The following is a 57,065-nucleotide window of genomic DNA, read 5'->3' on the forward strand; positions in this document are numbered from 1 at the left end:
GGTCGAGTTCGCGGGCCCGGGCGTACTGGCCGAGCATGCGCATGTTCAGGGCGAGGTTGTTGGCGGCGGCGAGCGTACGCGGGTGCGACTCGTCGAAGATCTGCCGGAACCCCTCGTGCGCCTCGGTCGCCAGCTCCATCGCCCTGCCGTACTGGCCGAGCGCGCCGAGGTCCATCGCCAGGGCGCTGGTGGTCATGTACGTGTGCGGGTGCGAGGCGCCCAGCACCTCCGTCTGGCGCGAGAGGGTCTCCTCGTCCAGCTCCATCGCCTCCACGTAACGGCCACGGGAGCGGAGGATGTTGGAGAGGTGGAAGCGCAGGTACAGATACTGGAGGTCGTGGGGCCCCAGCTTCTCGCGCCACTCCTCGCGCAGGTCCTCGGCGAGGTTGGCGGCCGCGTTGAAGTCGCCGCGCTTCCACAGGTAGCGCACACGGTCGATGAGGAGCCGACGGGTCTCCGGCTCGTCGCACAGCCGCGCCCCCGAGGGCGTCAGATGCGGCCAGATGGTGTTGAACTGCGCCCAGGTCTCCGGGTTGTCGATCGGCTCGTCGGCGTCCGGCCGGGCGCCCGCGAGGATGCGGTGGACCGCGTGCCGGGCATCCATCTGCTCCTCGTCGCTGAGCTGCGCCCGGATCACGGCCTGGACGAGCCGGTGCACCTGGATGGAGCTGCCGACCTGGTCGACCTTGGCGAGGGCGAACCGGCCGATCTCGCGGATGACCCGGCCGAGCACCAGCTTCTCCTGGAGCGTGGCGTCGTACGGCTTGAGGGCGTCGATCATCTCCTTGCTGTAGAGCAGGTTGGCGGAGATCGGCTCGGGCGCGAAGAAGGCGCAGAGCTGGAGCAGACGGACCGCCGCCGGTGAACGCTGCTTGAGCCGCTCGATGGAGACGTTCCAGGTGGCGGCGACCGGCTCGGGGTAGCCGGCGGGCTGGTTGAGCGCGAGGACGCTCGGGGCCTGCTGCGCCAGCTGCTCCAGATAGGCGGCGACCGGTGTCGCGGTCTCCGCGATCCACGCCGCCGCCTGCTCGACGGCGAGCGGCAGGTCTCCCACCGCGGTGGCGACCTGGTCGGCGTCGTCCACGGTGAGTCCGGGGGCGCGCCGCTGGAGGTGCTCGATGGACTCCTCGCGCAGGAACACGTCGACCGGGAGCGCGTCGCCGTACTGCGACCAGGTCTGGTTCCTGGAGGTCACCAGGACGTGGCCCGGGCCGCCCGGCGGGAAGAACCGCTTGAGCTGCTCGGGGTCGTCGGCGTTGTCGAAGACCAGCAGCCAGCGCGAGGTGGGCACCCCGCGCCGCAGGAGGTCTATGGCCTCGCGGGAGGCGGCGTTCATGTCGTCGCCGCCCTGCACCCCGAGCCGTACGCCGAGCTCGGCGAGGCCGGCCACCACCTCGTCGGGCTGCTCCGCGGAGATCCACCAGACCAGGTCGTAGTCGGCCATGAACCGGTGGACGTACTCCAGGGCCACCTGGGTCTTGCCGACGCCGCCGAGTCCGTACAGCGTCTGCGGCTGCGGCAGGACGACGGCGAGGCCGCCGCCGAGCTGGTCGCGCATCCGCTCCAGGACCAGCGAGCGGCCGGTGAAGCCGGGGTTGCGCGGCGGCGCGTTCCAGATCTTGGGGACGGTGCCGGGGAAGCGCGGCCCCGGCGCCACCCCGTCGCTGATCTGCACCGGCCGCTCCAGGGCCCGCAGCAGCGCGGTGGTGGCGTGCACCTCGTCGAGGCGGAACAGGTCGACGGGGTTGCGGTCGATGTAGGGCGCGGTGAGCCGGACGTCGCCCACGCGCAGCGGCAGCAGCTGGCGGCGGGCGCCCGAGGGGTCCTCGGCGGCGGCCCGGGACCAGATCTCCACGGCCCGGGCGGACTTGAGGTAGGCGCTGGAGAGCAGGACCACGGTACGGGCGGCGTTCTCGGCGGCGACCGCCTCCCCGTCGGCGCTGCTGGGCTCGGCCGACACGTCGCGGGGCACCACCCGGAACCCGGCCCGGGTCAGCACGGACTCGATCCAGTCGGCCCACATCCGGTTCTCGGCCACGTAGCTGAGGAACAGATCGGCCGGGAGGGCGGGCCTGCGGCGGGTGAAGGCGTCGCGGATGCGCAGCCGGATCTCCTCGTTGACGGTGGGCATCGAGGTGATCCGGCCCTCGGTGACCACGGAGGCCAGGCGCTCGAAGGCGGAGAGCAGTGAGTTGGAGAGCCCGGCCTCGTCGCCGAAGGTGGCCAGCGTCTCCTCGTAGGCGTAGTAGGGGCGGTAGGGGATCTCCACCGCGCCCCAGTACGCGGTGAGTTCGTCGCCGGAGAGCCCGGCGGGGAAGCGGTCGAACTTCAGGCGGGCCAGGGCCCGTCCGGCGTCCGCCTTCTCCTTCTCGCCCTCGTCGATGCGCATCGGGACCGGCAGGATGCGGATGTTCTGCCCGCTGTAGCGCTCGTCTATCTGGCGCGCCACCGAGGCCGCGCCGTCGATGGACTGGTCGCTGAGGGTGAAGCAGTCCACCAGGACGTCGGGGAGGTGGACGGTGCAGATGTCGGCGATGTCGCTGAGGCCCGTGCGGCTGTCGATCAGGACGTAGTCGTAGTTCTCCTTCATGTCCTCGCGCAGGGCGTCGAAGAAGTGGCCGCCGCCGAGCCGGTCGTAGAAGTTGTCCCAGTCGAAGGTGGAGACGGTCGCCGAGTACTCGCGGTTCTGCCGGCCGGCGGAGACGAAGTCCAGGGTGCCGCCGTCGGGGAACTGCCAGCCCAGCGCCTCGGGTGTGAGCGAGACCGCGTGCGGCTGGATGCGCGCGTAGTCGCGGTGCCAGTCGTCCGAGCGCGGCACGGGACTGGTGGCGGCCCAGGCGTATTCGGTGATGAGATCGATGACCCCGGTGGTGGCGCCGAGCGTCGAGGGGTCGAGGAAGGGGTGGAAGAAGCGGTGCAGCCCCGGGGCCTCCAGGTCCCAGTCCACCGCGAGGACCCGCTTGCCGTTGGCGGCGAGGATCCAGGCTGTGTTGGCGAGGGCCATGGTGCGGCCCGTACCACCCTTGTACGAGTAGAACGTGACGATGCGTCCGTCACGACTGGGTGTCATCCGTCTCCTCCGCATCGGGCGCGTGATCGAGCCTGTCGGGGATGTACTGCGTGGTGCCGAAATCGGTGCCCATCGGCCCGACCAGGCGCGGCCGTTCGGTGTGCCCGCCCCCCGCGGGCGGGTAGACCGTCGCGTGTCTCAGGTACTGCTGTGCCGCCGCCTCCACGACCTGGGGCAGTATCTGCCCGAAGGCCTCCATGCTCGGTACGCCCTTGGCCGCGGCCCGGCAGGCGGCCCGCCCCTGGCGCATCTTGGAGGGCATGGTCTCCTCCAGCCGGAGCGACAGCTCCGCCTCCGACGCCCGGCTCTGGTGGTCGTCGCGGTTCCAGGGGACGACCACGCTCACCCAGGGCCGGTGTTCGGCGTCGAAGGCCGCGAGCCGGGCCCGCCGGTCCTCGTCCTCCAGCGCCCACCGGTCCACCAGCAGGATCTCCGGCCGCGAGGGGGGCTGCTTGCCGTCGAGGTGCAGCACCTCCTCGTCGAAGGAGGAGACGGTGGTCTGGTAGTTGAGCGAGCGCACCATGTCCTCGGCCACCAGGGCCAACGGCCGGGCGGAGAGGGGGTGGTAGGGGTTCCACTCCAGCGGGCTGTCGCCGTAGTACGCCTCGTCGCGGCCCTCGGGCAGGTCGTGGCGGGTCGGCGCGGCCACGGTGACGTGCATCGGACGGGGGCCCTCGCCGGCGGACGCGCCGAAGGCGCTGGGCGCCAGCCGGTAGTCGACGTGGCGCCCGGGCCGGATCGCGGTGGCGTCGGCGACGCTGACGATCCGCTTGGCGAGCTCGTAGACCGCGCGCTCGTACTCCTCGGCGAATATGCGCAGCTTGATCAGCCCGTAGAGGCCGTCGGTGACATAGCGGTCACCGAAGGCCCGGTGGTTGAACTGCAACCGCTCGGCGGGCCCGGGCAGCTGCTCGGGCGGGACCGGCACCCACAGGGCCGGCACGATCGCCTCGGCCGGGCGGTTGGTATGGGCCTGGTGCTGGATGGTGCGCTGCTCGAACGCGTACCACTCGCGGCCGCACATCTCGCTGGCGAAGTAGCGCGGCGAGAACAGCGGAACGAACACCCGGCAGGAGGCGAGGACTTCGCCGAGACGCTCCGACCAGCCCTCGCCGGAGCGTATCTCCCGGTCCATGAAGCCGGCGGGCGCGCCGGCGGGCAGGTCGGTCATGGCCATCACATGGCCGCAGAGATCACGGAAAAGCCGCTCCACCCACATGTCGGGGTCCGGGCCGCCCGCCCCGTACCTCGGCGTGTGCGCGTAACTCAGAAAGAAGTAGGGCCGATGTTGGTCGGCCGGACGCGGCTGCGCTGATGCGTGCACACGACCCCCGTCCTGCAGTATTGAAGAACATCATTCCGGAGCGCACGGCGCTCCATCCCCTCACCGTTCGGTCAAACAAGGCCGCTTTTCGGTCATCCAGTCCACCGCGTGGTCCACCGCCCCCTTGAGCGAGAACAATCGGGCGGTTCTCCGTCCCAGCTGCCACTCTTTGCGCATTTCCTCCGGAAGATCGGCACCGACGGCTTCGAAGTCGCTGTCGTCGAGATCGACATCGGGATAGTGGAACCACCCCCGACGCCCACTCTCGTCCCGCACCACACAGCTGTACAGCTTCTTGGGCGGGTTGTTCGGATATCGGTATTCCGCGAGGTGAAAGGCGGTGCAGGCAGCGAATCCCACATTGATCATGAGTACTCGGGCGTCCGCGCGATAGAGCGCCCCGAGCGGTGATCCCTCCCCCAGATGGCAATCGGGTTCGTGCCCCTCCATCAGCTCCGGAGCACGGCATCCCCAGGCCGCGAAGGACGTCTGGGGATGGGAGCTGCGCACCGCCCCGTCCGAGGTCCGTACCCACTCCGCCAGCCGGCCCATGCCCTGACTGCGCGTCCGTTCCGGGTCGAAGGGTTCCATCCGGCGCTTGAAGTCCCTGTACGCGGCCGTGTTCCGCACGCTCCGGGCCCGGCGCAGATGCGCGGCGGAGGTGAGCGAGTTCTCCGGGGTGAAGGCCGGGACCACGAGGGTGCCCTTGAGCGGGCCGCCGACCGCCGCGCACAGGGCCCGCCCCAGCGCCCCCGGGCCGTGCCCCAGACCGCTCAGCGAGGCGTGCACCAGGAGGGTGTCCCCCTCTCTGACCCCCATGGCGGCCAGGTCGTCGCGTAACGCGCTCTCCAGCACTGTCCGGGCTCGCTCATCCACGGGCTGCCTCTTCCCACTCCAGCAGGACGTCGGCGACCAGGCTCTTCCCGCTCACGGTGAGTTCGGCCGCCCCCTGAAGAGCTTCCAGCGCGCGCCGGGTCTCCGCCAGAGTGCGTGCGCTTCTGTCGTACGCGGCGACCGCCACCCGCTCATGCGTTTCGGCCAGCAGGACCGAAACCGGTACCGGCTCCCGCCGCCAGCCGGCCCGGTGGCTGCGGCCGCCGTCCAGCGCGTACAGGTCCGCCACATCGCGCAGGGCCCGGAACCGCCCCCTGCGGAAGCCGCGCAGCAGCCCCAGCGCCAACGCGTCCCCCGTGAGCCCCACAGGCACCCCCAGCGCCCCGTAGCCGTGCCGTCCGGCCACCGTGTCGCCGGCGCCCGCGAGCGGGGTGAGCGTGGTCAGCCCGGCGGCGGCCGCCGCCGCGTGGCCCGGCACAGTGTCCGAAAGCAGCCCCCAGGCCGCGGCGAGGCGCCCGCTCCACTCGTCGGCCTCGGCGAGCCCGAGGCGCGGCAGCACCGCGGCGCCGAAGCAGTCGCGGTAGGGATCGAGGTCGTCGAGGGCCATGTCGGGCGCCCCGTCCCGGCCCAGCCCCCGCACCGGCAGCCAGTCGCCGCACGGCTCGCGCGGGCACTCCACCTCCTGCTCGAAGCGCCCGCCCACCACACCCCGGACGCGAAAGCCCTTCTCGGCCGGGAGCACCTCCACGCGGCCGGACGCGCCCGGCTCCGCGACCCTGAGCTCGCCGAGGGTGGGCAGCACCAGCCGGCCGTTCTCGTACCCCACGGTGACGGGGAGGTCGAGCCTGGCGCGCACGGCGGCGGCGGCGGTGTAGGCGTCGAGGCGGTGGGCGTGGGCGAGGGCGCCCGGGCGGTCCTCGCGCAGCGCGTCCAGGGCGGTGAGCAGCCAGCCGCGCGCGTAGGGGTGGGCCAGCACCTCGTCGAGGCCCGGCCCGTCCACGAGGGCGGCCAGCCGCCAGGCCTCGGCCCACTCCGCGCCGCCGCGCCCGGCCAGATCGGCGTGGAGGCGGGCGAGCAGGGTGCGGGTGAGCTCGTACTCGGCGGCGACGAGCTCCGCGGGGTCGGTGAGGGCGGCGGGGACGAGCCGGGCCGCCGTACGGGCCTCGATGCCCCGTACCAGCGCCTCCAGGTCCGCGCAGTAGACCGAGGGCCCGTCGAAGGGGTCGCGGCCCGCCGCCTCGTTGGCCGGGCGGTAGCGGTGGGTGTAGAGCCCGCCGCCGCAGGAGCGGACGACCGGGCACTCACGGCACTCGGGCCCCACCCCGGCGAGGCCGAGCTGGCGCACCCGGACGCCCGGGTGGGCGGCGACCTCGTCCAGGGAGTGGCGAAAGACGTCGAAGCCGGTGGCGGCGGCGCCGTCGTAGGCGCTCTTGAGCGAGTCGACCTGCTCCAGGGTGCCGTCGGTCTCCACCACCACCAGGTCGGTGGGGGCCAGGCCCAGGGACTCGGTGAGGCTGGGGCCGCCGTTCAACGTCGACAGTACGGACTCGAACAACCGGACCGGAACCGGCCTGCCCTGTTCCTCCCACCGGTCGAAGACCTTGAGGAGCCACTCGGCGTACTCGGTGGGGGAGCCGCCGGGCCGGGCCGGAGGTGTCTCCCAGGTGGCGTGCGGCAGCAGGTAGTCGATGCGCGGCGGGTCAAGGGCGATCAGCGCGTCATGGACGGCGACCGGGTCGTTGGCCACGTCCACGGTGCACAGCAGCCCGAGGAAGAGGTGGCGGTAGCGGTCGCTCCGGAGCAGTTCTACGGCCCTGAGGACCAGGGGGTGGCTGGTGCGGCCGTCGGCGAAGCGGCGGTGGCGGTCGTTGGCCGACCTGTCCCCGTCCAGCGAGATGCCGACGCGGACACCGAACTCGGCGAAGAGGTCGAGGTAGCGGGGGCTGAGCTGGAGACCGTTGGTGTGGATGCGCAGATCGAGCTCCGCGACGCCGTCGAGGGCGGCGGTCAGCTCCGCGCAGACCGTGCGCAGCCGGGCCGGACCCGCCAGCAGCGGCTCCCCTCCGTGCAGGATCACTGACACGGAGGGCAGTACGTGTTTCGCGGCGTGCTCGGCCAGTCGCCGGGCCGTCCGGGAAATCGCCTCGTCAGAGATTGCCTTGGGGCGGGTACGCCAACTCTGATCAGGGGCTTCGTAGATATAGCAGTGATCACAAGCGAGATCGCATCTGCTGTGAACCTTGAGCACGATCTCGCGGAATGGGACCACGGGTCCAGTCATTCCGCCAGTCTAGAGCTCTCCGACTGTCTAGAGCGCCGAGTTGAAGGTCGACGCCTGAACCGGGCGGCCGAGGGAGGAGGGGAGCACGCGGCCGAGCTTCCGGGCGGCTTCGGCGCCACGGACATCGATGTCGGCCAGGGGCACACGGCTCTTCTTCGCAGGGGCGAAGGAGAGAGAATTCACGGAGGTCTTCACGGCCGTCCTTGGTGGGTAATTCCTGCATGTGGACAGGGGTGCCGACGACATGCACCGTTGCAGTGTCGGCGGCACGACTTTACTCTCTTGGCCACTGTTGGCAACTGAGCACGACCGCTTGCCGCGAACACTCGGCCCAGCATGCCGGAAGGTGTACGGAATGGGTCGTTCCACCGAAAGAGTGATGACTAAAACCGCAGACAGGGGTGGATGTGACGGCGATTCCCGGTCCTCTGCAGAGCATGGTATTCCGCAACGCCGACCTGCCGGGTCTCTTCCATCACGCGGACTCACTCGCGGTAGGACGCCAGCGGGCCGCGGTGAACGACACCCGCTGGCGGCTCTGCCTGCTGGTGGCGGGAGCCGTGCTGGCGGTGCTGCCGTGGGAGATGACGCTCGGTGGTGACTTCCACCTGGCGAGCGCGCTCAGCGCACTGGCGTACGCGGGGGTGCTCGCGGTGAGCTTCCGCGCCGCCCGCGGGCACGCGAAATCGCATTGGCAACTGAATCGTTCGGCGGCGGAGTTCATCAAATCCATGTGCTGGCGCTATGCCGTGCACGGCGCCCCTTTCGATTCGCACGCCGCCGATCCCGAAGGTCTGTTCACCCTCCGTCTGGAGGAGGGACTGGGGGAACTGCGCAGGGTCGGCTGGCGGGATCCGCGCGAGGAGGGGGCATCGGACCTGGCCGCCGCCCCGCTCATCACCGCGCCCATGCGGGAGTTACGGGCGAAGGCGTTCGCCGTGCGCAAGGAGACGTACGTACGGGACCGACTCATCGAGCAGCGCAACTGGTACCGGCGCCGGCAGGAGGCGTCCCGGCGGGCCACCACGCTGTGGACCACGGCCATCACCCTGCTCACCGTTCTCGCGTTGCTCTTCGCGACGCTGCACATGTTCGGCGCGGCCGAGGGCGTGGAGGTCGCCGGGTTGCTCTCGGCCACGGCCGCCGCGTGCCTGGCGTGGAGCGAGATCCGCCGTCATCAGCCGCTGATCTCGGCGCACTCGCTGGTGGAGCAGGACCTCAAGGCCATGCACGTGGCCATGGAGAACACCGTCAGCGAGCGCGACTGGCCGGCGGCGGTCTACGAGACCGAGCGGGTGGTCTCGCCCCAGCACACCGACTGGCTGGCCCGCCTCCGCAGTTGATCACCCTGGGGGGCGGTCAGGGGCGCCGCACCCCGTCGCACCACACCACCGTGACCGACTTTCCCAGGCTGCGGGCGTACTGGACGATGTCGCCCGTGCCTCCGAGCCCGCGCGCGGGCTGGCCGTCCCAGACGGCGATCAGACGGTCGCAGTTGTCCGCGATATACGCGCCGGCCGCGTAGTAGGCCTCGTCGGTGGCGTGCGGGAAGTCCATCCGGACCTCCTGTGCGGCCCGTCTCCTCAGCCCCTGGTAGCGGGCGAGTTCGCCGGGCTCCGCGAAGCCCCTCTCGTAGTCGCCACTGGGAATGACGACGGTCAGGGCGGCCCCGCACTCCAGGGCGATGGCCGCGAACAGCTGGTCCGCTCCGGCCGCGAGGCTGGAGAACACCTCAAGGGAGCCGTCCTGGCCGCACAGCAGGCTCCGCAGGCAGGCGCGGATCTCCCCCAGCGCCTCGGAGGGAATGTCGCGGTGACCGGTCACTCCGATGCGTTTCACTGACTCACCCCGTGTGTCCGGTCGCCTCTCCGCCGTGAACATCCTCCCAAAAAGGCGCATCGCGTCCAGCCGCCACCGCAGGCACGGGCGCACGGAACGAGCCCCCGCCCGGTGGCCGGACGGGGGCTCGCCGCTGCCGGGGCAGCTGGATGATCAGCCGTCAGAACAGGGTGACGCCATAGGCGTTCATGGCCTCGACCACGGGCTGGAAGAAGGTCGTGCCGCCGGAGGAGCAGTTGCCGCTGCCGCCGGAGGTGAGGCCGAGCGCCGTCGAGCCGGCGTAGAGCGGGCCGCCGGAGTCACCGGGTTCGGCGCACACCGTAGTCTTGATGAGGCCGTACACGATGTCGCCGTTGCCGTAGTTCACGGTGGAGTTGAGCGCGGTGACCCGGCCGCTGTGGATGCCGGTGGTCGAGCCGCGCCGGGTGACCGTCTGGCCGACCGAGGGGTTGGCCGCGCTGGTGATGGACTGGCCGCCCACGGCGCTCGGGTGGGACAGCGAGGTGTTGTCGTACCGCACGAGGCCGTAGTCGTTGCCCGGGAAGCTGGTGCCGACCGTCGGGCCGATGCTCGTCGAGTGCGAGGAGCTGGTGTAGTAGTTCGGGTAGCCCTCGGTGCAGTGACCGGCCGTCAGGAAGTAGTAGGTGCTGCCCTTCTTGACGTTGAAGCCGAGGGAGCAGCGCCAGCTCGGCGCGTAGACGGCGTCGCCGCCGGAGAGCAGCTTGCTGAACCTGCCCGCGGTCCGCTCGACGCGTATGGCGGACGCGTTGGCGCCGGCCTGCCGTTTGATCTTGGCTATGTCGGCCTTGCTCACGGTGGAGTCGGCGGTCACGACGACCGTGTGGGTGGCGGGGTCGATGTTCCAGGCGGTGCCCGCGACGTCGGCGCCGAGGACGGCGGAGCTCGCGGCGGAGAGCTGGGTGGCGCTGAACGCCTGGGACGGGGTGGCGCTGGCGGTGGGGACCGCGAGGGCACCGGCGGCGAGGAGCCCGGCGGAGAGGGCGACTGCCTTGGTACGTCTCGCGAGACCGCGGGTGGGGGTGGTGCGCTTGATCCTCACTTCTGTTCCTCCCGAAGGGAATCGAGGGGCCCGAGTTGGGTGGGGGGACCCCGTGAGGCGCAGCCGGAGCTGGGGCAGCACTGGTGAGCGCAAGCCGTGCTCCTGACAAGCGCTGGGAGGGAGTATTCGGCCGCCCGGCCGTCGGGCGCAAGGGCGCCTTTCGGCCGGGCGGCCGGGGTTCTGTGAGCCCTGGGTCAGTGGGTGAGGACGGTCCGCTCGCCCGCTGTGACGGCCGTGTCGAGGGTGTTGCCGGGAGGCGGGAAGGGGCAGATGAAGTGCTCCGCGAAGGCGCACGGCGGAAGCAGCGCGCGGTTGAAGTCCGCCATGAGCCTGCCGCGCGCGTCGGGCGCGCCGGGGCGCAGGAAACGGAACCGGAACGTCGAGTCCCCGCTGGTCGCGTCGGCGAACACCGCCCAGAGCGCGCCGTCTTCCTCGACCGCCACCTGGAGGGTGTGCTCCCGGCCGCCGAGCGTGAAGGCGAGTTCACCGCCGAGACCGAGCCCGCGCTCCACCCCGTCGGCGTTGGCCACCCGTACCGTCCGCGCCTCGCCGTACGGGCGGAAGAGGGCGGGCACCGCCCAGCGCGGGTCGTACGGGGTCGCCTCGATGCCCGCGAAGGCGCGGCGGCGCTCGGCCCCGGGGTCCCAGACCCGTACCGCCCACAGCCCTTCGCGGCGCAGCACCACCAGCCGCCGCGCGCCCTGGGCCAGCCGGGACTCGGCGACCGGGGCGTGGTCGGCGGTCAGCCGCGCCTCGCCGGTGAAGGGGCGGCCGTCGAGGACGATCCCGTCCTCTTCGCTCGCCGTGAGCACCACCGCGCCGTCTTCTTCACGCCAGGTGCCCGGCACGGCCGGAATTCGCCCCTCCACGGCGTCGGCGAGCCAGTGGGTACCGGTCAGCGCCAGCGGACCGTAGGGCGCCGCGACGGACTCGACGCGCCGTTCGTGCCAGTTCTTCCACTCCTGTGCCGCGTCCGTGCTCATGTGTTCGATCCTTTCGTACGAGGCGGGCGGCCCCCGGTGCGAGCGCGGTGCCGGGCCGGAGTATTCCGTACGGAGGCTTCCGCTCCGCCCTGCGCCCCGCCGCCGTCGTCCGCGTACCGGAGCTCACCCTCCGAACACAAGTGACCGTACGCGCACGCTTGGTGACGGCCGGTCAGCAGTCGCAACCACAGTCGCAGCAGTCGCACCCCTCACAGCACTCGCAGCAGTTGCAGCAGCCGCAGTCACCGCAGTCGCAGTCGCAGTCCCGGCAGAAGCCCTCGTGCTTCCTGCGCGACCACGGGCCCTCGTACTCCTTGGCGCAGCACATCTGACAGGTGCAGCAGAGCCCGGTGAAGACCGCGCACCCCGTCAGGAACCCGCGCGGCGCGGGTGGCCGGGGACCCTCGCCCTGCGGCGGCGCGCCGTAGGGGTTGCCGGGCACCGGCGCGTACGGCCCGCCGGGCGGCGGCGCTCCGTAGGGGCCGGGCTGGTGGGAGCCGTGGGCGTCCGCGCCGCCGTGGGCGCAGCCGGCCGTGCCGAAGGACCGGTTGACCGACTGCGTCAGCTCGTGGGCGAGCAGGACGTGCGCCAGCCTGCCGTCGACGAAGTCCACCTCGCGCAGGGCGAGCCGGATGCCGTGCACCGCGTCGTCGGCCAGCCGCCGGGCCTCGGCCAGGTCGGTGCCGGTCGCCGTGAGCGGGTTCCACGCGCCCGCCGCGGCGTCGGCCGCCTGGTCCTCCACCGCGTCCAGGAGGTGCGCGAGCCGTCCGAAGAGGCGGCCGGCCTCGGCCAGCGGCTCGGCGTTGTGCGGCCGGCCGGCGAGTACGGCGGTGTGCGCGAAGGCGGCGGCGGTCGCCGTCTCGGTCGGCTCGGTGACGGTGAGCAGGGAGGTGCCCGGCCCCGCCAGCGCCTCGATCGCCCCCTGCCGGTCGACCGCGTCGACCAGGACCGCCGTGTCGAAGCCGAGGGAGGCGCCGGTGCGGGCGCCCGCCCGGTCCCAGCTCGCGGCGATCCGGCGGGCCGCCAGCGCCACCGGCTTCCGCTTCAACAGGCCGTCCCGGTCGGCGACGTGGTCGCGGACCTTCGCCGAGGCGAGGACCAGCGAGACGGCAGCGGCGAGCCGGGCGCCCTCGCCCCGGGCCACCGGAGCCGTCCGCATCGCGCGCAGCGGACAGGGCCCGGCGGTGCGTCTGCGCCCGGTGCGGCTCTCGGCCTGAGCCTCCGTCAGGACCGAGACGATCAGCCCGTCGTAGTTGGTCACGACCCGGGCGAGCTGGCCGTGGTCGGAGCGAAGTGCCAGGCAGAGGCCGCAGAGATGGGCCATCCACTCGGTGCGCAACCCCTCGGTGAGCCGATGCGAGCAGGGCCTGACGATTCCGAACACGACGCTCCCCCGGGTGCCGTGGGACACCTCGCCCCACGGTTCGTTCAACAGTGCGGCAGGCATCGTATCGGCCGATCCGTTCACCCGTACGTCTGCCGACTCACCCGTCTGGACGGACGGTCATATTTTGTACCCGTTACCCGTCATGCACCGGAAGAAAGCTGACGATTCGCCACATCTTCTGCACCAGTCCCGTCACGAATCCCCTGCGCGGCGACTATCCACTTGGCGCGGTATCCGCATCATGGACGACCATAGGGATGCGGAACGTGAGCATAAGCAAGAAGTAGAAGTCCGCTGTGAGAGGAGGCGTCCATGGGATCGGTGCGCAAGGCGAGTGCATGGCTGGGGCTTGTCGAGGACAACGACGACCGCTACTACGACGACGAGTACACCGAGGAAGCCGGGGCCGGCGAAGCCTGGGTGACGGACCCGCGGGTGCGGGTGGCCTCCGAGGCGGCCCAGGAGCAGGGCCGCCGGATCGCCACGGTCACGCCGGACGGCTTCCGTGACGCGCGCGGCATCGGCGAGCTCTTCCGCGAGGGCGTCCCCGTCATCGTCAACCTCACCGCCATGGAGCCCGGCGACGCCAAGCGCGTCGTGGACTTCGCCGCCGGCCTCACCTTCGGGCTGCGCGGCTCCATCGAGCGCGTGGCGACGCGGGTCTTCCTGCTGACCCCCGCCGACACCCAGATCGTCAGCGGCGAGGCCTCGGGCCGCGCCACCGGCGGCTTCTTCAACCAGAGCTGAGCAGGGCGCTCACCGGACCGCCAGGGCGCCTAACGGAACGCGTCGAGCCCGGTGAGCGCCTTGCCCAGCACCAGCTGGTGCATCTCCACGGTGCCCTCGTAGGTGAGCACCGACTCCAGATTGGTGGCGTGCCGCATCACGGGGTACTCCAGCGAGATCCCGTTGGCGCCGAGGATCGTGCGCGAGGTGCGGCAGATCTCGATCGCCTCCCGGACGTTGTTGAGCTTGCCGAAACTGACCTGCTCCGGACGGAGCCTGCCCGCGTCCATGCGCCGCCCCAGATGATGCGCGAGCAGCACACCCTTGTGGAGCTCGACCGCCATGTCGGCGAGCTTGGCCTGGGTGAGCTGGAAGCCGCCGATGGGCCTGCCGAACTGCTCGCGGGTCCGCGCGTACGCGACCGCCGCCTCGAAGGAGGCGCGGGCCGCGCCCATCGCGCCCCAGACGATTCCGTACCGCGCGTGCGAGAGGCAGCCGAGCGGGCCCTTGAGTCCGGCGACGCCGGGCAGCACGGCGTCGGCGGGCAGCCGCACCTCGTCCATGACCAGCTCGCTGGTGACCGACGCCCGCAGCGACCACTTGTGCTTGATCTCCGGCGCGGAGAAGCCGGGGGTGTCGGTGGGCACGGCGAATCCCCTGATGCCGTCGTCGGTCTGCGCCCAGACGACCGCGACCGACGCGACCGAGCCGTTGGTGATCCACATCTTGCGGCCGCTGAGCACCCAGTCGGTGCCGTCCCGCTTGGCGTACGTCCGCATCCCGGCCGGGTCGGAGCCGTGGTCGGGTTCGGTGAGGCCGAAGCAGCCGATCGCCTCGCCCGCCGCCATCGAGGGCAGCCACCGCTGCTTCTGCTCCTCGGAGCCGTACTTCCAGATCGCGTACATCGCGAGCGAGCCCTGGACGGAGACGAGCGAGCGGATGCCGGAGTCGGCGGCCTCCAGCTCCAGACAGGCCAGGCCGTACTGGACGGCGGTGGCGCCCGCGCAGCCGTAGCCGGTCAGGGACATGCCCAGCGCGCCGATCGAGCCCAGCTCCCGGGCGAGTTCGCGGATGCCGGGGAGTTCGCCGCTCTCGTACCACTCGGCGATGTGCGGCAGGACCCGGTCGGCGGCCCAGGAGCGGACGGTGTCGCGGATCGCGAGGTCCTCGTCGCTCAGCAGGTCGTCGATCCCGAGGGGGTCGGCCGGGTCGAAGGGGGGCAGCTTGGCGGATGCGGACATGAGGATGCCTCCGGCGTCCCTGGGAACCTGTGCGGCCCAGCTAAAACTAGCGGTGGTAGTTATTGCTGACCGCTGACGTTACGGCTCAGTGTGCCGCGCGTCCAGACCCGCCCGCCGGTGCGGGGCGCCCGGCTCAGGGGCGGCCGGGCCCCGGGTGCGCCCCATCGGCGCCCGCCGCCGCGGGGATCCGCAGCTGGAGCTCGGCGCGCTGCTCGGGCAGGCCGGGCGCGGTTCCGGTGTGCTGCGTCCCGCACTCCATCACCCGCGGCAGCCGCAGCGCGGCCAGCGCGCCCAGGACCAGCAGTCCGGCGCTGACCAGCAGTGTCACATGCAGACCGTGGACGAAGGAGTGCTGTGCGGCGCCGCGCAGGGCGGCGCCCGCGGGGCCGCCGATGCGGTCCGCTATGGCGTAGGCCTCGCCGAGCGAGTTCGCGGCTCCGGCCGACGCCTCGCGCGGGACGCCGGGGACGGAGGCGAGCCCGGGGGCGTAGGCCGCGTTCATCACGCTGCCGAGCAGGGCGATGCCCATGCCGGCGCCGAGCTGGTAGGAGGTCTCGCCGATGGCGGCGGCCCCGCCCGCGCAGTCGGCGGGCGCCTCGCTGAGCATCGACTCGTACGCCCCGAAGAGCGTCGTCTGCAGGCCGAGGCCCAGGACGACGAAGGCGCCGGTGAGCAGCAGCGGCCGGTCGTGCTCGCCCATCAGGACCAGGAGCAGCACGGCGGCGGCGGTCAGCGCGAAGCCGGACGCGACCATCCGGCGCGGACCGAGCCGGCGCAGGGTGTACGAGCCGGTGGCCCCGGCGGTCATCGCGGCGAAGGTGAGCGGCAGCAGCCGCAGCCCCGTCTCCAGCGGGGTCAGCCCGAGGACCAGCTGGAGGTACTGGACGGCTATGAGTTCGAGCCCGACCAGGGCCAGCATGGCGAGGACGATGCACCCCACCGAGGTGGAGAAGGTGCGCCGGGCGAACATGCGCATGTCGACCAGCGGGTGGGTGCGCCGCCGCTGGCGCCGGACGAACACGATGATCAGGGCGGTGCCGGCGCACAGCGGCGCCAGGGTGAGCGGGTCGAGCACTCCGTGGCCCGCGCCCATCCGCTTGACGCCGAGGACCAGGGTGATCACACCGGCGGCGGCCGTCAGCGCGCCGAGCACGTCCCAGGGCCCGTCGGCGCCGCCCTTGGACTCGGGCAGCAGCCTGCGGCCCAGCGGCAGGATCAGCGCCATCAGCGGGATGTTGATCAGGAAGACCGAGCCCCACCAGAAGTGCTGGACGAGGAAGCCGCCGAGCACCGGTCCGGCGGCGGCACCTATCGCGGCGGTGGCGGTCCACACGCCGATGGCGGTGGCGCGTTCGCGGCGGTCGGGGAAGACCGCGCGGAGGATGGAGAGCGTGGCGGGCATGATCATCGCGCCGCCGACGCCGAGCAGCGCGCGGGCCGCGATCAGGAGCTCGGCCGTTCCGGCCAGGGCCGCCACGGCGGACGCCAGGCCGAAGATGCCGTAGCCGAGCAGCAGCACCCGGCGCCGGCCGACGCGGTCGCCGAGGGTGCCGAACAGGATGAGGAGGGCGGCGCAGACCAGCGGGTAGGCGTCGACGATCCAGAGCAGCGCGGTGGCGCTGGGACGCAGGTCCTCGGTGACCGAGGGGACGGCGACGTGCAGCACGGTCGCGTCCAGCGCGACGAGCAGCAGACTCACACACAGGACGACGAGGACGGTCCAGCGGTTGGCGGCGCCGGCGTTCGCACGCGCGCGTGCGGCGTCCGTCGTCGTTCCTGCCATGTGTGTACCTCCTGTACGGCGGCCCCGTGGGGGTCCCGGGACGCGCCGTCCTCGCGGTGGCCCGTCGTCCCCGCTCTCGGCGGACCCTGGACCGGTGCGGTCTCGGACGGGTCCGGCATCGACGAGCGAGTGATTCGTCAGCGTACGCGAGTTCCAGCCATCGGCACGTGGTACACCTCTCACCCCTTTGGGCACGCCCTGTGGTGTGCGCCACAAAGGAGGGAGGGGCCGGCCGGAGCCCGCCGCCATTAATGATCTTGGCACGCCGTGCCGGTGGATCCTGGCACCCGGTGTCAGACGTGATGGACGAACGATGAATTCCGTTCTGCTTCCCGGAAAATCACCCGCGGAAATCCCGCCGCGTTTCCGGAACGGTCTGCGGCGGAATTGTTTCCGCGCCCGTCCGCCCCTTTCGCAGCACCGGGAATAAACGGTGACGTGAGACATACTCCACATCACATCGTCATCACAAACCCGCCGGATCGGCCTGGGCCCTCACTCACTCGCTGTAACGTCGATTGAGTGCGTACCGACCGAATCTTCGCCCGTCTGGACCGGGAGCCCGAGCCGCCGAAGATAGCGATCCCGCGGATGAGCCGTCACCGCGTGATCCTCTTCAGCGCGACGATGGCGTTCTACCTCGCCATCGTCGTCGCCGTGCTCGCCTCGTCCTGGCTCGTCGAGCTGGACTGGAAGGTCATGCTGTTCCGGCCGTACGAGCAGTGGCCGCAGATGCACGCCTTCCTGGACTACTTCGTGGTCCTGGGCCAGCGCGGGCCCACGGCGGTGATGGTCGCGGCGTGGCTGGGCTGGAGGTCCTGGCGGCAGCACACCCTGCGTCCGCTCCTCGCGCTCGGCGCCTCGCTGCTCCTGCTCAACATCACGGTCGGCGCGGTCAAGCTCGGCCTGGGCCGCCTGGGCCCGCACTACGCGACGGAGATCGGCTCGGCCGAACTGTTCGCGGGCGGCGATATATTCCCCTCGGGCCACACCGCCAACGCGGTCGTGACCTGGGGCATCCTCGCCTATCTGGCCACCACCCCCACGGCCCGGCGCTGGCTGTCGGTCATCTCCGCCGTGGTCGCCCTGGGCGTCGGCGCCACCACCGTCTACCTCGGTACGCACTGGGTCAGCGACGTGCTCCTCGGCTGGGCCGCCGGGCTGCTCATCCTGCTGGCCCTGCCCTGGTGCGAGCCGGTGATCGCCCGCGCCGAGGCGCTGGTCTTCGCCCTGCGGGCCAAGTGGCGCGCCAGGGGAACGGCCGCGCCCGTCCTGCCCGTTCCCACCGCCACGCTGCCCGGTGTCTTCGCCCAGCGCACCGCGAGCGAGGACGACGCCCCCGTGCGCGAGCCGGTGGGCGCGGCCAGCGGCTCACGCCCCGCCGGCGTCCGCGGTCCCGCCCGGCCGCCGCACCACGGCCCCCGCCCCGAGCGCCCGGCGGCACCCCCGGTGGCCGGCCGGCGCCCCCAGCACAGCGAGCGCGCCCCGCGCCCGGCCCCGGCCCGGCCGCTGGGCGGCTGACGGCCCCGAAGCGTGCGGCGGGGCACGGTACGCACCACCACCCCGCGGGCGAAGGCCCCGGCACTCCCCTCGGAGCGCCGGGGCCTTCGCCTTCGTACGGGCGGCTCAGCCGCGCCAGCAGCGGATCACCCTGCCGTCGGCCACCTCGAAGTTCAGCCGCCCTTCCAGGTACTCCATGGTGATGATCGAGCCGGGCGCGAGCGATCTGACGGTGGTCCAGCCACGCGCGCGTGCCCGCCGCTCGGCGGCCTCGCCGGCCAGGCCCACATAGGCCTCGGGAGTGTCGTCGGGTTGTCCGCGGGGAGTCGGTACTGGTGCCATGCCAGCCACCGTAGGCGCCCCGGGGCGGAGGCGGAAGCGGGGCCCCCTGCCCTGCCGCTGTCCGCACCACGTCCCCCGCCGGTCACACTTGTGTCACAGGATCTTGGCCGGGTCCCTCTCGAACTGGGTCACTCGTACGGGGAGTTCCGGTCAGCCCGCCGGGGAATCCCACAGCCCTCGGCAGACCGTTCGAGCGCCTTGCGGAATTTCCCCGCCGAGGGCCCCGGAACATCGCACCGAATTTCCCCCGCGGCCCGGCCCACGGGAAATGGACGGGCCATAGGGAATTCACGGCATCCTTACACGATCCGCACCGGCGGGAGGATGTTGTTCACCCGTCGCCCTGGCCCGGCACGTTGGCTCGTATGCGCCTATCCCGGCCGCGCACGCGCCCTGTCGGACGGGCAGCCGCGCCGGGCGCGGTGGAGGGTCCGGGCGCGGTGGAGGGTCCGGGCCGAACGCGTGCGGCCCCGCCCGGTCGTGGGGCCGGGCGGGGCCGGTGAGCTGGTCGTGCGGTGGCCGTACGGCCTAGAGGGCAAGCCGCTCGCCGGGCAGGATCAGGTCCGGGTCGCCGCCGATGACAGCCTTGTTGGCCGCGTAGACCCTTTCCCACGTCGTGCCGTGCGCCCGGGCGATCGCGGACAGGGTGTCCCCCACGCGGACGGTGTAGTCGCCGCCGCGCGAGCCTCGGTCCGCCTGGACGGGCGGGCGCTCGGGCGCCTTCGCCGGCGCGGCCCCGGCCTCGACCCGGCCGGTTCCGGCCGCCGCGGCCTTCCGCTCGGGCCGCGCCGCCTGCGCCACCCTGGGCTCGGCCTCGGGCTTGGCCTTCGGCTTGGCCTTGGCCTTGTGGCCCGACGGCTTCGGCGCGGCGGGCGCGCTCCCGTAGGCCCCCGCCCTCGCGGAGCACACGGGCCAGGCGCCCCAGCCCTGGGCCCGCTGGAGCCGGGTGGCGACGGCGATCTGCTGCGCCCGGGACGCCCGGTCGGCGGTGGACGCGTACGCCCCGCCGCCGTAGGCCCGCCAGGAGCCGGCGGAGAACTGGAGTCCGCCGTAGTAGCCGTTGCCGGTGTTGATGTGCCAGTTTCCTCCGCTCTCGCACCGCGCGATGCGGTCCCACACCGCACCGTCCGCCGCGCCGGCCGGGCCGGCGGAGACGGCGAGCAGCGCCAGCGGCGCCGCCATCACGGTGGCGCCGATCGCCGCCACCGTGCCGCGGCCGCGCCTGGAGCTGGAACGACTGGTACCAACAGACATGAAGTCCCTCTTCCGAAGGACCCGGGACTCCCGGGCGGCAGGGTCCGTGACGCGTCCGGCGTCCCGTTCCGTGCCGCCCCGCCCGCCGGGGTCGTGCTCGTGCCTGTGGTGCGGTCGTACGCGTGGTGACGTCGTGCGGCCGTACGGGGCGGGCTGCCCGGGCGGTGCTCGGTGCACACGGCGTGGAATGTAGGGAGCGGATCGGTCCGGTATCAACCAATGCCCTGTCGCTCCAGGCCAGTTGCCGATTACCATGGGTAACGGCAATTTCCGGACACCCACTTGATAGGGGGATTTCAGGATTTGTCGACCTGCCCTCCCGCCGGCCTGTGACTCAGCTCACCGCGACAACTCCCTTGCGCATCCCAGAGGTTGACATGGAGTGAGGGGTTCCGGGGGCAGATTCACCCTCCGCGTGCGGTGGTTCGATTCCGTTCGCCCTGGGGCGTGACCCCTGCCACAGATCCGCCGTTGTCCTTTCAGGAGCCGGGAACCACCCGGCGCACGCATCCAGTAGGAGCCACCCGTGCCGCGCATGCTCGACGTCAGCGAGGACGTCCGCGCCGAGATCGGCGACGAAGAAGCCGACCGGCTGCTCGCCGGCGAGAACGCCCCGGGCAGCTACGACTGCACCTCCTGCCGCACTCCGGGCGACTCCGAGAACGAGGCCACCAGCACCGTGCTCTTCGTCGGTGAGGAGACCGCGGTCCTCGCCTTCGCCCACGCCTCCTGCATCCCCTCCCAGGTCGTCCAGGTCTCGGAGGAGCAGCTCCAGGGCGCCGTCCGGTCCATCACCGGCGACGAGTTCGGGGGCAAGGCCCCCCAGCAGGCCGTCCTCGGCATCACCAGTGGCCTGATCCTGATCGAGGGCGCGCTGCATCCGGCACTCGTCGTGGAGCCCACCGCCCCGATCGCCCGGCCCGGCTCGGGCGGCACCACGGACGAGTTCCTTCCGCTCCTGATCGAGCAGGGCTTCGTGCCGGTCACCGATGTCGGCCGAATGCCCTCGGTGCTCTCCGGCTGGTCGGTGCTGCTCGCCATGGGCCAGCTGCACGCGATCCTCCAGCCCGGCACGGGAGGCGGCGGCAGCCCGGTGTCGTGGTGGCAGGCCCACCAGCCGCTCCAGGTCACCGACGGCTGGCGCGCCGCCGCCAACCGCACCCAGCGCGTCCTGGTCTTCGCGGCCCCGGTCGGCTCCATCGGCCAGCAGCCCCGCGAGGACCTGCTGCGCGACGCCCTGGAGAAGGCGGCCTCGGACGGCACCCTGGTGTCGGCGGCGATGCCGCTGGCGGGCACCTGAGCCGTCCCGCACCCCAGCCCCAGCCCCCGGGCCCGGGACCGCTCAACCGGCCCCGGGCCCGCCCCTTTTACGAGCCTGCCGCGCCCAAAACGCCCCGGCTCGCCCGCCCCACCGCACCCGAGCACCCGGCGGCCCGGCCCGCTCCCGGCACCCCCGGCCCACCGCACCGGCCCGTCCCCGGGTCGCCCGGCTCCCCGCCCGGCCCGCTCCCGGGGCACCCGGCCCACCCCCCGGCCCCTACCCCTCGGGCCGCCCCGGGTCGCCCGGCGCCCCGCAAGCCCCCCACGCGCCCGGTACACCCCCTCCATCCGGGGATGCGCGATATCTGCCGTCAGCCCGCATCCGACGGCCGCCGGGGTCGTTGGCACATACGTGCACGCATACGAGCCCTCCCGCCAGCCGTACCAGTCGCAGATCCCCTCCATGCGCCCCGCCCAGGACCTCATCAGCGGCCACTCGGCCACCCCGATCTACGACGCGCTGTACTCGGAGTACCGCCGGTCCTTCCGGGCCCTGCCGGGCGACCGCAGCGGCGAGGACGACCTCGGCTTCCGGGGCTTCGCGGCCCTGGGGCACTCGGGGTCCGCCGGCTTCCGGGGCGCCCATCAGCACCACCAGCCGGCCCACGCCCAGGTGCCGCACCCCCAGACCGTCCCGGCCTTCCACCCGTACCCCGCGCACAGCGGCTCCCCCTGGCCGCTGAGCGGGGCGGCGCACAGCGGCACCGGGCACATGCAGGGGCGGCAGCACACCGGGCTCCATCCGCTCCCGGCAGCACTGCCGCCCGGCCCCCGTCGGGGGCTGTAAGACCGAGGCGGGGGCGCCGTGGAGCCGTAGCCCCCGGCCCCCGCGCCGGGGCTACTTCTTCCTGTTGCTGCCGCGCTTCTCGCGCACCCGCACCGAGATGTGGATCGGGGTGCCCTCGAAGCCGAACTCCTCGCGCAGCCGGCGCTCGACGAAGCGGCGGTAGCCGTGCTCCAGGAAGCCGGAGGCGAAGAGGACGAAGCGCGGCGGCTTGGTCCCGGCCTGGGTGCCGAAGAGGATGCGCGGCTGCTTTCCGCCGCGGATCGGGTGCGGGTGGGCGGCGACGATCTCACCGAGGAAGGCGTTGAGCCGCCCGGTCGGCACCCGCGTCTCCCAGCCCGCCAGCGCCGTCTCGATCGCCGGGACCAGCTTCTCCATGTGGCGGCCGGTCAGCGCGGAGACGTTGACGCGCGGTGCCCAGGCCACCTGCTGCATCTCGGTCTCGATCTCGCGCTCCAGGTAGTAGCGGCGCTCCTCGTCGAGGTCGTCCCACTTGTTGTACGCGATGACGATGGCGCGGCCCGACTCCACGGCCATGGTGATGATGCGCTGGTCCTGGACGCTGATGTTCTCGGTCGCGTCGATCAGGATGACCGCGACCTCGGCCTTCTCCACGGCGGCGGCCGTGCGCAGCGAGGCGTAGTAGTCGGCGCCCTGCTGGAGGTGGACCCGCTTGCGGATGCCCGCGGTGTCGATGAACTTCCAGGTCACCCCGCCGAGCTCGATCAGCTCGTCGACCGGGTCGCGGGTGGTGCCGGCCAGCTCGTTGACGACGACGCGGTCCTCCTTCGCCACCTTGTTCAGGAGCGAGGACTTGCCGACGTTCGGGCGGCCGATGAGCGCGATACGGCGGGGGCCGCCGGGGGCGGTGGAGCCGAAGGTCTGCGCCGGCGCCTCCGGCAGCGCCTCCAGGACGGCGTCCAGCATGTCGCCGGTGCCGCGGCCGTGCAGCGAGGAGACGGGGTGCGGCATCCCCAGGCCCAGCGACCACAGCGCGGCGGCGTCCGCCTCGCCCGACTGCCCGTCCACCTTGTTGGCGCACAGCACGACCGGCTTGCCGGCCCGGCGCAGCAGCTTGACGACGGCCTCGTCGGTGTCGGTGGCGCCGACCTTGGCGTCCACGACGAAGACGCACGCGTCGGCGGCCTCGATCGCGTACTCCGCCTGGGCGGCGACGGACGCGTCGATGCCGAGGACGTCCTGCTCCCAGCCGCCGGTGTCGACGACCTTGAAGCGACGGCCGGCCCACTCCGCCTCGTAGGTGACGCGGTCGCGGGTGACGCCCGGCTTGTCCTCGACGACCGCCTCACGGCGGCCGATGATGCGGTTCACCAGGGTCGACTTGCCAACGTTCGGGCGGCCGACGACGGCGAGGACGGGCAGCGGGCCGTGGCCCGCCTCCTCGATCGCGCCCTCGACGTCCTCGATGTCGAAGCCCTCTTCCGCGGCGAGCTCCATGAACTCCGCGTACTCGGCGTCGCCGAGTGCTCCGTGGTCGTGCTGGTCGTTCATGAAGTCCGTTCCTCGTTCTGCGTCATCGATGGACCGGGCGTCCGGTCCACTACTCAAGTCCCAAGTCTCGCTCAGCGCCCGGTGAGGCGCCTGGCGTTCTCCAGGTGGCGGGTGAGCCGCTCCTGGATGCGTACGGTCGCCTCGTCCAGCGCCGTACGGGTGCGCCGGCCGCTGCCGTCGCCCGCTTCGAAGGCGTCGCCGAAGACGACGTCCACCCGGCTGCGCAGCGGCGGCAGCGCCTTTATCAACCGTCCCCTGCGCTCGGTGCTTCCCAGGACCGCCACCGGGACGATCGGCGCCGCCGACCGCAGGGCGAAGTAGGCGAGCCCGGCGCGCAGCGAGGCGAAGTCGCCCTCGCCGCGGGTGCCCTCGGGGAAGATCCCGAGCACACCGCCACCGTCGAGCACCCCGACGGCCTGGTCGATCGCGGTCCGGTCGACGGTCGACCGGTCCACCTTCACCTGCCCGATGCCGCGCAGGAACGGGTCCAGCGGGCCGATGAAGGCTTCCTTCTTGATGAGGAAGTGCACCGGTCTGGGCGCGGTCCCCATCAGCATCGGCCCGTCGATGTTGTGCGCGTGGTTGACGGCCAGGATGACCGGGCCACTGGCCGGGACCCGCCAGGCGCCGAGCACCCGGGGCTTGAAGAGCCCGTACATCAGGCCGACACCGATGCGGCGTCCGACCTCGGCGCCACGCTCGGTGACGGGCAGGTGCGGCGCGGAGGGTCTCGGCGAGGTGCGGCCGGGCGACGGGAGGGCTGTCACTTGGCGGCTCGCTTCTCCTCGACGAGCGTGACCACGCACTCGATGACCTGGTCGAGGCTGAGCTCGGTGGTGTCCACCTCGACGGCGTCGGCGGCCTTGGCCAGCGGGGACGTCTTGCGGCCGGAGTCGGCCGCGTCCCGCTTCAGCAGAGCCTCGCGGGTGGCGGCGACGTCCACGCCCTTCAGCTCGCCGCTGCGGCGGGCGGCGCGCGCCTCCGCGGAGGCGGTGAGGAACACCTTCAGGTCGGCGTCGGGCAGCACGGTCGTGCCGATGTCACGGCCCTCGACCACGATCCCGGCCGGGGCGGCGGCCGCCGTGTCCCGCTGGAGCTGGGTGACGAGCGCCCGCACCTCGGGGACGGCGCTGACCGCGCTGACCTTGGCGGTGACCTCCTGCGTACGGATCGGGCCGGAGGCGTCGAGACCGTCGACGGTGATGGTCGGCGCGTTCGGGTCGGTCCCCGAGACGATGACCGGCTTGGCGGCGGCGGTCGCGATCGCGGCCGGGTCGTCGGTGTCGATGTCGTTGGTGATCATCCACCAGGTGATCGCCCGGTACTGGGCGCCGGTGTCCAGATAGCTCAGCCCCAGCTTGGCGGCGACCGCCCGGGAGGTGCTGGACTTGCCGGTGCCGGACGGGCCGTCGATGGCGACGATCACAGCTGCCGGGGCGGTCCGGGCGGCGCTTTCCACGGTGACGGACACCTTCCTGGTACGGGGACGGGGTGGGCGGGCAGGCATCCGCCCCCACACAAGGTTACTGGCTCGTGCGTGCGCCCAGATCCCCGCCCGCCCGGGGCCCCGGCCCGGCTCACTGCCGGATCGCCCAGCCCCGCTCCCGCAGCGACGCCGTCAGGCCCGGGACCGCGGCCGGCTCGACCATCAGCTGGACCAGACCCGCCTGCTGGCCGGTGGCGTGCTCGATGCGCACGTCCTCGATGTTGACCCCGGCGCGGCCCGCGTCGGCGAAGATCCGGGCCAGCTCGCCGGGCTGGTCGCTGATGAACACGGCGACGACCTCGTAGGCCGTGGGGGCGGAGCCGTGCTTGCCGGGGACGCGCTCGCGTCCCGCGTTGCCGCGTCGCAGCACGTCCTCGACGCCCGCCGCCCCGCCGCGCCGCTTCTGATCGTCGGCGGACTCCAGCGAGCGCAGCGCCCGTACGGTCTCGTCCAGATCGGTGGCGATCCGGGCCAGGACGTCCGCGACCGGGCCCGGGTTGGCGGAGAGGATCTCCACCCACATCCGGGGGTCGGAGGCGGCGATCCGGGTGACGTCGCGGATGCCCTGTCCGCACAGCCGTACCGCCGTCTCGTCGGCCTCCCGCAGCCGGGCCGCGACCATGGACGACACCAGCTGGGGGGTGTGCGAGACGAGCGCGACCGCGCGGTCGTGGGCGTCTGCGTCCATCACCACGGGCACCGCGCGGCAGAGCGCGACGAGCTCCAGAGCGAGGTTCAGCACCTCGGTGTCGGTGTCCCGGGTCGGGGTGAGCACCCAGGGGCGTCCCTCGAAGAGGTCGGCGGTGGCGGCGAGCGGGCCGGAGCGCTCCTTGCCGGACATCGGGTGTGTACCGATGTACGCGGTGAGGTCGCAGCCGAGCGCCTCCAGCTCGCGGCGCGGGCCGCCCTTGACGCTGGCGACGTCGATGTACGCGCGGGCCGCGTCCGAGCGGATCGCCCGCGCCAGGGTGGCGGCGACATGGGCTGGCGGCACGGCCACGATCACCAGGTCCACCCGGCCCCCGGGCGCCTCGTCGGTCCCGGCGCCGAGCGCGGCCGCGGTGCGGGCCTGGGCCGGGTCGTGGTCGGCGAGGTGGACGGTGACGCCGCGTGCGGCGAGGGCCAGCGCGGCGGACGTACCGATCAGGCCGGTACCGATGACGAGTGCGGTCCTCACGGAGGGTTCCTTGCGACGTGCGGCGGCTGCGCCGGGGCGGACGGGCGGGCTTGTTCCGTTCAGCCTAGTCAAGCCGCCGGGGCGGTGGCCGCCGCCGGGAGAGGCGGTGCGGTAGAACGGGGCCATGATCTTCCATGTGGTGCCCGCGCCGGAGTGGGAGACCGGGCCTGGCCCGTACGCCCCGGTGTCCTTGGTCTCCGAGGGCTTCGTCCACTGCTCGGCCGACCGCGCGTCCGCGCTGGAGGCGGCGAACACCCACTACGCGGACGCGCCCGGTCCGCTCCTGCTCCTGGGGATCGACGAGGCGCGCCTGGACGCCCAGGTCCGCTGGGAGGGGGCGTTCCCCCATGTGTACGGGCCGGTCGGAAGGGAGGCCGTGGTGGAGGCGGTGGAACTGCGCCGGGACGCGGGCGCCTGGGTTGCGCCATAGGGCGTACGGCACGCGCGCGTCACGGAATTCGCCGCCGGGTTGCACCAGGATGCCGCCATGACGACGCCAACCTCCCGCCGCGCGGTGCTCGCGGCGGCCGCGGGCACGGCCGCGCTGGCCGGCTGCGGCAGCAGCGACGACAAGGACACCGGTACGAGCGCGACGCCCACCGGCTCCGCGACCTCTCCCCCGGTCGCGTTCGCCCCCGACACCCCGCACGTTTCCGCCGCGTCCCCCGGCGGAAACGTGCTGGCCAGGACGTCCGACATCCCGGTCGGCGGCGGCAAGGTCTTCGCGGACCGCAAGGTCGTGGTCACCCAGCCCGAGGCAGGCACCTTCAAGGCGTTCTCGGCGGTCTGCACCCACCAGGGCTGCACGGTCAAGGACGTCTCCGGCGGGACGATCAACTGCCCCTGCCACGGCAGCAAGTACCGCGTGGCCGACGCCTCGGTGGCGGCGGGACCGGCGCCCCGGCCGCTCGCGGCGGAGCGGGTCACGGTGGAAAACGGGTCGATCCGTCTGACCTGACCGGCCACAATCGGCGGATGACACCGCCCGAGGAGCTGGTCCGCGACCACACCGTGTACTCCTGTGTGATGGGCTCGCGCGCCTACGGCCTGGCCACGCCGGCGAGCGACACCGACCGCCGGGGCGTCTACGCGGCCCCGGCTCCGCTCTTCTGGCGCTTCGAGAAGCCGCCGACCCATGTGGAGGGCCCGGCCGAGGAGCAGTTCAGCTGGGAGCTGGAACGCTTCTGCGCACTGGCCCTGCGCGCCAACCCCACCGTCCTGGAGTGCCTGCACTCACCGATCGTGGAACGGATCGACGACACCGGCCGGGAGCTGCTGTCGCTGCGCGAGGCGTTCCTCTCCCGTCGCACCCACACCACCTTCACCGCCTACGCGCTGGCCCAGCGCAAGAAGCTGGAGGCGGACGTACGCCGCCACGGCGCCCCGCGCTGGAAGCACGCGATGCACCTGCTGCGCCTGATGACGAGCTGCCGCGACCTGCTGCGCACGGGCGTCCTCACGATCGAGGTGGGCCCCGGCCGCGACCGCCTCCTGGCCGTCAGACGCGGCGAGGTGCCCTGGTCCGAGATCGGGTCCTGGATGACCCGCCTGGCCGAGGAGAGTTCCCTGGCCGCGTCCCGCACCCCGCTTCCCGAGGCCCCGGACGAGGCCCGGGTGGCGGACTTCCTGTTCCGGGTGCGCCGGGACTCGACGCGCAGGTGGGACCCGTACGACGGGGCGGCGCGGCCCGGCGGACCGGGGCGGTAGCGCGGGCCCCCGGCCGGGGTCAGGAGTCCCAGAGCGCTCCGAGGGTCAGCAGTTCGCTCCGGTACTCGATGCGCTCCGCCCACTCCTTCGGCCAGGCGGCGGCTCCGCGGTGGGCGCCCGCGAAGGCGCCGGTCAGGCAGGCTATGGAGTCCGAGTCGCCCTTGGTGCAGGCGGCCCGGCGCAGGGCGGTGAGCGGGGCGTCGGGGAAGAGCAGGAAGCAGACCAGCGCCGTGGCCAGGGCTTCCTCGGCCACCCAGCCGTCGCCCGTCTCCAGGCACGGGTCCGTCTCCGGAGACGGGTTGCGCAACGCCTTGAGGACCCGGTCCAGGGCGTCCAGGCACTCGTCCCAGCCGCGTGCCATGAAGGCGGCGGGCGACTCGTCGTGGGCGCGGGTCCACAGGTCGCCGAGCCAGCGGTCGTGGTAGCGGGTGCGGTTCTCGTACGCGTACGAACGCAGCTGGCCGACCAGGCCCACCGGGTCGGCGCCCTGGGCCAGCAGGAAGACCGCCCGCGCCGTGAGGTCGCTGGCCGCCAGGGCCGTGGGGTGGCCGTGGGTGAGGGCGGACTGGAGCTGCGCGGCGCCGGCCCGCTGCTCCTCGCTCAGACCCGGCGCCAGGCCGACCGGGGCCACCCGCATGTTCGCGCCGCACCCCTTGGAGCCGAGCTGGCTCGCCTGCTGCCAGGGCAGTTCGCTGTCGAGCAGTCCGCAGGCGACCATGCAGGTGCGGCCGGGGGCCCGGTTGTTGTCCGGGGAGTGGTACCAGCGCACGAACCCCTCCCGCACCGGCCGCTCCAGGCGGCGCGGGCCGAGCAGGCCGCGGTCCATGGCGGCCCGGATGCCTTGGCCGACCGCCAGGGTCATCTGGGTGTCGTCGGTGACGACCGCCGGCGTCGGCAGCCGCATCTCCCGCCAGGGGCCGCACTTGGCGAGGATCGCGGGCACGCCGATGAACTCGGTCGGGAAGCCGAGCGCGTCCCCGAGCGCGAGCCCGATCAGTGAGCCCGTCGCCGCCTGCTTGGCCCGGCTGTTCACGCGAGTGGTCATGAGGGTCGTCCTTCCGGCCGCAGGAGCGGGGGGTGCAGCGCGGTCGCCGCGCCCGCCCGGTACAGCGCGGCCGGCTTGCCCCGGCCGCCGGTCAGACGCGCGGCGCCCGCCACCGGCTCGACGAAGCCCGGGGTGGCGAGGACCTTGCGTCGGAAGTTGGGGCGGTCCAGGGCGGTCCCCCAGACCGTCTCGTAGACCTGCCGGAGCTCGCCGAGGGTGAACTCGGGCGGGCAGAAGGCGGTGGCCAGGCAGGTGTACTCCAGCTTGGCGCCGATCCGCTCGCGCGCGTCGGCGACGATCCGCTCGTGGTCGAAGGCGAGGCCCTCGTACGCCCCGAAGGGCACCCACTGCGCGTGCGCCGCGTCGCCGCCCCCGTGCGGCTCCGGCAGGTCGGGGACGAGCGCGGTGTAGGCGACGGAGACCACCCGCATCCGGGGGTCGCGGCCGGGGTCGCTGTAGGTGCGCAACTGCTCCAGGTGCAGGCCCGCGACGACCTCGTCCGGCAGCCCGGTCTCCTCGGCCAGCTCGCGCCGCGCCGCCTGCCCGGCGCTCTCGCGGGGCAGGACGAAACCGCCCGGCAGCGCCCACGCGCCCTTGTAGGGCTCCTCGCCGCGCCGGATCAGCAGGACGTGCAGGCCGCCGTCGCGGACCGTCCAGACCGCGAGGTCGACGGTGACCGCGAACGGCTCGAAGGCGTACGGGTCGTAGCCCTCCGGCGCTCTGGCCGGGCCCGCCGCGCTCACCACCGGCCCCCGGGCGGCCCGTCCAGGCCCCAGCCCTCGCCCCGGAAGGTGTCGACCGCGTCGACGGCGGCGCCCAGCAGTCCGCCGGGGCCCCCGCCCCGCAGCGCCACCGCGCGGCCGCGGCCGGGCAGGCTCCCGGGCCCCGGGCCCGCGAGCAGCCGCAGGTGACGCTCGGAGGTGAAGACCGCGTCCACACGGCCCCGGGCGCGCGCGGAGCGGACCGACCGGACGACACGGGCGCGCGGATGGACCTCGGCCATCCAGCGCGCCCGCGTCCGGGCCGCCACGAGTTCCCCGGCCGCCGTGCACACCATCACGGTCAGCGCCTCGCAGCGGTCCTCGGCGGTCCGTACGAGGTGGTAGTGGCCCGCGTGCGGCGGGCGGAACGTGCCGATCACCAGACCGTGCCCGTACCGCTCCACCGCCGCCACCCCCTCCCGCCGCACCGTCGCTTTTTAATAGTCATGATGACTATAAAGGCGTCAGGGGGGCGCGCACAACAGGCGTGCGCACGCAACCGTGGGGGCGCACGGCGCCCGCGCGGGCGCGCCCGCGCCCCGGCGGGCCGGTACAGAGCGCCCCCGCACACAGCGGCGAGCCCGGCCCCCGTCGGTCAGGGGCCGGGCTCGGTACCGGGGAGCGGGGGCGGCTACAGGCCGACCTCGCGCATCAGCATGCCCACCTCGGTGTTGGTGAGGCGGCGCAGCCAGCCGGACTTCTGGTCGCCGAGCGCGATCGGGCCGAAGGAGACCCGGACCAGCTTCTCGACCGGGAAGCCGGCCTCGGCCATCATGCGGCGCACGATGTGCTTGCGGCCCTCGTGGAGCTCGATCTCCACCAGGTAGTTCTTGCCGGTCTGCTGCACGACCCGGAAGGCGTCCGCGCGGGCGTAGCCGTCCTCCAGCTGGATGCCCTCCTTGAGCCGCTTGCCGATCTCGCGCGGCAGCGGGCCCGTGATGGCGGCCAGATAGGTCTTCTTCACGCCGTACTTGGGGTGGGTGAGACGGTGGGCCAGCTCGCCGTGGTTGGTGAGCAGGATGATGCCCTCGGTCTCGGTGTCGAGCCGGCCGACGTGGAAGAGGCGGGTCTCGCGGTTGGTCACGTAGTCGCCCAGGCACTGGCGGCCGTCCGGATCCTCCATGGTGGAGACGACACCGGCGGGCTTGTTCAGCGCGAAGAACAGGTACGACTGGGTGGCGACGGTCAGGCCGTCCACCTTGATCTCGTCGCGCTCGGGGTCGACGCGCTTGCCCTGCTCCAGGACGATCTCGCCGTTGACCTCGACGCGGGCCTGCTCGATCAGCTCCTCGCAGGCGCGGCGCGAGCCCATGCCGGCGCGGGCGAGCACCTTCTGCAGCCGCTCGCCCTCCTGCTCGGCGCCCGGGAAGGTCTTCGGGGTCCTGATCTCCGGCTTGTCCGCGTACCGGTCGCGGTTGCGCTGCTCGATCTTGGCGTCGAGCTCGCGCGGGCGGGCCTGGCCCATCCGCTGCCCGTGCGGGCCGCGGCGCACCGGGGTGCCGCCCTGGGGCGCCTTGGGGCCGCCCTTGGCGCCGCCGCGCGCCGCCGCGCCCCGGCCGCCGCGGGGGGTGCCTGCCTTGCTGTCGGAGCCGCCCATGTCGTAGGTGCGCTCCTCGGGGCGCAGCGGACGCGGCTTGCCGCTGCCGCTCTGGCGCGGGCCGCCGCCCTGGCGCTGGCCGTCCCGGCCGCCGCCGGAGCCGCCGCGGCCGCCACCGCTCCGGCCGCCACCGCCGCTGCTGCCGCGGCCGCCGCTGTTGCCACCACGGCTCCCGCCGTTGTTTCCGCTGCTGTTACTGCCGCTGCTTCGCATCAAATTTCCGTCTTGTCGTCTGCGTGGGTTTCCGGGGCGTCGGGCGCGTCCGGATCGAACGACGGCACACCCTCCAGGGTCTCGGCCTCGATCGCGTCCGCCTCCGGGAGGAAGGGCGCGAGCTCCGGGAGCTCGTCCAGACCGCGCAGGCCCATCCGCTCCAGAAAGTAGTTCGTCGTCCTGTACAGGATCGCACCTGTTTCGGGTTCCGTGCCCGCCTCGTCGACCAGACCGCGCTGGAGCAGGGTCCGCATGACCCCGTCGCAGTTGACTCCGCGCACCGCCGAGACCCGCGACCGGCTCACCGGCTGGCGGTACGCGACGACCGCCAGCGTCTCCAGGGCCGCCTGGGTGAGCCGCGCCTGCTGCCCGTCCAGGACGAAGCCCTCGACGGCGGGGGCGTACTCGGCCCGGCTGTAGAACCGCCAGCCGCCCGCCACCAGCCGCAGCTCGAAGCCGCGGCCCTGGACGGTGTACTCGTCCGCCAGCTCGCGCAGGGCGTCCGCGACGGCCCGCCGTGGCCGCTGCAGCACCTTGGCCAGGTGCTCCTCGGTCGCGGGCTCGTCCACGACCATGAGCACGGCCTCCAGGGCGGGCTTGAGCGCGAGCTCCGCCGCCGCGCCTTCGGGGGCTTCCCGGATCACGCCGTCTCCACTTCCACCACTCGGTCGAACTCGTCCGTGACGGCGGTCCCCGCCCCGTCCCCGCCGCTCCAGCGCACCACCAGCTCGCCCAGCGCCTCGTCCTGGTCCAGGACGACGGCCTTCTCCCGGTAGAGCTCCAGCAGGGCGAGGAAGCGGGCGACGACGGTGAGGGTGTCCGGCGCGTCCCGGGTCAGCTCCGCGAAACTGACGTCCCCGGCCTCCCGCAGCATCGCCACCACGACGGCGGCCTGCTCCTGCACGGAGACGAGCGGGGCGTGGATGTGGTCGACGTACACCTGGGGCCTGGCCTTCGGCTGCATCGCCTTGACCGCCAGCTTGGCGAACCCGTCGGGGCCGATGCTGATGACGACCTCGGGCAGCAGCTCGGCGTGGTGCGCCTCCAGCCCGACGGTACGGGGGTGGCGGCGCGCCTCGCTGTCGAGCCGCTCGCTGAAGATGTCCGCGATCCGCTTGTACGCGCGGTACTGGAGCAGCCGCGCGAACAGCAGGTCACGCGCTTCGAGGAGCGCGAGGTCGGCTTCGTCCTCGACCTCGGCGGCGGGCAGCAGGCGGGCGGCCTTGAGGTCGAGCAGGGTGGCGGCGACGACGAGGAACTCGGTGGTCTGGTCGAGGTCCCAGTCGGCGCCCATGGCCCGGATGTGCGCCATGAACTCGTCGGTCACCCGCGACAGCGCGACCTCGGTCACGTCCATCTTGTGTTTGGAGATGAGCTGGAGCAGCAGGTCGAAGGGTCCCTCGAAGTTCGCCAGCCGAACGGTGAACCGCCCGTCGCCGCCCTCACCGCCGGCCCTGCCCGCCACCTCCGGGCCCACGGAACCCTCGGAGGCGGAACCACCGGCCTCGGACCGCACCTCCAGCGGCGCGGGGCCCCCGAAGGCAGAACCATCGGCCTCGGGCCGCACCTCCAGGGGCGCGGCGGCCCCGGAGGCAGAACCATCGGCCCCGGGCCGCACCTCCCGGCCCACGGAGCCTCCGGACGCGGAACCCTCGACCCCGGGCCGCACCTCCAGGGGCGCGGGGAACTGCGCGACCGGCCCAGGACGGTCCGCAGGCCCCGACGAGAGGCCAGGAGTCCCGGCGGGATCGGGTCCGGTTCCAGCGGGTTGCGCAGCCCGGCGGGCCGGGGGCGCCGCTGTGCCCACCCGTGCCGCCCCAGCGGCACGACTGCCCACAGCGGGGGCGGGAGAGGCGGCGCGGCCGCCCACAGCAGGGGGAGGAACGGCGACACCGTCGCCCGCAGCGGCAGCGGGAACGGTCGCACCGTCGCCCACCGCGGCGGCGGGAGAGGCGGCGCGGCCGCCCGCAGCAGGGGGAGGAACGGCGACACCGTCGTCCACCGGCGCGGCGGGGACGTTCGCACCGTCGCCCACCACGGCCGCCGCACCCACCGGCCCCCGGAGGGTTTCGGGAAGGGGCGGGGTGGGGGAGGCAGCCCCCGGCCCCCGGCCGAGCGCGCGGCGGCCCTCCCGCGCGGCGGGAGCATCCGATTCGTCGGCGTGGGGCAAGGGGCGTTCCAAACGGGGAGCGGGCGGTACGGGGGCGCGGGCGGCACACGGCCGCACGCCGCAGGCTAGCCGCTAGCGCCCCCGCAGGCGCCGTACGAGAATGCTCGCGTCGCCCCGGGACTCCAGATCCGCGAGGACGACGGCGACGGCCTCGCGCACGATACGGCCGCGGTCGACGGCGAGCCCGTGCTCCCCGCGCAGGACCAGGCGCGCGTGCTCCAGGTCCATCAGCTCCTCCGCGGAGACGTACACCGTGATCTTTTCGTCGTGCCGCTCGCGCCCGCTGGGCCGCCGGTTGGCCGCCCGGGCCCGCCGCCGCTGCTGCGCGGTCCCGGAACCCGAGCCGGTCCCGGCAGCCGCCGGGGCGCCCGGACGGGCGCCGGCGGCCTCGGACGCCGCGGCGCCCCGGCTGCGCGGCTCACCCGACGCGGGCTCCTCCTCCGCGGCCGAGTGCTCGGGCCGCCCCGAGGACTCCTGCCCGGCGGGGTCGCTCTCGCCCGCGGGTCCGGGCACCTTCGCCTCGCCGTTGGTCCGCCTCGGGGCGGAGGACTGGAGTGCCATTCCTCCGGTCGTACGGAACAGTTCGTCGGCCCCGGGCAGACTCACTCGGCGTGACACCGGGCGAGCACCTCCCTGGCGAGCTGGCGGTAGGCGGCGGCACCGACGGAGTTGGACGCGTACGTCGTGATCGGCTCACCGGCGACCGTGGTCTCCGGGAAGCGCACGGTCCGGCCGATCACCGTGTGGTAGACGTGGTCGTCGAAGGCCTCGACCACCCGGGCCAGCACCTCGCGGCTGTGGACCGTGCGCGAGTCGTACATGGTCGCCAGGATGCCGTCGAGCTCCAGGTCGGGGTTGAGCCGCTCCTGGACCTTCTCGATCGTCTCGGTCAGCAGGGCGACACCGCGCAGCGCGAAGAACTCGCACTCCAGCGGCACGATCACCTTGTGAGCGGCCGTCAGGGCGTTGACGGTGAGCAGGCCGAGCGAGGGCTGACAGTCGATCACGATGTAGTCGTAGTCGGCCATCAGGGGCTTCAGGGCGCGCTGGAGCGTGGACTCCCGGGCGACCTCGCTGACCAGCTGCACCTCGGCGGCGGAGAGGTCGATGTTGCTCGGGAGCAGGTCCATGTTGGGAACCGCGGTCTTGAGCAGCACCTCGTCGGCCGACATGCCCCGCTCCATGAGCAGGTTGTAGACCGTGAGGTCGAGCTCCATCGGGTTCACGCCGAGGCCCACCGAGAGGGCCCCCTGGGGGTCGAAGTCGACGAGCAGCACCCGTCGTCCGTACTCCGCGAGCGCGGCACCCAGGTTGATGGTCGACGTGGTCTTGCCGACGCCGCCCTTCTGGTTGCACATCGCGATGATCTTCGCGGGACCGTGGTCGGTCAGCGGACCCGGGATCGGGAAGTACGGCAGCGGCCGTCCGGTCGGGCCGATCCGCTCGCGGCGCTGGCGTGCGGCGTCGGGTGCGAGGGTGGCCGCGTACTCGGGGTCGGGCTCGTACTCGGCGTCGGGGTCGTAGAAGTGCCCCTGGGGCACGTCCTCAAAGTCGGCGAGAGCAGCGGTGTCCCGGCCACTCTCGTTGCCGGCCATGGCGTTCACGTGTAGGCCGTCCATCATCCGTGGGGCTGTCGTCATGTGCGGGGTGGTTGCGAAGGCGCGGACCGCGACGGAGCCGACAGCCTCAGCAGGCCCCGAAGGGCCATGGCCCCGTGCGGGCATCCCTGGTTGACCACCTCCGGGAGTAAATGTCGACTCATTCACAAGTCGTCTTACCTCCTTGGAAGTGACCAGGAAACTTTATCGATAGGTCAGCGTGGCACCATGCCGACGGTTGGCGACTCTATGGCGTGTCACCGGTCCGCAGCAACACAATCCACCGGACCCGGCCGGATGTGTCGGCAACCGAACACCGCTCTGTCAAGGGCGTACGGGCATCAGAGCGCGGGTTTCAGGGGTGCGCGAAAAGGTTAAAGAGTTACGTTCGAGGCGAGTTGAGCGAGCCTGCCGCACTCCGGCGAAAGTGTCGCGATACACATCCGGCCGGACCTTGGGTCGCCAAGGTCCGGCCGGGTGCGTCAGGTTGACGACTCGCGTTGACGAACCGTTTCGTCAGGGGTCGTCAGGCGGTCGTCACGGCGTGTCGGCTCAGCCGAGGAGCGTGCTCAGCTCGACGGTGTCCAGGCCGTGGGCCTCGGCGACCGGGCCGTAGACGACCTGGCCGTCATGGGTGTTGAGGCCCAGGGCGAGCGCCGGGTCGCGGCGCAGCGCCTCGACCCAGCCGTTGTTCGCCAGCGACACGATGTAGGGCAGCGTGGCGTTGGTGAGGGCGTAGGTGGAGGTGTTGGGCACCGCGCCCGGCATGTTGGCGACGCAGTAGAAGACCGAGTCGTGGACCATGAAGGTCGGCTCGGCGTGGGTGGTCGGACGCGAGTCCTCGAAGCAGCCGCCCTGGTCGATCGCGATGTCGACAAGGACACTTCCGGGCTTCATCTTGGCGACGAGCTCGTTGGTGACCAGCTTCGGGGCCTTGGCGCCCGGGATGAGGACGGCGCCGATGACGAGGTCGGCCTCGATGACGGCCTTCTCCAGCTCGTAGGCGTTGGAGACGATCGTCTGCACCTTGGTGCCGAAGACCTTGTCGGCCTCGCGGAGCTTGTTGATGTCCTTGTCGAGCAGGGTCACGTGGAAGCCCATGCCGACGGCGATCTGCGTGGCGTTCCAGCCGGAGACGCCGCCGCCGATGACGACCGCCCGGCCGGCGTGGGTGCCGGGGACGCCGCCGGGGAGCACGCCGCGGCCGCCGGCCGAGCGCATCAGGTGGTAGGCGCCGACCTGCGGGGCCAGCCGGCCCGCGACCTCGGACATCGGGGCGAGCAGCGGCAGCGCGCGGCCCGCGGTCTCCACCGTCTCGTACGCGATGGCGGTGGTGCCGGACTCCAGCAGGGCGTCCGTGCACTCGCGGGAGGCCGCGAGGTGCAGGTAGGTGAAGAGCGTCTGGTCCTTGCGGAGGCGGTGGTACTCCTCCGCGATGGGCTCCTTGACCTTCAGCAGCAGGTCGGCGGCGGCCCACACCTCGTCGGCGGTGTCCAGGATCTCGGCGCCCGCGGCCACGTACTCGGCGTCCGTGATCGACGAGCCGACACCGGCGTTCCGCTCGATGACGACCTGGTGGCCGTGGCGCACGAGCTCGTGCACACCGGCGGGGGTGATGGCCACCCGGAACTCGTTGTTCTTGACCTCGCGGGGGATACCGACCTTCACGTCGATCACGGTCCTTGGCTCAGGGGACGAAGGGGGTGCAATACATACATACCCGGATGCACCAAGGCGCACCGGGAGACACCGCAAGAAGGTGCGGCGGAGCCAGTCTAATGAAGGTCTTCGCGCTGTCTACCCTTACAAACAACTAATCTTTGGCCGAAGCACTGCGGATTTCGTAGGCCGGAGCCTCTCCTTCCCTGTCAGGCTCAAGCAGCCGCTCCGCGGCGCCCCGGTGCAGCCTGGCCGCCGCCGGGTCGCCCAGCCGGTCGAGGGTGTCCGCGAGACGCAGCTGGAGCGCGGCCTGGAGACGCAGATCACCGGCCTGCCGCGCCCACTCCACCGCCTCGCGGCAGGTGCGCAGCGACTCCTCGGGCCGCCCGGCGTACTCCTGTACCCGCGCCGCCTCGCTCAGCGCCCGCGCCTGGCTCGGCAGATCCCCCAGGCGTCGGTATCCGGCCACCGCGGCGCGCCAACTGCGGAGCGCCTCGCCGTAGCGGCCCGCGTAGGTGAGCACCGCGCCGATGCGCCCGTACAGCCGCGCCTGGTCCTCCCGCTCGCCCCGGGCGAGGCGCTGGGCGAGGGCCCGCCCGTACCAGTCGGTGGCCCGCGTCCAGTCGCCCAGCTCCTGGTGGGCGCCGCCCACGGATTCCATCGCGCGTCCGGTGGCGTACGGGTCGTTCGCCGCGCGGCCCGCGTCCAGGGCCGCCCGGTAGCGGACGAGGGCGTCGGCGGTGCGCCCGGCCTGCGCGTCCAGATCGCCCAGATTGAGCAGGGCCGCCGCTTTCTCCCGGTGCAGCCCGTGCCGCTCGGCGACGTCGAGAACCAGCTGGTGCAGACCATAGAGGTCGGGGGCGGCGGCCTCGGTCCCCCGGTGCGCGGCCAGCGCCCGCACCAGGGCCGCGACCAGCCGCCGGGCGAGCGTGTCGAGCCCGCCGTCCTCGACCGCCAGCCGGGCCGCCGCGAGCAGCGCGGGACGGCGGGTCTCCAGCCAGGCGCCGGCCAGCCGCTCGCTGGGGAAGCGCAGGGCGCGGGGCAGCCCGGCGAGCTTCCTGCGGGCCGGGGAGCCGTCGGGCTCGGTGACCGCCCGGCACGACTGGAGCAGCCGTACGGTCCGCTCCAGCATCCGGGCCCGGGCCAGCTGGAGCTCACCGGGCCGGTCGGCGGAGTCCGCGAGCCTGTGCAGCAGCGGAGCCAGCCAGCCGGGCACCGCGTACTGCGCGGGCCGCTCCGCCGGGTCGCCGTAGACCCTCAGCAGCCCGTACGCGACGAAGTCCTCCAGGGTGTTCTGGGCCGCCGAGACCGAGCACCCGGCGAGCGCGGAGGCGGTCTGGGCGTCCGCGATCCCGGCGGGGGCGAGCGAGAGCAGCCGCAGCAGCCGGGCGTTGGGCCCCGGCAGCGACTCGTACACCAGCCGGAAGGCGCGCGCCAACGGCCGCTCGGCGACGGGAAGTTGACCGATGAGCGTGCTGTCGTCGGGCAGTGCGTGCAGCCGCTTGGCCACGTCGGAGACGGCCGCCTGGGGCCGCACCGCCAGCCAGCCGCCGACCAGGGCGACGGCCGCGGGCACTCCGGCGCACTCCTCGACCAGGTTCTCCGCGGTGCGCGGGTCCACCGTGATCCGCACCGCCCCGGTGAAGCTCTGCAGGAAGGCGACGGCCGCCTTGGAGTCGAGGCCGCCGAGGGTGCAGGGCCGCACGTCCGCGATTCCGGTGAGCGGCCCGCGGGCGGTCGCCACCACCAGGCAGTCGGCGTTCTGCGGGAGCAGCGGGTCGACCTGCTCGGCGTCGATCGCGTCGTCGAGCAGCAGCAGCGCCCGACGCCCGGCGAGCGCCTCGCGCACCAGCTGGGTCAGCTCGTCCGCGCCGCCGCCGGGCGGCACCGGGACCTCCAGGGCGTCGAGCAGGTCGCGGGCCACCCGCTCGGCCGGGACGGGCGTGCCGTCCGGCTCGCGCAGAGCGGCACGCAGTACCCCGTCGGGGTACTCGGCGGCGAGCCGGCGCGCCAGCTCCTCGGCGAGGGCCGTGCGCCCGGAGCCGGGGCGTCCGGCGATCAGCAGTACCCGGGCGCGCGGCGACTTGCGGCCGGACAGGGTGTCGAGCCCCGCCCGCTCCACGTCCTCGCGCAGCTCCTTCAACTCCCGCTGTCGGCCGAAGAACTGACGGCCGGTCGTCTCGGTCGTCCCCGGCCCGCTCTGCGCGGCAGAGCCGCCCACGTCCACCGCCTGATCCGTCACGGGCCACGCTCCGTCCGCTGCGCACGAGCCGAGCCCGGCGGGTCTCCGCACGGGCGTTCCGAGCGTAGTTCACCCGTGGTGGGAGGCCCGGTGGAGCGCGGCGGGCAGGTCGCCCGATCGGATCAGCGGATCGTCGGACGGACATACCGCGACTGGGCCGTCCGGGTCGGCGCACCGCCCGCGCGCCACCCGGAGGCGGCCGCTCCCGCGGAAGGCCGCTTCCCGAGGGAGCGCCGGCTCCCCGAGGGGGCGGCAGCTCCCCGGAGGAACGGCTGCCGCACCACGGGACGGCTACTCCTCGAAGGACAGCTCCTTCCCGAAGGGACGGCCACTCCTCCAGGAAACGCCCGCCCCCTCGAAGAGGCGGCTGCTTCTCCAAAGGCGGCTACTTCTCGAAGGGGCGGGCCGGCCAGGGCGCCTCGGCCGGGCGCAGCGACTCCAGGCCCGGCCCCGCCTGCGCGGCCGTGACCGCCAGCGCGCCCACCACCAGGCAGTTGTTGTGCAGCTCACCGGCGAGCGCGCCGCGCACGAGCTCCTCCACCGGCACCCGGGCCAGCTCCATGTCGGCCTCCTCCTCGGAGACCTCGAAGCGCTCGCCCTCCGCCTCGGACAGATCGCGGGCGAGGAAGATCCGTACGGCCTCGTCGCAGCCGCCGGGGGTGGGGTAGACGTCGGCGAGGACCCGCCAGTCCTCTGCCTTGACGTGCGCCTCCTCGTAGAGCTCGCGCTGGGCGGCGTGCAGCGGGTTCTCGCCGGGCACGTCGAGCAGGCCCGCCGGGATCTCCCACAGCTTGTGGCGCACCGGGTGGCGGTACTGGCGCAGCACCAGGACACGGCCCGCCTCGTCGAGGGCGAGCACGGCCACCGAGCCCGGGTGGACCTGGTAGTCGCGGCGGGCGACCGTACCGTCGGGCATCACCACGTCGTCGGTGCGGACGCCGGTCTTGGCGCCCTCGAACGGGGTGGTGCTGGCGACGACCCGCCATTCCTCGGGCGTGTCCTTGAGCTGCATCGATGTCCTCCCGCAAAACAGAAACCGGGGTACGCGTCCGAGAGGGACGCATACCCCGGCAACCGTAACGCCTGACTACTTGGCGCCGGACTCGCGCGCTTCCCGCTGACGCTCGACGGCCGCCTTGACCAGGCCCGCGAAGAGCGGGTGCGGGCGGGTCGGGCGCGAGCGCAGCTCCGGGTGCGCCTGGGTGGCGACCAGGTAGGGGTGCACCTCGCGCGGGTACTCGACGTACTCGACGAGCTTGTTGTCGGGGGACGTGCCCGAGAAGAGGATGCCCGCCTTCTTCTCCAGCTCGGCGCGGTAGGCGTTGTTGACCTCGTAGCGGTGGCGGTGGCGCTCCTCCACGTAGGGCTGGTCGCCGTAGACCTCGCGCACGATCGAGCCCTCGGCGAGCTTCGCCGGGTACATGCCGAGCCGCATGGTGCCGCCCAGGTCGCCCGCGCCCTCCACGTACGCCAGCTGCTCCTCCATCGTCGAGATGACGGGGTGCGCGGTGGCGGCGTCGAACTCGGTGGAGTTGGCGTCGGGGATCCCGGCCAGGTTGCGGGCGGCCTCGATCACGATGCACTGCAGGCCCAGGCAGATGCCGAGCAGCGGCACCTTGTTCTCCCGGGCGTACTGGATCGCACCGATCTTGCCGTTGACACCTCGGTCGCCGAAGCCGCCGGGGACCAGGATCGCGTCCACGTCGCCGAGGTGCTTGTGGGCTCCGGCCTGCGTCTTGCAGTCGTCGGAGGTGACCCACTTGACCTTGACGCGGGCCTTGTTGGCGAAGCCGCCGGCGCGCATGGCCTCGGTGATGGAGAGGTAGGCGTCGGGCAGGTCGATGTACTTGCCGACCAGCGCCACGGTGACCTCGTGCTGCGGGTTGTGGACCCGGTCGAGCAGGTCGTCCCACTGCGTCCAGTCCACGTCGCGGAAGGGCAGGTCCAGCTTGCGCACGACGTACGCGTCGAGGCCCTCGGTGTGCAGCACCTTCGGGATGTCGTAGATCGACTTGGCGTCGATGGCGGCGACCACGGCGGCCTCGTCCACGTCGCACATCAGCGAGATCTTGCGCTTGATGGAGAGCGGCACCTCGCGGTCGGCGCGCAGCACGATCGCGTCGGGCTGGATGCCGATGTTGCGCAGGGCCGCGACCGAGTGCTGGGTGGGCTTGGTCTTCAGCTCGCCCGAGGGGCCGATGTAGGGCAGCAGCGAGATGTGCACCACGAAGACGTTGTCCCGGCCGACCTCGTGGCGGACCTGGCGGACGGTCTCCAGGAAGGGCAGCGACTCGATGTCACCGACCGTGCCGCCGACCTCGGTGATGACGACGTCGACGTCGTCGGTGGCCATGCGGCGGATGCGGTGCTTGATCTCGTTGGTGATGTGCGGGATGACCTGCACGGTGTCGCCCAGGTACTCGCCGCGCCGCTCCTTGGCGATCACCTGTGAGTAGACCTGGCCGGTGGTGACGTTGGCCGAGCCGTCGAGGTCCACGTCGAGGAAGCGCTCGTAGTGGCCGATGTCCAGGTCGGTCTCGGCGCCGTCGTTGGTGACGAACACCTCACCGTGCTGGAAGGGGTTCATCGTGCCGGGGTCGACGTTCAGGTACGGGTCGAGCTTCTGCATGGTGACGCGCAGCCCGCGCGCCTTGAGGAGCGCACCCAGGCTGGAGGCAGTCAGACCCTTGCCGAGGGAGGAGGCGACACCCCCGGTGACGAAGATGTGCTTGGTCGTCGTGGCTGCGCTGTTGCGCATAGCCGTGGGCTGCATGGCCAAGAGGGGGCTCCCGTGGTCGCTGTCTGGAGTGCGTGCCGGTCACCCTCTGTGGATCCCGTCCGTCTGCGGTACGAGTTTCCGGGGGGCGCCGTCGCTGCGGTTCGGGGGTTTTCTCACCACCCGGCCACGGGCTACCAGGGTATCAGCGAGTGCGGCGCGCCGCTTCCGGCCACGCTCCGCACACGGCCGGACGACCCTGCGTGCTCCACTCACCCATATGGCGCAATGGCGTTGCAGGAAGGCATCGGCGGATCACCCACGTGCGTCGTATCCTGCTCGGACACTCGCCGCCGAGCCGCTGGTAGCACGGCACCACCCCGGCCGTCACCCACAACATGCGCTCGTTGGCTTTCCCTTGACCGCAACGCATTGGCAGTAAGCGCCCCGCGGGGCGGACATGGCCGTTCGACTGGAGATTGCACGTGGCCGGGCGCATCGAGGATTACGCACTCATCGGAGACATGCAGACCGCGGCACTGGTCTGCCGGGACGGCACGACGGACTGGCTGTGCCTGCCACGCTTCGACTCGCACGCCGTCTTCGCCGGACTGCTCGGCACCGATGAACACGGCTTCTGGCGGATCGGCCCGGCCCACGCGGCCGACGCGCCGCCTCCCCGGGCGGACCGGCGCCGCTACCGGGGCGACTCGCTGATCCTGGAGTCGGAGTGGGACACCCCGCGCGGCACGGTCCGCGTGACGGACTTCATGCCGCCGCGCGACGGCGCGCCGCAGCTGATCCGGATCGTGGAGGGCGTCAGCGGCCGGGTGCCGATGCGCAGCGCCCTGCGCATGCGCTTCAGTTACGGGCGTGTCGTGCCCTGGGTGCACAAGGTCGACAACCGTACGGTCGCCGTGGCGGGGCCGGACTCGGTGTGGCTGGACACGCCGGTGGACACCTACGGCAAGAACCTCACCACGTACTCCGACTTCACCGTCTCCCCCGGTGAGCGGATCGCCTTCACCATCAGCTGGCAGCCCTCCCACAAGGAGCAGCCCGCCCTCCCCGAGCCGGAGGCCGCCCTGGAGGCGACCGAGGACTTCTGGCGGGAGTGGGTGGAACACTGCACGTACCACGGGCCCTACCGCGAGGCGGTGGTCCGCTCGCTGATCACGCTCAAGGCGCTGACCTACGCCCCCACCGGCGGCATCGTCGCCGCGCCCACCACCTCGCTGCCCGAGGACATCGGCGGCTCGCGGAACTGGGACTACCGCTACACCTGGCTCCGGGACGCGGCGATCACCCTGTCCTCGCTGCTGCGCACCGGCTACCGCGAGGAGGCCCGCGCCTGGCGGGAGTGGCTGCTGCGGGCGGTCGCGGGCGACCCCGAGAACCTGCAGATCATGTACGGGATCGCGGGCGAGCGCGAGCTGGGCGAGGCCGAGCTGGACTGGCTGCCCGGATACGAGGGCTCGGCGCCGGTCCGGGTCGGCAACGGCGCCGCCCACCAGCTCCAGCTGGACGTGTACGGCGAGGTCACCGAGGCCCTGCACCTGGCGCACATGACGGGCCTGGCCCGCAACGACTACGCCTCGCTGCTCCAGCTCAAGCTCATCAACTATCTGGAAGACCACTGGGACGAGCCGGACGAGGGCATCTGGGAGGTGCGCGGCCCGCGCCGCCACTTCGTGCACTCCAAGGTGATGGCCTGGGTCGCGGTGGACCGCACGATCAAGCTGATCGAGTCGGGCGACGCGGACGGGCCGCTGGAGAAGTGGCGCGACCTGCGCGACGAGATCCACCGCGATGTGTGCGAGAAGGGGTACGACAAGGAGCGCAACACCTTCACGCAGTCCTACGGCTCCAAGGAGCTGGACGCCTCCTTGCTGCTCATCCCGCAGATGGGCTTCCTGCCACCGGACGACAAGCGGGTCATCGGCACCATCGAGGCGATCCAGCGCGAGCTGTCCACCCCGGACGGCTTCATCCTGCGCTACCCGACCACGGGCGCGGAGGCGGGCTGCGACGGTCTGGAGGGCGACGAGGGCGCGTTCCTGGCCTGCTCGTTCTGGATGGCGGACGACCTGGCGATGATCGGCCGGGTCGACGAGGCCCGCAAGCTCTTCGAGCGGCTGCTGTCGCTCCGCAACGACCTGGGGCTGCTCGCCGAGGAGTGGGACCCGGGAGAGCAGCGGCAGGTGGGGAACTTCCCGCAGGCCTTCAGCCACGTTCCGCTGATCGACACGGCGCTGCGGCTGACCGCGTCCGGGGCGTACGGGGGCTAGCTCGCCGCGCCCGGGTGGGGCGTGCCCGCTTAGAGTGGAGTTGTCCGATTCCCTCCGAAAGGGGGGTCCGATGACCACCCCCTCCAAGGCGGGCACGGCCCTCGCCGAGCTCCGCGAAGACCTCGCCGGTGAGGTCTTCGTCCCCGGCGACCCGGGCTACGACGAGGCCCGGCAGGTCTTCAACGCCATGGTCGACCGCCGTCCCGCCGTGATCGCGCAGTGCGCCTCGGACGCGGACGTGGCGACGGCCGTGCGCTTCGGCCGCGACCTCGATCTGAAGATCGCCGTCCGGGGCGGCGGCCACAGCGTCGCGGGTCAGTCCCTCAACGACAACGGCCTCGTCGTGGACCTGCGCCGGATGCACGACGTGACCGTGCACCCCGCCGCCCACGCGGTACGGATCCAGGGCGGCGCCACCATGAGCGATCTCGACCTGGCCACCCACCCCCACGGCCTCGCCACCACCGGCGGCCGGGCCTCCACCACCGGCGTCGGCGGCTTCGTCCTGGGCGGCGGCACCGGATGGCTGGACCGCGCCTTCGGGCTGGCCGTCGACAACCTCCTGGGCGTCGAGCTGGTCACCGCCGACGGCAGCACGGTGACCGCGAGCGCCGAGGAGAACCCGGAGCTGTTCTGGGCGCTGCACGGCGGCGGCGGCAACTTCGGCATCGCCACCTCGCTCACCCTGCGCCTGCACGAGCTGCCGGCCTTCTCCATGGCGCTGCTCCTCTTCCGGCCGCAGCTCGGCCCCCAGGTGGCGCGGGTCTACCGGGAGCTGATCGAGACCGCCCCGCCCGAGGCGGGAGGCGGGATCATCTATCTGACCGCGCCGCCCGAGGAGTTCGTCCCCGAGCACCTGGTGGGCGAGGTGCTGGCCGGTGCGCTGGTGACGTACGCCGGGCCCGCCGAACAGCTCACCAAGCTCGCCCAGCCGCTGCTCGCGCTGGAGCACGAGGTCGAGATCCTCACCGACCTGCCGTATCCGCAGATGCAGCGCATGTTCGACGACCCCACGGGCCTGCGGAACTACTGGTCGGCCGAGTATCTGACCGGCCTGCCGGACGAGCTGATCGACGTGTTCTGCGGCCGGGCCGACAGCCTCCCGGCGCCCACGGTCCAGCATGTGCTGTTCCCGCAGGGCGGCGCGATCGCGTCCGGGCCCACCGAGTACCCGGTGCCCTACCGCGACGCGCCGTGGGCGGTGCACCCGTTCGCGATCTGGGAGGACCCGGCGGACGACGAGCGCTGCCGGCAGTGGGTCAAGGACGTCCGCGCCGACGTCCGGCCCTGGTCGACCGGCGCGGTCTACCTCAACTTCACCGGCGACGAGGGCGCCGAGCGGGTGGTGGCGGGCCTGGGCGCGGAGAACATGCGCCGCCTCGCCGAGGTGAAGCGCGCCTACGACCCCGACAACGTCTTCCGCTACAACCACAACATCGCCCCGGCCTGACGCAGACGCAGAACCGTGTCGTACCGTGACCCGCATCACGTCCGGTACGGCACAACACGAGGTGAACCCAGTGGACAGCCAGGGTGGGATCACCGTGCGGCGCGCTCTCGAACTGCCGGGGCTGCGCGGCGGGCTCCCGGAAGTCGTGGCGGGCGCGGAGCGGCTGGGCCGGACCGTGCGCTGGGTACACGCGGGCGAGGTCCCGAACATGGCCTCCCTGCTCAAGGGCGGCGAGCTGCTGCTCACCACGGGCCTGGGCCTGGGCACCCGCCCCGCCGAGCAGCGCGCCTTCGTCCGGCGCCTGGCCGAGCGGGGCATCGCCGCCCTCGTCGTCGAGCTGGGCCCGCGCTTCAGCAGGCTGCCCGCCACCTTGGTGGAGACCGCGCGGGCGGCCGGGCTCCCGCTGGTCGCGCTGCACCGCGAGGTCCCGTTCGTGACGGTGACGGAGGAGATCCACACCGAGATCGTCAACGGCCACTACGCCCTGCTCCAGCGCGCCGAGGAGGTGCACCGGCGCTGCACCGGCGCCCTGCTCTCGGGCGGCGGCGTGCCCCAGGTCCTGTCGATCCTGGCGGACTTCACGGCCAACCCGGTGTTCCTGGAGACCCCGGACGGCCAGCTGCTGTACGCCGCCGCGGGCCCCGGCGAGGTGGGCGCCGACCCGCTCCAGGTGTGGGAGGGGCTGCGCGGCCAGCGCGAGTCGCGGGAGTCGGGGCCGCCCGCGGGGGCGGTCCTGGTGGACGTGCCGGGCGGTGGCCACGGCGCCGGGGCGGTCCGGGCCCGGCTCGTCCTGCTCGCCGTCGCCGGACCGCTCCTGCCGGTCCACCGGATGGCGGCGGAGCGGGCCGCGGGCATCCTCGCGGTGGTGCTGATGCAGGCACGCCAGGAGGAGGAGCTGGCGGCGCGCGGGCGCGGCGACTTCCTGACCGACCTCGCCGAGGGCCGTATCACCGCCGAGGACGCGCCCGCGCAGGCGAAGGTGCTCGGCTTCCGGCCGGGCGAGGGCCCGCTGCTGCCGGTGGTGATGCGGCTGACGGCGGACCTGTCGGGCTCCTCCCCCACCGGCACCTGGGCGGTCCTGGCCCGGGCGGTCCTGGAGGAGCTGTCCGCGGTCGGCGTGCCGGTGCTGCTGGGTGTACGCCCGGTGGAGGGCCGGGTGCCGCTGCTGCTCGGGCTGCGCTCGGAGTCGGAGCGGCACGCGGTCGCCGACCGGGTGGCGGCGGCGCTGCGCGCGGGTGTGGAGCGCGCCGGGCTGACCCGGGCCGGGGCCCAGCCGGTGGTGGTGGTCGCGGCGGCGGGCGGCTGGGCGGCGGCCTCGGCGGGGCTGCGGCACGCGGCCGAGACGGCGGCGGCGGCCCAGGGCCTGTCCGAGCGCCCCTGGTACGACGCCCGCCGCCTCGACATCGACCTGCTGCTGTGGCGGCTGCGCGAGCACCCGGACCTGGCGGCGTTCGTGGAGCGCGCCATCGGCCCGCTGCGCACCCACGACACGGCCTCGCGCCCGCCGCTGCTGCCGACCCTGGAGGCCTATCTGGCCCACGCGGGCCGCAAGGCGGAGACCGCGCGCGAGCTGCACCTCAACCGCCAGACGCTCTACAACCGCCTGGCGAGGATCGCGGAGCTGCTCGGCACGGACCTGGACGACCCGCAGACCGTCCTCGCGCTCTCCCTGGCCCTGCGGGCCCGCCGCCATGTGGCTCAGTGACCCCGGCGCCGCGTCAGCTCGTCGTACACGCTGAGCACCTGCGCCACCGTCTCGTCCTCGGTGGGCCAGCCTGCCGCCTGGACGAGCCCGGCCGCGGCCAGCGCGCGGCGCCGCCCGGGGTCGGTGAGCAGCCGCGCCACGGCGTCCCCGAGCGCCACCGCGTCCCCGTACGGGACCAGCTCGGCCGCCTCCCCCACCAGCTCCGGCACCCCGCCGACTGCGGTCGCCACCAGCGGCACGCCGAGCCGCAGCGCCTCCTGGGCCAGCAGCGAGCGCCCCTCCCAGCGGCTGGTGAGCACGGCCACGTCGGCGGCGGCCAGCAGCTCGCTGACGTCGTCGCGCCGCCCCAGCAGTTTCACGGGCAGCGCCTCGGCCTCGATGCGCCGCCGCAGCGCGGCCCGCAGCCGCCCCTCCCCCGCGATCACGAGCAGCGGTACGGGCTCGAACGCCTTCCAGCGGTGGACCGCGTCCAGCAGCACGTCATAACCCCGGTGTTCGACCAGGCTGCCGACCGTCATCAGCAACGGCCGGTCCACGGCGCCCAGTTCGGCCCGGGCCTTGCCGTCCGGGGCGGGCGTCCGGGGGCCGGGCACCGCGACCGCCGCGAGCCGGGCGTCCCGGGCACCGTGCCGCCGGGCCCGGTCGACCAGGTCGAAGGAGGTGCCGAGCACCACGTCGGCGGCGCGGGCCGCGCGCCGCTCCAGCATCCGCAGCACCCGGTGCTGGGCCCCGTCGGCGCAGGAGCTGGTGTGCCAGGTGACGACGAGGGGGATCGCGCGCCGGCCGCCCAGGGCCAGGGAGCCGCGCACCGCGGCGTGCGGTCCGTGCGCGTGCACCACGTCCGCGCCCGCGCAGACCGCCCGCAGGGCGCCCAAGGCCACCGGGTCGCCGCGCCGGGGCACGGCGACGAAGTGGGCGCCCCCGCCCCGGAAGTCGAACTCCCGCTCCAGCGCGGCCGGAGCGCAGACGGTGACCCGGACGCCCCGCGCGGCGAGGCCCGCCGCCAGCGAGCGCACATGCGCGCTGCTGCCCGCGCTGCCGCCGCCCAGCACTTGGACCGTACGCAGCTGTGACACGTGAACAGGCTCCCGGGTCGGCGGTGGGCGGGTGTGGACCCCGGCCAAGGATGCCAGCCCGTACGGACGTTCCGGCCCCGTCCGGGCGTTTCCCCGTGTCGGCGGCGGGCGGGCCGCGCCCGGGGACCACCCACACGGGTGAACCGTCACGCGGCGGTTCACCCGGCCGGGGCGCGGCGGTTCACGCGTCGGGGCGCGGCGGCTCAGCCCTCCGCGCGTGCCGTCGCCAGCAGCTCCTCGGCGTGGGCCCGGGCCGTCTCGGAGTCCTCCTGGCCCGCCAGCATCCGGGAGAGCTCCCGGACCCGGTCCTCGCCCTCCAGGACGGTGACGCCGGACCGGGTGACGGAGCCGTCGCTGGTCTTCTCCACCAGCAGCTGCCGGTCCGCGAAGGCCGCCACCTGGGGCAGATGGGTGACCACGACGACCTGCGCCGACTTGGCGAGCTTCGCCAGACGCCGGCCGATCTCGACCGCCGCCCGGCCGCCGACGCCCGCGTCGACCTCGTCGAAGAGGTACGTGGGCACCGGGTCCGTACCGGCGAAGACCACCTCGACCGCGAGCATCACCCGGGAGAGCTCACCGCCCGACGCGCCCTTGGCGATCGGCCGGGCCGGGGCGCCCGGGTGCGGGGCGAGCAGCAGCTCCACCTCGTCGGCGCCGGTCGGCCCGTACGCCACGGTCCGCCCGCCCACCTCGACGCCCTCGGCGTCCTCCACCTGCCGCACCGCGAACGACACCCGGGCGTGCGGCATCGCCAGCGACGCCAGCTCGGCCGTCACCGCGTCCGCGAAGCGGGCCGCGGCCTCGGTACGGGCGTCGGTCAGCTCCTGGGCCAGCACGGACAGCTCCCGGCGCAGCCCGTCGCGCTCGGCGGTCAGCTCCCCGATCCGGTCGTCGTCGCCGTCCAGCTCGGTCAGCCGGGCCGCGCCCTGCTGGGCCCAGGCGAGGACGGCTTCGACGTCGCTGCCGTACTTGCGGGTGAGGGCGGTCAGCGCCGCCCTGCGCTCCTCCACGGCGGCCAGCCGCAGCGGGTCGGCGTCGAGGTCGTCCGCGTAGCCGGCGAGCTCGCCCGCCACGTCACCGAGGAGGATGGCGACCTCGCCGATGCGCTCGGCGAGCGCGGCCAGCGCGGGGTCGTGCGACCGTACGGCCTCCAGGGCCCGGTGCGCGCCCGCGACCAGGGTGGCCGCGTCGACGCTCTCGGGGTCCTCGGGGTTGCCCGCGAGCGCGGAGTGGGCCAGGGCGGCGGCGGACGCCAGCGCCTCGGCGTGCCCGAGCCGCTCGGCCTCCGCCGCGAGCTCGGCGTCCTCGCCCGCCAGCGGTTCGACCGCCGCGATCTCGTCCAGCCCGAAGCGCAGCAGATCGGCCTCCTGCGCCCGCTCGCGCGCCCGCGTGGTCAGCTCCTCCAGCTCCCCGGCGACGGCCCGCAGCCGCCGGTAGGCCTCCGCGTACTTGGTCAGCGGCCCCGCCACGGCGTCCCCCGCGTACCGGTCGAGGGCCTCGCGCTGCCGGGCGGGCCTGAGCAGGCCCTGCTGGTCGGTCTGGCCGTGGACCGCCACGAGCTCGTCGGCGATCTCCGCGAGCACGCCGTTCGGTACGGAGCGTCCGCCGAGGTACGCCCGGGAGCGGCCCTCCGCCGAGATGGTACGGCTGACCAGCAGCGCGCCCTCGTCCAGCTCGGCCCCGGCCTCCTCCGCGCGGATCGCCGCGGTGGCGCCCGCGCGCAGCGCGATCCGCCCCTCGACGACCGCCGCCTTGGCGCCGATCCGCACCAGGGCGGGGTCGGCGCGTCCGCCGAGCAGCAGCCCCAGGCTGGTGACGACCATGGTCTTGCCCGCGCCGGTCTCGCCGGTCACCGCGGTGAACCCGGGCGACAGCTCGACGACAGCGTCGTCGATGACCCCGAGCGACCGTATCCGCATCTCCTCCAACACGCCCCCGACCTTACGAGGTCCCGGGCCCTGTGTGCGACGCCCCCCACGCGGTCACCCCAAGGGTTGACCCCCGTGCCCCGTTTTCCCCCACCCCGAGCCCGGGACAAAAACAGCCCTCCCGCAGCCAAAACCCAAGCCCCGAAGGGGCGCGGGGAACTGCGCGAGCCAAACACTCCCCCGCCGCCACGCCCCCCACCACCGCGCCCCCAGGCAAAACGGGGCACCCGGGACCGCAGCCCCCGGGAAACAGCACCGCACCCCTCAGTGCGGAGCCCCCCGCCACCCACTCACCGGCAACGCAAACTTCGCCACCAACCGGTCCGTGAAGGACGCGTGGTGCAGCCGGGCCAGCCGGACCGGCACCGCCCCGCGCCGCACCTCCACCCGCGCCCCGGCGGGCAGCTCCACCGTCCGCCGCCCGTCGCACCACAGCACCCCGTGCGGCGTGTGCGGCTGCACCTCCACCGCGAGTACCGAACTCGGCGACGTCACCAGCGGCTTGGCGAAGAGCGCGTGGGCGCTGATCGGGACCATCAGCAGCGCCTCGACCTCCGGCCACACCACCGGCCCGCCCGCCGAGAAGGCGTACGCCGTCGAGCCGGTCGGCGTCGCGTACACGATCCCGTCACAGCCGAACCCGGTCACCGGCCGCCCGTCGATCTCCAGGACGACCTCCAGCATCCGCTCCGGCGACACCTTCTGCACGGCCGCCTCGTTGAGCGCCCAGTCGGTGTGCACCACATCGCCGTTGCTGTGGACGACGACATCGAGGGTCATCCGCTCCTCGACCTCGTACGAGCGCGTGACCACCCGGTCCACGACCTTGTCCAGGTCGTCGCGCTCGGCCTCGGCGAGGAACCCGACCCGCCCGAGGTTGACCCCGAGCATCGGCACCCCCGACGCCCGCGCGAACTCCGCGCCGCGCAGCAGCGTCCCGTCCCCGCCGAGCACGATCAGCAGCTCGCACCCGTCGAGGCACTGCGGGGTCGCCTCCTTGACCGTCCGTACGGCCGCCGAGTCCGGCAGCGGGATGTCGACCGCCTCCGCCTCCAGGATCCGCACCCCGATGCCGCAGCGCAGCAGCCCTCGTACCACCAGCTCCGCGCTGCGGATGGCGGCGGGCCGCCCGGTGTGCGCGAGCAGGAACACCGTGCGCTCGGCCGCACCCCGCTCGCCCGTACCGTCCCCCCCGCGCGTCTCCTCCGCTTTCCCCAACGAGCTCAACTAGGTCCCTCCGCCACTGCACGGTCCACATCGGCCGGATCCAGCGCGGGCGCGCCGGCCCGCAGCCACAGAAAGTACTCGACATTGCCCGAGGGCCCGGGCAGCGGGCTGGCCGTGACCCCGAGCACACCTAGCCCCAGCCCGGCGGCCTGCCCGGCCACCGTGCGCACGGTCTCGGCCCGCAGCTCGGGGCTGCGCACCACACCGCCGCTGCCCAGGCGCTCCTTGCCGATCTCGAACTGCGGCTTCACCATCAGCACCAGGTCGGCGCCGGGCGCGCAGCACCGCACCAGCGCGGGCAGCACAAGACCCAGCGCGATGAAGGACAGGTCCCCCACCACCAGGTCGACCGGCTCGCCGTCGATGGCGTCGAGCGTCAACTCCCGTACGTTCGTCCGGTCCTTGACGGTGACCCGGTCGTCACTCTGGAGGGACCAGGCGAGCTGTCCGTACCCGACGTCCACCGCCACCACGTGTCCGGCGCCCGCGCGCAGCAGCACATCGGTGAAGCCGCCGGTGGAGGCGCCCGCGTCCAGCGCCCGGCGCCCCTCGACCTTCAGCCCCCGCGGGACGAAGGCCGCCAGCGCGCCGGCCAGCTTGTGGCCGCCGCGCGAGACGTAGTCGGGGTCGCTGTCGTCCTCGGCGACGACGATCGCGGCGGCGGTCTCGACCTGGGTGGCGGACTTGGTGGCGACCGCCTTGCCGACCGTCACCCGCCCGGCGGCGATCAGCTGCGCGGCGTGCTCGCGGGACCGGGCGAGCTTCCGGCGGACCAGCTCGGCGTCGAGGCGGCGGCGTGCCACTCCTGCCACGTTCGGTTCAGCTCCTGTTGTCGTACGTATGTGACACGGGGGACGGGACCGGCGGCCCCGGGCGGGCGTCCAGCGCGCTCAGCGTCTCGCGCAGTCCCCCGTGTACATCCTCGTACACCTCGATGTGTCCGTCCGTATCGAGGTGGGTGACGTCCGCCAGCCGCTCGACCAGCGCGTCCACCCGCGGGTCTCCGCTGGGCTCGCGGGGCACCTCCGCAAAGGAGGGGGCGGCGGGCTCCTCGGGGGCGCCGGCCTCCGCCCCGGGCTCCGGCATCAAGTCGCTCATGGCACGACGCTACCGCGTGGGCCTGCGGTACGGTCGGTCACGATGGCGACGATCGAGGAGTGCCGCGCGGCACTCGACGCACTTTCCCGCAGCCTGGCCGGCGCGCACGGCGACGTGCGCGCGGCCGCCGCCCTCGACCGCTCGCTGAGCTGCCACCTGACGGATCTGGACCGTACCTTCACCGGGCGTCTGCGGGACGGCCGTATCGAGGTCGAGCGGACGCTTCAGGGGCCGCCCGTCGAGCGCGCCCAGATCCGTCTCGCCATGACGGGCGACGACCTGGTGGCGATGGTCGCGGGCGAGCTGAACTTCGCCCGGGCGTGGACGTCGGGCCGGGTCCGCCTGGAGGCCGGGTTCCGCGACCTGCTCCGGCTGCGGACCCTGCTCTAGCCCACCCGCCCCCCGCCGGGGAGCCACGTTCTACGCCCCGGTGGCGGCCTGCGCCGCCTCCCGCTGCCGTGCCGCCGGGACCACCAGCGGCGTGCCGGTCTCCGGGTCGTCGATGACCTGGCAGCGCACCCCGAAGACGTCCCGCACCAGCTCCGCCGTGACGATCCGCGACGGCGGTCCCTCGGCCACGATCTCGCCGCCGCGCATCGCGATCAGATGCGTGGCGTACCGGGCGGCCTGGTTGAGGTCGTGCAGCACCGCCACCAGCGTGCGCCCCTGGGACTCGTGCAGTTCGGCGCACAGGTCCAGGACCTCGATCTGGTGCTGGATGTCCAGGAAGGTGGTCGGCTCGTCGAGCAGCAGCAGCGGTGTCTGCTGGGCCAGCGCCATCGCGATCCACACCCGCTGGCGCTGGCCGCCCGACAGCTCGTCGACGTACCGCTCCCCCAGCTCGCCCACGCCGGTCGCCTCCATCGACTCCCGTACGATCCGCTCGTCCTCGGGCGACCACTGCCGCAGCAGTCCCTGGTGCGGGTAGCGGCCCCGGGCGACCAGGTCGGCGACCGTGATCCCGTCCGGCGCGATCGAGGACTGCGGCAGCAGCCCCAGGGTCCTGGCGACCTTCTTCGCGGGCATCGCGTGGATGGTCTGCCCGTCGAGGAGGACCCGCCCCGCGCTCGGCTTCAGCATCCGCGACAGGGCGCGCAGCAGCGTGGACTTCCCGCAGGCGTTGGGGCCGACGATGACGGTGAAGGAGTGGTCCGGGATCTCCACCGACAGATCCTCGGCGATCACCCGCTGGTCGTAGCCGAGGGTCACCGATTCGGCGCTGAGGCGCTGCATGTGCGTACTCCTGGAACGGGGGTCCGTACGGGGACGGGGGACGTGCGGGCCGCTCATATCCGGCCCGCCTTGCGCTCGGTGACCAGCAGCCACAGCAGATAGAGGCCGCCGACCACCCCGGTGACCACGCCCACCGGCAGCTTGCTCTCGCCGAACAGCCGCTGGGAGGCCCAGTCGGCGGTGACGAGCAGGGTCGCGCCCATACAGCCGGAGGCCAGGATGTTGGGCCCGGTGGCACGGGTGAGGCGGCGGGCGAGCTGCGGCGCGGTCAGCGCCACGAAGGAGATGGGACCGGCCGCGGCGGTCGCGGCGGCGTTGAGGAGCACCGCGGCGAGCATCAGTACGGTCCGGGTCCGCTGGACGGGCACCCCGAGCGCGTACGCCGCGTCGTCGCCCATCTCCAGCATCCGCAGCGGCCGTCCGTAGGCGAGGATCACCGGCAGCGTCGCGGCGAAGAGGGCGAGCAGCGGCCACACCTGCTCCCAGTCGCGCCCGTCGAGCGAGCCGGTCAGCCACACCATGGCCCGGGTGGCGTCGACCAGTTGGGCCTTGGTGAGCAGGTACTGGATGCAGGCGGTGAGCATCGCGGCGGCGCCGATGCCGACGAGCACCAGGCGGTAGCCGTGCACGCCCTTCTTCCAGGCGAGCAGATACACCGCCACGCCGGTCGCGAGGCCGCCGAGCAGGGCGCCGACGGCGACGTCGGTGGCGTCACCGCCGAACCAGACGATGACGACGAGGGCGCCGACCGAGGACCCCTGGCCGAAGCCGATGATGTCCGGACTGCCCAGCGGGTTGCGGGAGATGGACTGGAAGACCGCGCCCGAGATGCCGAGCGCGGCGCCCACCAGGAGCCCCACGAGCACCCGGGGCAGCCGCAGTTCGTTGACGATGAAGTCCTGCTGGGTGGTGCCGGAGCCGAAGAGCGTACGGACGACGTCGAGCGGCGCGATGGCGAAGTCGCCGCTGCCGACGAGGACGACACCCGCCGTGAGGGCGGCGGCCAGCAGCGCCACGACGACGACCAGCGAACGGGTGTCGGCCCGGAAGGAGTAACCCCCGGGCGTGCGTACGGCCTTCACAGCTGAGCCATCCTCTTGCGGCGGACGAGAAAGATGAAGACGGGCCCGCCGATGAGCGCGGTGACGATGCCGACCTGGAGCTCGGAGGGCCGGGTGATCACCCGGCCGACCACGTCGGAGCCGAGCAGCAGCACGGGTGAGAGCACGGCCGCGTACGGCAGGATCCAGCGCATGTCGGGCCCGGTGATGGCCCGGACGACGTGCGGGACCATCAGGCCGATGAAGACGATCGGCCCGCAGGCGGCGGTGGCGGCCCCGCACAGCAGGGTGACGGTGACCATCGCCAGGACGCGGGTCCGGGTGAGGTGGGTGCCCAGCGCGCGGGCGGTGTCGTCGCCCAGGGCCATCGCGTTGAGCGGCCGGGCAATGAGCGCAGCGAGCACCAGACCGACCGCCACGAAGGGCACGATCTCGGTGACCGTGTCCGCGTTGGCGGAGGCCAGCGAGCCGACCGACCAGAACCGCAGCCGGTCGAGCGCGGCCGAGTCCATCAACTGCACGGCGTTGATGTAGCCGTACAGCGCGGCCGTGGCGGCGGTGCCCGCGAGCGCGAGGCGGACCGGCGTGGCTTCCCGGCTGCCGCCCAGGACGTAGACGAGCGCGGAGACGACCGCGGCGCCGGCGAAGGCGAACCAGACGTACCCCGTCAGGCTGGTGACCCCGAAGAAGCTGATCGCGGAGACCACGGCGGCCGAGGCGCCCGCGCTGACGCCGAGGATGCCGGGTTCGGCCAGCGGGTTGCGGGTGAGGGCCTGCATCACCGCGCCGGAGACGCCGAGCGCGGCCCCGACGAGCAGTCCGAGCAGGGTGCGGGGCACCCGGGTGTCGTGGACGATCACGTCGTCGGCGGTGCCGGAGTAGTGGAACAACCCGTGCCAGACGTCCGCGAGCGGGATCTGTTTGGCGCCGACCGCGATGCTCGCGAGCGCCACCAGGGCCAGGAACGCCAAGGCGGCGAGCAGTCCGGCGGCCCGCAGGGCGTGCCGCCGGGTGGTCGGGGCCGGGGGCGCGGCAGCGGTCTGCGCGCTCGGCGGGGAGGGGCTGTCTACCAACACGCAAGTTAGGTTAGCCTACCCTGCAAAGCGGCCGACAGTACCCTTGATCATGGCCGAAGCCCGGCCATGAAGGGGCGACTCCCAAGCCCCGTACCGAGAATCGGCCCCGAGCCCCGGCCCCCGCCCCCAGGCACCCTCCTCAGGGGCGCGACGAACTGCGCGACCAGCCCAAACCAACCCGCAGAAACCCACCGACCACACCCCGCCCCCCCCGGAGGGCCCCCTCACAACCCCAGCCGCTCCAGCACCTTCCCCGCGTCCAACTCGCACACGCCGTCACCCGCGTAAGTCCACGCCGCCGCGCACAGCGCCCGCAGGCCGTCCAGCGGCTCGCCCTCGCCGTCGAGGGCGAACGCCTCGTCGCGGATGGCCGCTGTCCACCCGCCGCACCCGAACTCACCGTCGTTTTCGGCCACGTCCGGCTGGCCGGTCAGCATCCCCCGCAGATCCGCGTCCACGAAGGTCGGCCGGTGCTCGGGGCGCGCGGCCAGCAACTGGGCGCCGTCCGTCACCCCGGTGAGGACGAGCAGCGAGTCGACCTCGCCGTTGAACGCCCCCTCGATGTCCGTATCCAGCCGGTCCCCCACCACCAGCGGCTTGCGCGCACCCGTACGGATGATCGTCTCCCGGTGCATCGGCGGCAGCGGCTTCCCGGCCACCTGCGGCTCGGCGCCTGTCGCGATCCGCACCACCTCCACCGCAGCCCCGTTGCCCGGCGCGATACCGCGCCCGCTCGGGATCGTCAGATCGGTGTTGGAGGCGAACCACGGCACCCCGGCCGCGACCGCGTACGACGCCTCGGCGAACCGGCCCCACGCCAGATCGGGCCCGCCGTACCCCTGCACCACCGCCGCCGGGTCGTCCTCGGCCGACTCGACCGGCTCCAGGCCGCGCTCGCGCAGCGCCACCCGCAGCCCCTCGCCGCCGATCACCAGCACCCGCGAACCCTCCGGCACCTGCTCGGAGATCAGCCGCGCCACCGCCTGCGCCGAGGTGATCACATCGCCGGACTCGGCCGGTACCCCGAGCTCGGTGAGGTGCGCCGCCACCGCGTCCGGCGTCCGCAGCGCGTTGTTGGTGACGTACGCGAGGTGCATCCCGCCCTCACGGGCCGTACCCAGCGAGTCGACGGCGTGGTCGATCGCCTCACCGCCCGCGTACACCACCCCGTCGAGATCCAGCAGAGCCGTGTCGTACACCTCACTCAACGCCCGCGCGCTCCCGCTCGGCCGGGTCCTGCTGGGCTGGCTCATCCTCATCCACTCCTCGCTCGATGCTCTCCCCCCGATCATCACGCATGCCCGCACCC

Annotated in this window: 50 protein-coding genes (1 of these 50 cut by a window edge); 12 read left to right on the forward strand and 38 right to left on the reverse strand. The window is 73.1% G+C overall.

Annotated features, from left to right (window positions below; genetic code table 11):
• The 5 genes in view from fxsT to fxsA are tightly spaced (at most 60 nt apart) and all read right to left on the reverse strand, a layout consistent with a single transcriptional unit that may run on beyond the window.
• Positions 1–3,070, reverse strand: partial view of an FxSxx-COOH system tetratricopeptide repeat protein gene (fxsT, locus tag ACZ4MU_RS16130; protein WP_467876215.1) — the 5' portion only. Its footprint begins 866 nt before the window's first position; only the first 3,070 of its 3,936 coding nucleotides appear in the window; the start codon lies at positions 3,068–3,070; its stop codon lies off the left edge, out of view.
• Positions 3,054–4,394, reverse strand: a complete 1,341-nt coding sequence (gene fsxC / locus ACZ4MU_RS16135) for an FxsC protein (protein WP_467876218.1) — start codon at positions 4,392–4,394, stop codon at positions 3,054–3,056. The genes fxsT and fsxC overlap by 17 nt, the downstream gene beginning before the upstream one ends.
• A 60-nt stretch (positions 4,395–4,454) precedes the next feature.
• The gene (locus ACZ4MU_RS16140) at positions 4,455–5,270 is read right to left on the reverse strand and encodes an AAC(3) family N-acetyltransferase (RefSeq protein ID WP_467876219.1); all 816 of its coding nucleotides are present in this window, start codon (positions 5,268–5,270) and stop codon (positions 4,455–4,457) included.
• Positions 5,263–7,509, reverse strand: a complete 2,247-nt coding sequence (fxsBH, locus tag ACZ4MU_RS16145; protein WP_467876222.1) for a radical SAM/SPASM protein FxsBH, inactivated beta-hydroxylase extension form — start codon at positions 7,507–7,509, stop codon at positions 5,263–5,265. Before fxsBH ends, ACZ4MU_RS16140 begins: the two co-directional genes overlap by 8 nt.
• A 27-nt stretch (positions 7,510–7,536) precedes the next feature.
• Positions 7,537–7,704 carry an FxSxx-COOH cyclophane-containing RiPP peptide gene (fxsA, locus tag ACZ4MU_RS16150; RefSeq protein ID WP_467876225.1) on the reverse strand — a complete coding sequence of 56 codons (168 nt, stop codon included), beginning with the start codon at positions 7,702–7,704 and terminating at the stop codon, positions 7,537–7,539.
• A 242-nt stretch (positions 7,705–7,946) separates the two neighbouring features.
• Here fxsA and ACZ4MU_RS16155 point away from each other — a divergent pair, with 242 nt between their 5' ends.
• Complete coding sequence (locus ACZ4MU_RS16155) at positions 7,947–8,852, forward strand: DUF4231 domain-containing protein (RefSeq protein ID WP_467876227.1); 906 nt, start codon at positions 7,947–7,949, stop codon at positions 8,850–8,852.
• A gap of 16 nt (positions 8,853–8,868) precedes the next feature.
• On the opposite strand, the gene ACZ4MU_RS16160 is transcribed toward ACZ4MU_RS16155, so the two are convergent.
• The 4 genes from ACZ4MU_RS16160 to ACZ4MU_RS16175 all read right to left on the reverse strand — a co-directional run bounded on the left by ACZ4MU_RS16160 (position 8,869) and on the right by ACZ4MU_RS16175 (position 12,775).
• Positions 8,869–9,348 (reverse strand): hypothetical protein, encoded by a 480-nt coding sequence (locus ACZ4MU_RS16160; RefSeq protein ID WP_467876229.1) that lies wholly within the window; start codon positions 9,346–9,348, stop codon positions 8,869–8,871.
• A gap of 160 nt (positions 9,349–9,508) precedes the next feature.
• Positions 9,509–10,408: a S1 family peptidase gene (locus ACZ4MU_RS16165; RefSeq protein WP_467876232.1), complete on the reverse strand. Its 900-nt coding sequence runs from the start codon at positions 10,406–10,408 to the stop codon at positions 9,509–9,511.
• Between the two features lie 194 nt (positions 10,409–10,602).
• On the reverse strand, positions 10,603–11,391 hold the full coding sequence (locus tag ACZ4MU_RS16170; protein WP_467876234.1) for a DUF1684 domain-containing protein: 789 nt from the start codon (positions 11,389–11,391) through the stop codon (positions 10,603–10,605).
• Positions 11,392–11,563: 172 nt separating this feature from the next.
• A complete protein-coding gene (locus ACZ4MU_RS16175) occupies positions 11,564–12,775 on the reverse strand; it encodes a DUF5685 family protein (RefSeq protein WP_467876237.1) in 1,212 nt (403 codons plus the stop codon).
• Positions 12,776–13,090: 315 nt separating this feature from the next.
• Between ACZ4MU_RS16175 and ACZ4MU_RS16180 the strand changes: the two genes are divergently transcribed.
• Positions 13,091–13,525, forward strand: coding sequence for a cell division protein SepF (locus ACZ4MU_RS16180; RefSeq protein WP_467876239.1), 435 nt, complete (start codon positions 13,091–13,093; stop codon positions 13,523–13,525).
• Positions 13,526–13,554: 29 nt separating this feature from the next.
• Here the strand turns inward: ACZ4MU_RS16180 and ACZ4MU_RS16185 are convergent, their stop codons facing one another.
• Positions 13,555–14,745, reverse strand: a complete 1,191-nt coding sequence (locus tag ACZ4MU_RS16185; RefSeq protein ID WP_467876242.1) for an acyl-CoA dehydrogenase family protein — start codon at positions 14,743–14,745, stop codon at positions 13,555–13,557.
• 133 nt (positions 14,746–14,878) lie between these two features.
• Entirely contained in the window at positions 14,879–16,528 is a 1,650-nt protein-coding gene (locus ACZ4MU_RS16190; protein ID WP_467876244.1) for an MFS transporter, read from the reverse strand.
• Between the two features lie 522 nt (positions 16,529–17,050).
• Between ACZ4MU_RS16190 and ACZ4MU_RS16195 the strand changes: the two genes are divergently transcribed.
• Positions 17,051–18,049 (forward strand): phosphatase PAP2 family protein, encoded by a 999-nt coding sequence (locus ACZ4MU_RS16195; RefSeq protein ID WP_467876246.1) that lies wholly within the window; start codon positions 17,051–17,053, stop codon positions 18,047–18,049.
• A gap of 105 nt (positions 18,050–18,154) precedes the next feature.
• Here ACZ4MU_RS16195 and ACZ4MU_RS16200 read toward each other — a convergent pair whose 3' ends face one another.
• Both ACZ4MU_RS16200 and ACZ4MU_RS16205 read right to left on the reverse strand, forming a co-directional pair.
• Complete coding sequence (locus tag ACZ4MU_RS16200; RefSeq protein ID WP_467876248.1) at positions 18,155–18,370, reverse strand: I78 family peptidase inhibitor; 216 nt, start codon at positions 18,368–18,370, stop codon at positions 18,155–18,157.
• A gap of 528 nt (positions 18,371–18,898) precedes the next feature.
• The gene (locus ACZ4MU_RS16205; RefSeq protein WP_467876251.1) at positions 18,899–19,624 is read right to left on the reverse strand and encodes a LysM peptidoglycan-binding domain-containing protein; all 726 of its coding nucleotides are present in this window, start codon (positions 19,622–19,624) and stop codon (positions 18,899–18,901) included.
• A gap of 526 nt (positions 19,625–20,150) precedes the next feature.
• Here ACZ4MU_RS16205 and ACZ4MU_RS16210 point away from each other — a divergent pair.
• Together ACZ4MU_RS16210 and ACZ4MU_RS16215 are read left to right on the forward strand one after the other, a co-directional pair.
• Positions 20,151–20,924 carry a hypothetical protein gene (locus ACZ4MU_RS16210; protein WP_467876254.1) on the forward strand — a complete coding sequence of 258 codons (774 nt, stop codon included), beginning with the start codon at positions 20,151–20,153 and terminating at the stop codon, positions 20,922–20,924.
• A 372-nt stretch (positions 20,925–21,296) separates the two neighbouring features.
• On the forward strand, positions 21,297–21,731 hold the full coding sequence (locus ACZ4MU_RS16215; RefSeq protein ID WP_467876256.1) for a hypothetical protein: 435 nt from the start codon (positions 21,297–21,299) through the stop codon (positions 21,729–21,731).
• Between the two features lie 51 nt (positions 21,732–21,782).
• Here the strand turns inward: ACZ4MU_RS16215 and der are convergent, their stop codons facing one another.
• The 4 genes from der to ACZ4MU_RS16235 all read right to left on the reverse strand — a co-directional run bounded on the left by der (position 21,783) and on the right by ACZ4MU_RS16235 (position 25,903).
• The gene (gene der, locus ACZ4MU_RS16220) at positions 21,783–23,240 is read right to left on the reverse strand and encodes a ribosome biogenesis GTPase Der (RefSeq protein ID WP_467876258.1); all 1,458 of its coding nucleotides are present in this window, start codon (positions 23,238–23,240) and stop codon (positions 21,783–21,785) included.
• A 71-nt stretch (positions 23,241–23,311) separates the two neighbouring features.
• Positions 23,312–23,899: a lysophospholipid acyltransferase family protein gene (locus ACZ4MU_RS16225; RefSeq protein ID WP_467876375.1), complete on the reverse strand. Its 588-nt coding sequence runs from the start codon at positions 23,897–23,899 to the stop codon at positions 23,312–23,314.
• 104 nt (positions 23,900–24,003) lie between these two features.
• Positions 24,004–24,747, reverse strand: coding sequence for a (d)CMP kinase (cmk, locus tag ACZ4MU_RS16230; RefSeq protein WP_467876261.1), 744 nt, complete (start codon positions 24,745–24,747; stop codon positions 24,004–24,006).
• Positions 24,748–24,817: 70 nt separating this feature from the next.
• The gene (locus ACZ4MU_RS16235) at positions 24,818–25,903 is read right to left on the reverse strand and encodes a prephenate dehydrogenase (protein WP_467876264.1); all 1,086 of its coding nucleotides are present in this window, start codon (positions 25,901–25,903) and stop codon (positions 24,818–24,820) included.
• 124 nt (positions 25,904–26,027) lie between these two features.
• Between ACZ4MU_RS16235 and ACZ4MU_RS16240 the strand changes: the two genes are divergently transcribed.
• The 3 genes from ACZ4MU_RS16240 to ACZ4MU_RS16250 are packed head-to-tail and all read left to right on the forward strand — an operon-like array spanning position 26,028 to position 27,610.
• On the forward strand, positions 26,028–26,333 hold the full coding sequence (locus ACZ4MU_RS16240) for a DUF952 domain-containing protein (protein ID WP_467876266.1): 306 nt from the start codon (positions 26,028–26,030) through the stop codon (positions 26,331–26,333).
• 57 nt (positions 26,334–26,390) lie between these two features.
• Positions 26,391–26,861: a Rieske (2Fe-2S) protein gene (locus tag ACZ4MU_RS16245; RefSeq protein ID WP_467876268.1), complete on the forward strand. Its 471-nt coding sequence runs from the start codon at positions 26,391–26,393 to the stop codon at positions 26,859–26,861.
• 17 nt (positions 26,862–26,878) lie between these two features.
• Positions 26,879–27,610: a nucleotidyltransferase domain-containing protein gene (locus tag ACZ4MU_RS16250; protein WP_467876271.1), complete on the forward strand. Its 732-nt coding sequence runs from the start codon at positions 26,879–26,881 to the stop codon at positions 27,608–27,610.
• A gap of 19 nt (positions 27,611–27,629) precedes the next feature.
• Here the strand turns inward: ACZ4MU_RS16250 and ACZ4MU_RS16255 are convergent, their stop codons facing one another.
• The 12 genes from ACZ4MU_RS16255 to ACZ4MU_RS16310 all read right to left on the reverse strand — a co-directional run bounded on the left by ACZ4MU_RS16255 (position 27,630) and on the right by ACZ4MU_RS16310 (position 41,653).
• Positions 27,630–28,655: an ADP-ribosylglycohydrolase family protein gene (locus tag ACZ4MU_RS16255; RefSeq protein WP_467876273.1), complete on the reverse strand. Its 1,026-nt coding sequence runs from the start codon at positions 28,653–28,655 to the stop codon at positions 27,630–27,632.
• Positions 28,652–29,398 (reverse strand): NUDIX hydrolase, encoded by a 747-nt coding sequence (locus ACZ4MU_RS16260; protein WP_467876276.1) that lies wholly within the window; start codon positions 29,396–29,398, stop codon positions 28,652–28,654. The genes ACZ4MU_RS16255 and ACZ4MU_RS16260 overlap by 4 nt, the downstream gene beginning before the upstream one ends.
• Entirely contained in the window at positions 29,395–29,844 is a 450-nt protein-coding gene (locus ACZ4MU_RS16265) for an adenylyltransferase/cytidyltransferase family protein (RefSeq protein WP_467876278.1), read from the reverse strand. The genes ACZ4MU_RS16260 and ACZ4MU_RS16265 overlap by 4 nt, the downstream gene beginning before the upstream one ends.
• Positions 29,845–30,047: 203 nt before the next feature.
• Positions 30,048–31,226, reverse strand: a complete 1,179-nt coding sequence (locus tag ACZ4MU_RS16270) for a pseudouridine synthase (RefSeq protein WP_467876280.1) — start codon at positions 31,224–31,226, stop codon at positions 30,048–30,050.
• Positions 31,226–31,801: an SMC-Scp complex subunit ScpB gene (scpB, locus tag ACZ4MU_RS16275; RefSeq protein ID WP_467876378.1), complete on the reverse strand. Its 576-nt coding sequence runs from the start codon at positions 31,799–31,801 to the stop codon at positions 31,226–31,228. Before scpB ends, ACZ4MU_RS16270 begins: the two co-directional genes overlap by 1 nt.
• A gap of 65 nt (positions 31,802–31,866) precedes the next feature.
• Positions 31,867–33,096, reverse strand: a complete 1,230-nt coding sequence (locus ACZ4MU_RS16280) for a segregation and condensation protein A (RefSeq protein ID WP_467876379.1) — start codon at positions 33,094–33,096, stop codon at positions 31,867–31,869.
• Positions 33,097–33,468: 372 nt separating this feature from the next.
• A complete protein-coding gene (locus tag ACZ4MU_RS16285; RefSeq protein WP_467876282.1) occupies positions 33,469–34,014 on the reverse strand; it encodes a hypothetical protein in 546 nt (181 codons plus the stop codon).
• Entirely contained in the window at positions 33,999–35,120 is a 1,122-nt protein-coding gene (locus ACZ4MU_RS16290) for a ParA family protein (RefSeq protein WP_358835639.1), read from the reverse strand. Before ACZ4MU_RS16290 ends, ACZ4MU_RS16285 begins: the two co-directional genes overlap by 16 nt.
• A 426-nt stretch (positions 35,121–35,546) precedes the next feature.
• Entirely contained in the window at positions 35,547–36,662 is a 1,116-nt protein-coding gene (gene ald, locus ACZ4MU_RS16295; protein ID WP_467876382.1) for an alanine dehydrogenase, read from the reverse strand.
• Positions 36,663–36,807: 145 nt separating this feature from the next.
• Positions 36,808–38,895 (reverse strand): tetratricopeptide repeat protein, encoded by a 2,088-nt coding sequence (locus ACZ4MU_RS16300; protein ID WP_467876284.1) that lies wholly within the window; start codon positions 38,893–38,895, stop codon positions 36,808–36,810.
• 385 nt (positions 38,896–39,280) lie between these two features.
• Positions 39,281–39,907: an NUDIX domain-containing protein gene (locus tag ACZ4MU_RS16305; RefSeq protein WP_467876286.1), complete on the reverse strand. Its 627-nt coding sequence runs from the start codon at positions 39,905–39,907 to the stop codon at positions 39,281–39,283.
• 75 nt (positions 39,908–39,982) lie between these two features.
• Positions 39,983–41,653 (reverse strand): CTP synthase, encoded by a 1,671-nt coding sequence (locus tag ACZ4MU_RS16310; protein WP_467876289.1) that lies wholly within the window; start codon positions 41,651–41,653, stop codon positions 39,983–39,985.
• 443 nt (positions 41,654–42,096) lie between these two features.
• On the opposite strand from ACZ4MU_RS16310, the gene ACZ4MU_RS16315 reads away from it, so the two are divergent.
• From ACZ4MU_RS16315 to ACZ4MU_RS16325, 3 genes are all read left to right on the forward strand, one after another.
• The gene (locus ACZ4MU_RS16315) at positions 42,097–43,899 is read left to right on the forward strand and encodes a glycoside hydrolase family 15 protein (RefSeq protein ID WP_467876291.1); all 1,803 of its coding nucleotides are present in this window, start codon (positions 42,097–42,099) and stop codon (positions 43,897–43,899) included.
• A 70-nt stretch (positions 43,900–43,969) separates the two neighbouring features.
• Entirely contained in the window at positions 43,970–45,349 is a 1,380-nt protein-coding gene (locus ACZ4MU_RS16320) for an FAD-binding oxidoreductase (protein ID WP_467876294.1), read from the forward strand.
• 70 nt (positions 45,350–45,419) lie between these two features.
• A complete protein-coding gene (locus tag ACZ4MU_RS16325) occupies positions 45,420–47,054 on the forward strand; it encodes a PucR family transcriptional regulator (protein WP_467876297.1) in 1,635 nt (544 codons plus the stop codon).
• On the opposite strand, the gene ACZ4MU_RS16330 is transcribed toward ACZ4MU_RS16325, so the two are convergent.
• The 5 genes from ACZ4MU_RS16330 to ACZ4MU_RS16350 form a co-directional block, all read right to left on the reverse strand.
• Positions 47,048–48,130, reverse strand: coding sequence for a glycosyltransferase family 4 protein (locus tag ACZ4MU_RS16330; protein ID WP_467876300.1), 1,083 nt, complete (start codon positions 48,128–48,130; stop codon positions 47,048–47,050). The two genes, ACZ4MU_RS16325 and ACZ4MU_RS16330, sit on opposite strands and share 7 nt — an antisense overlap.
• Positions 48,131–48,333: 203 nt before the next feature.
• On the reverse strand, positions 48,334–50,052 hold the full coding sequence (recN, locus tag ACZ4MU_RS16335; RefSeq protein ID WP_467876385.1) for a DNA repair protein RecN: 1,719 nt from the start codon (positions 50,050–50,052) through the stop codon (positions 48,334–48,336).
• A 273-nt stretch (positions 50,053–50,325) separates the two neighbouring features.
• Positions 50,326–51,279: an NAD kinase gene (locus ACZ4MU_RS16340; protein ID WP_467876388.1), complete on the reverse strand. Its 954-nt coding sequence runs from the start codon at positions 51,277–51,279 to the stop codon at positions 50,326–50,328.
• A gap of 5 nt (positions 51,280–51,284) precedes the next feature.
• Positions 51,285–52,100 (reverse strand): TlyA family RNA methyltransferase, encoded by an 816-nt coding sequence (locus tag ACZ4MU_RS16345; RefSeq protein WP_467876303.1) that lies wholly within the window; start codon positions 52,098–52,100, stop codon positions 51,285–51,287.
• A 7-nt stretch (positions 52,101–52,107) separates the two neighbouring features.
• Positions 52,108–52,386 carry a hypothetical protein gene (locus ACZ4MU_RS16350; RefSeq protein WP_467876306.1) on the reverse strand — a complete coding sequence of 93 codons (279 nt, stop codon included), beginning with the start codon at positions 52,384–52,386 and terminating at the stop codon, positions 52,108–52,110.
• Positions 52,387–52,428: 42 nt separating this feature from the next.
• Between ACZ4MU_RS16350 and ACZ4MU_RS16355 the strand changes: the two genes are divergently transcribed.
• The gene (locus tag ACZ4MU_RS16355; RefSeq protein WP_467876309.1) at positions 52,429–52,776 is read left to right on the forward strand and encodes an SCP2 sterol-binding domain-containing protein; all 348 of its coding nucleotides are present in this window, start codon (positions 52,429–52,431) and stop codon (positions 52,774–52,776) included.
• A 30-nt stretch (positions 52,777–52,806) separates the two neighbouring features.
• Here ACZ4MU_RS16355 and ACZ4MU_RS16360 read toward each other — a convergent pair whose 3' ends face one another.
• From ACZ4MU_RS16360 to ACZ4MU_RS16375, 4 genes are all read right to left on the reverse strand, one after another.
• The gene (locus ACZ4MU_RS16360; RefSeq protein ID WP_467876312.1) at positions 52,807–53,619 is read right to left on the reverse strand and encodes an ABC transporter ATP-binding protein; all 813 of its coding nucleotides are present in this window, start codon (positions 53,617–53,619) and stop codon (positions 52,807–52,809) included.
• A 53-nt stretch (positions 53,620–53,672) separates the two neighbouring features.
• Positions 53,673–54,701 carry a FecCD family ABC transporter permease gene (locus tag ACZ4MU_RS16365; protein WP_467876315.1) on the reverse strand — a complete coding sequence of 343 codons (1,029 nt, stop codon included), beginning with the start codon at positions 54,699–54,701 and terminating at the stop codon, positions 53,673–53,675.
• Entirely contained in the window at positions 54,698–55,756 is a 1,059-nt protein-coding gene (locus ACZ4MU_RS16370; RefSeq protein WP_467876318.1) for a FecCD family ABC transporter permease, read from the reverse strand. The genes ACZ4MU_RS16365 and ACZ4MU_RS16370 overlap by 4 nt, the downstream gene beginning before the upstream one ends.
• A 224-nt stretch (positions 55,757–55,980) precedes the next feature.
• Entirely contained in the window at positions 55,981–57,009 is a 1,029-nt protein-coding gene (locus ACZ4MU_RS16375) for an HAD hydrolase-like protein (RefSeq protein WP_467876320.1), read from the reverse strand.
• Positions 57,010–57,065 lie beyond the last annotated feature (56 nt).

This window comes from Streptomyces sp. NPDC026377, from assembly GCF_055567715.1.

Bases quoted from the DNA above. Each gene is read 5' to 3' on its own strand.
- fxsBH (WP_467876222.1), bottom strand. From the start codon at position 7,509: ATGACTGGACCCGTGGTCCCATTCCGCGAGATCGTGCTCAAGGTTCAC.
- ACZ4MU_RS16155 (WP_467876227.1), top strand. From the start codon at position 7,947: ATGGTATTCCGCAACGCCGACCTGCCGGGTCTCTTCCATCACGCGGAC.
- ACZ4MU_RS16170 (WP_467876234.1), bottom strand. From the start codon at position 11,391: ATGAGCACGGACGCGGCACAGGAGTGGAAGAACTGGCACGAACGGCGC.
- ACZ4MU_RS16180 (WP_467876239.1), top strand. From the start codon at position 13,091: ATGGGATCGGTGCGCAAGGCGAGTGCATGGCTGGGGCTTGTCGAGGAC.
- ACZ4MU_RS16185 (WP_467876242.1), bottom strand. From the start codon at position 14,745: ATGTCCGCATCCGCCAAGCTGCCCCCCTTCGACCCGGCCGACCCCCTC.
- ACZ4MU_RS16190 (WP_467876244.1), bottom strand. From the start codon at position 16,528: ATGGCAGGAACGACGACGGACGCCGCACGCGCGCGTGCGAACGCCGGC.
- ACZ4MU_RS16200 (WP_467876248.1), bottom strand. From the start codon at position 18,370: ATGGCACCAGTACCGACTCCCCGCGGACAACCCGACGACACTCCCGAG.
- ACZ4MU_RS16205 (WP_467876251.1), bottom strand. From the start codon at position 19,624: ATGTCTGTTGGTACCAGTCGTTCCAGCTCCAGGCGCGGCCGCGGCACG.
- der (WP_467876258.1), bottom strand. From the start codon at position 23,240: ATGAACGACCAGCACGACCACGGAGCACTCGGCGACGCCGAGTACGCG.
- ACZ4MU_RS16225 (WP_467876375.1), bottom strand. From the start codon at position 23,899: ATGTACGGGCTCTTCAAGCCCCGGGTGCTCGGCGCCTGGCGGGTCCCG.
- cmk (WP_467876261.1), bottom strand. From the start codon at position 24,747: ATGCCTGCCCGCCCACCCCGTCCCCGTACCAGGAAGGTGTCCGTCACC.
- ACZ4MU_RS16240 (WP_467876266.1), top strand. From the start codon at position 26,028: ATGATCTTCCATGTGGTGCCCGCGCCGGAGTGGGAGACCGGGCCTGGC.
- ACZ4MU_RS16245 (WP_467876268.1), top strand. From the start codon at position 26,391: ATGACGACGCCAACCTCCCGCCGCGCGGTGCTCGCGGCGGCCGCGGGC.
- ACZ4MU_RS16250 (WP_467876271.1), top strand. From the start codon at position 26,879: ATGACACCGCCCGAGGAGCTGGTCCGCGACCACACCGTGTACTCCTGT.
- ACZ4MU_RS16255 (WP_467876273.1), bottom strand. From the start codon at position 28,655: ATGACCACTCGCGTGAACAGCCGGGCCAAGCAGGCGGCGACGGGCTCA.
- ACZ4MU_RS16270 (WP_467876280.1), bottom strand. From the start codon at position 31,226: ATGCGAAGCAGCGGCAGTAACAGCAGCGGAAACAACGGCGGGAGCCGT.
- scpB (WP_467876378.1), bottom strand. From the start codon at position 31,801: ATGGTCGTGGACGAGCCCGCGACCGAGGAGCACCTGGCCAAGGTGCTG.
- ACZ4MU_RS16290 (WP_358835639.1), bottom strand. From the start codon at position 35,120: ATGCCCGCACGGGGCCATGGCCCTTCGGGGCCTGCTGAGGCTGTCGGC.
- ACZ4MU_RS16305 (WP_467876286.1), bottom strand. From the start codon at position 39,907: ATGCAGCTCAAGGACACGCCCGAGGAATGGCGGGTCGTCGCCAGCACC.
- ACZ4MU_RS16310 (WP_467876289.1), bottom strand. From the start codon at position 41,653: ATGCGCAACAGCGCAGCCACGACGACCAAGCACATCTTCGTCACCGGG.
- ACZ4MU_RS16320 (WP_467876294.1), top strand. From the start codon at position 43,970: ATGACCACCCCCTCCAAGGCGGGCACGGCCCTCGCCGAGCTCCGCGAA.
- recN (WP_467876385.1), bottom strand. From the start codon at position 50,052: ATGCGGATACGGTCGCTCGGGGTCATCGACGACGCTGTCGTCGAGCTG.
- ACZ4MU_RS16350 (WP_467876306.1), bottom strand. From the start codon at position 52,386: ATGAGCGACTTGATGCCGGAGCCCGGGGCGGAGGCCGGCGCCCCCGAG.
- ACZ4MU_RS16355 (WP_467876309.1), top strand. From the start codon at position 52,429: ATGGCGACGATCGAGGAGTGCCGCGCGGCACTCGACGCACTTTCCCGC.
- ACZ4MU_RS16360 (WP_467876312.1), bottom strand. From the start codon at position 53,619: ATGCAGCGCCTCAGCGCCGAATCGGTGACCCTCGGCTACGACCAGCGG.
- ACZ4MU_RS16375 (WP_467876320.1), bottom strand. From the start codon at position 57,009: ATGAGCCAGCCCAGCAGGACCCGGCCGAGCGGGAGCGCGCGGGCGTTG.